This window comes from Streptomyces tsukubensis (assembly GCF_003932715.1).
GTDB classification, from domain to species: domain Bacteria; phylum Actinomycetota; class Actinomycetes; order Streptomycetales; family Streptomycetaceae; genus Streptomyces; species Streptomyces tsukubensis.
On sequence record NZ_CP020700.1, the window covers coordinates 1,627,871 to 1,684,913 of the forward strand.

Consider the following 57,043-nt stretch of genomic DNA (forward strand, 5'->3'; position numbering starts at 1 on the left):
TGTCATCACCCTGGCCCTGGTCGCCGGTGACATCCTCGCCCCCGGCTCCAACCCCCCGATGTGGGTCATCGTCTCCGCCGGTGTCGCCATCGCCCTCGGCACGTACCTCGGTGGCTGGCGCATCATCCGCACCATGGGCAAGGGCCTGACCGACCTCCAGCCGCAGCAGGGCTTCGCCGCCCAGACCAGCGCCGCGACGGTCATCCTGGCCTCCTCCAACCTCGGCTTCTCCCTCTCCACCACGCACTCCTGCTCCGGTGCCGTGATGGGCTCGGGTCTCGGCCGCAAGGGCGGTGTGGTCCGCTGGTCCACCGCCACCCGGATGTTCGTCGCCTGGGGTCTGACCCTCCCGGCCGCCGGTCTGGTCGCCGCCGCCTCCGAGTACGTGACCAAGCAGGGCGACTGGGGCGTGGCCGCCGTGGCGGTCTTCCTCGTGGCCTCCTCCGCAGCGATCTGGGTGATCTCCCGCCGCCAGGTCGTCGACCACACCAACGTCAACGACGTCGACGAGCCGGCCGACGCAGAGTCCCCTGGTGTCGTCACCACCGCCATGGCCGCCGTCACCCCGCCGCCGCCCGCCGGCGCCGAGAGCGGCGAACTGAAGGCCACCATCCACTCCTCCCCCTCCGCCGCGTCGTCGGCCCCCGAGACCGGCCCGGCCAGCCCGGCCGCGGTGTAAGGACAGATCAGCATGAAGATCGACTGGGAAGCCCTGGGCTCCGTATTCGGTGTCAGCCTCATCGGCACCGTCGCCCTGGTGGGCCTGTTCTCCCTCGGAGTCATCGCCCTGACCAAGCAGGACGCGGCCGCCGCCAAGGGTGGCTCGACGGTCCTCCCCCGTACCGGCGCCTACGCCTGCTTCACGGCCTGCGCACTCGCCGTGTCGTACGGCATCTATCTGATCGTCACCTGATCACTGCCTGATCACCGTCCGGCCACTGCCTGACCGGCTCCGATCGGCTCGTGTCGGCTCTCCGATCGGCCCTTGTCGGCTTCCGATCGGCCCGTTTCGGCTCTCCGATCGCTGCCGGCGGGCCCCTGATCCGGATGCCGCCCTCGCGGCGGTGACAGCCGGGCCCTGCACCCTCGTGGTGCCGGGCCCGGCTGTCGTATGTCCGGGGCACTTCGCGGACCTTGTATGTGGCTCTGCGCACACCGCTCCGTCGCAGGTCAACGGCGAGTTGACGGCTGTTCTCACCCCGTGGTGGACTGCCGGGGCCATTACGGAGGCAGTAGAGGAAGCCGGTGCGAATCCGGCGCGGTCCCGCCACTGTCACCGGGGAGAAGGTCCCCCGGGAGCCAGGAACTCTCGCCTCCGTTCACGTCGAACCAGGGCGCGGACACCCTGAGTGAGGACATTCGCCATGCGCGGCAACGGTTCAGTCGGCAGCGGTTCGGCCCCGCCGAGCCCCCTCGGTCCCACCGGCTCTCCCCAGGGCTCCGCCTCCGCGGAGGCCCCCGCGGGCGTCGTCTCCTCTTCCTCGTCTTCCTCGTCCTCCTTGTCCTCCTCGTCCCCCTTGTCGTCCTCCGACTCTTCCGGGCACTGATCCGTGAGGGCCGACCGGATCTTCGCGTACGGCGCCACGGCGGGGCTCCTCGGTGATCTGCTGCTCGGTGATCCCCGCCGGGGGCATCCCGTGGCCGTGTTCGGGCGGGCCGCGGGCGCGTCCGAGCGGCTGCTGTGGCGTGACCACCGGGGCTGGGGCGCGCTCCACACCGCTGTCTGCGCGGGCGGCGCCGTCGCCGTGGCGGCGGGTGCCGCGCGGACCCTGCGCCGCCGACCCCTGGCGTCCGCCGCGTTGACCGCTGCCGCCACCTGGGCCGTGGTCGGCGGTACGTCCCTGGCCCGTGAGGCACGGGCGGTGGGGGACGCGCTGGCGGCCGGGGACCTCGAAGCCGCCCGGGCGCGGCTGCCGCATCTGTGCGGGCGGGATCCGCAGGCACTGGACGGGCCGGAGATCGCCCGGGCCGTGGTGGAGTCCGTCGCCGAGAACACCTCCGACGCGGTGGTGGGGGCCCTGGTGTGGGGGGCCGTGGCCGGGGCGCCGGGGCTCGTCGGCTTCCGGGCCGTGAACACGCTGGACGCCATGGTGGGGCACCGCTCGCCGCGGTACCACCGGTTCGGCTGGGCGGCGGCGCGGCTCGACGATGCGGCGGGCTGGCCGGGAGCCAGGCTCACGGCGGCGCTCGCGGTCGCCGCGGGCGATGACCCGCGGGGTGCGGTACGGGCGTGGCGGGCGGACGCACACGGGCATCCCAGCCCCAACGCGGGCCCGGTCGAGGCGTCGTTCGCGGGCGCTCTGGGGGTACGGCTCGGCGGCACGCTGTCGTACGGCGGCCGGGTCGAGCACCGGGCGGTCCTCAACGGCGGCGCACGGCCGGTCGAGGTCGGGGACATCGAGCGTGCGGTACGGCTTTCGCAACGGGTGGGCGCGCTGACGCTGGGCGTGTGCCTGGCCGGACGGTGGGCGGCGGGCCGACTGGGGCGGTTGGGGCGGCCGGGATACCAGAGGGTGACGGATTTTCCCGGGAGCGGGCGGTAGTCCACAGGCTCCGACGGGATTCGGGCGATGGGTTCAGCATGGGATCCGGTTCGGCGTGGGATCCGGTTCCGCTGCCGGCGGGCGGGTCCGGCCGTAGTGCCTTGCGGGGCTACGGCCGGTGCGTGCGCGGGCGGTGGTGCGCGGGGATGCGGGCCGTCACGGGCAGGCGCGGGCTCACGGGCGGAGCCGTGCGGAGGACATTCGGAGACGACGGGACGGAAAGGAGGCGGTGGTTGATGGAGGGCCGTAGGCGGGGCGGCGGGCTGCTGGTCGCGGGGACGACCTCGGACGCGGGCAAGAGCGTGGTCACCGCGGGCATCTGCCGCTGGCTGGCCCGGCAGGGCGTGAAGGTCGCGCCGTTCAAGGGGCAGAACATGTCCTTGAACTCGTTCGTGACCCGGGACGGCGCCGAGATCGGGCGGGCGCAGGCGATGCAGGCGCAGGCGGCGGGGGTCGAGCCCTCGGCGCTGATGAACCCGGTGCTGCTGAAACCGGGCGGCGACCGCACCAGCCAGGTGATGCTGCTGGGCAGACCGGTCGGCGAGATGAGCGCCCGGGGGTACTTCGGCCGTGCCGGGCGGCGCGAGGAGCTGCTGACCACGGTGCTGGACTGCCTGGACCAGTTGCGGAGCACGTACTCCGCCGTGATCTGCGAGGGCGCGGGCAGCCCGGCGGAAATCAACCTGCGCCGCACGGACCTGGTGAACATGGGCGTCGCCCGTGCGGCCGGGCTTCCGGTGCTGGTGGTGGGGGACATCGACCGCGGCGGGGTCTTCGCCTCCTTCTTCGGGACGACGGCCCTGCTGGAAGCGGCCGACCAGCGCCTGATCGCGGGCTATCTGGTCAACAAGTTCCGCGGGGACGTGGAGCTGCTGCGGCCCGGCCTCTCCATGCTGACATCGGTGACCGGGCGTCCGTTCTTCGGTGTCCTGCCGTACGCGCACGGGCTCGGCATCGACGAGGAGGACGGGCTCCGGGTGTCGCTGCGCGGGGCGGTGCGGGAGTCGATGGTGGCTCCGCCGGTCGGCGCCGAGATCCTGCGGGTCGCGGTCTGCGCGGTGCCGCTGATGTCCAATTTCACCGATGTCGACGCGCTCGCGGCCGAACCGGGCGTGGTGGTGCGGTTCGTGGACCGGCCCGAGGAGCTGGTGGACGCCGATCTGGTGATCGTGCCCGGCACCCGGGGCACGGTGCGCGCGCTGGACTGGCTGCGCCGCCGCGGGCTGGCGGACGCGCTGGTGCGCCGGGCCGCCGAGGGGCGCCCGGTGCTGGGGATCTGCGGCGGCTTCCAGCTCCTCGGTGACCGCATCGACGACGAGGTGGAGTCCCGGGCCGGTGTCGTCGAGGGGCTGGGGCTGCTGCCGGTGCGGGTCAGGTTCGCGGCGGCCAAGACTCTGGCGAGGCCCAGCGGATCGGCGCTGGGCGAGCCCGTCGAGGGGTACGAGATCCACCACGGCGTCGCCGAGGTCCTCGGTGGTGAGCCGTTCCTGGACGGCTGCCGGGTCGGGGAGGTGTGGGGCACCCACTGGCACGGGTCGCTGGAGAGCGACGGTTTCCGGCGGGCGTTCCTGCGGCGGGTGGCCGAGGCGGCGGGGCGGCGGTTCGTGCCTGCTCCGGACACCTCGTTCGAGGCGCTGCGCGAGGAGCAGCTCGACCGGCTCGGCGATCTCATCGAGGAGCACGCGGACACGGAAGCGCTCCGGCGGCTGATCGAGGACGGTCCACCGGCGGGTCTGCCGTTCGTGCCGCCGGGCGCCCCCGCCCCGGTGGCGGCACCCTCGGCGGCTGCTCCGGACGGCGAGGTGCCACCGGCTCCGGCAGGCGGGGTGCCACCGGCTCCGGACAACGGGGTATCGGAGGCTCCGGCCCGGGGCGGCGACGGACGGGAAACAGGGACGCCGGAGCGGACCCGGCAGACGCCTCCGGGGCTCGAAGGTGCCCCGGAGGGACAGGAAGGAGACGCATGAGCAGTACGACCTATCCGTTCACGGCTCTGGTCGGCCAGGACGATCTGCGGCTCGCGCTGCTGCTGAACGCGGTGTCGCCGCGGGTCGGCGGGGTGCTGGTGCGCGGCGAGAAGGGAACCGCGAAGTCGACCGCGGTGCGGGCGCTGGCGGCGCTGCTGCCGGCGGTCGCGGTGGTGCCCGGCTGCCGGTTCTCCTGCGATCCGGGCGAGCCGGACACCGGCTGCCCGGACGGCCCGCACGAGACCGGTGCGGGCGGACAGCGGCCCGCCCGGATGGTGGAGCTGCCGGTCGGTGCCTCCGAGGACCGGCTGGTGGGCGCCCTCGACATGGAGCGGGCGCTGGCGGAGGGCGTGAAGTCCTTCGAACCCGGGCTGCTCGCCGACGCGCATCGCGGAATCCTCTACGTCGACGAGGTCAACCTCCTCCACGACCATCTGGTGGACGTGCTGCTGGACGCGGCCGCGATGGGCGCGTCGTACGTGGAGCGCGAGGGCGTTTCGGTGCGGCACGCGGCCCGGTTCCTCCTGGTGGGCACGATGAACCCGGAGGAGGGCGAGCTGCGGCCGCAGTTGCTGGACCGGTTCGGCCTGACCGTCGAGGTGTCGGCGTCCCGGGAGCCGGAACAGCGGGTGGAGGTCGTCCGGCGCAGGCTGGCCTTCGACGACGACCCGGTGGGCTTCGCGGCGCACTGGGCGGGCGAGGAGGACGTACTGCGGGACCGGGTCACGGCGGCCAGGGCGCTGCTGCCGCGGGTGCGGCTGGGCGACGGGGCGCTGCGGCAGATCGCGGCGACCTGTGCCGCGTTCGAGGTCGACGGGATGCGGGCGGACATCGTGATGGCCCGCACGGCGACGGCGCTGGCGGCGTGGGCGGGCCGGGAGGACGTGCTGGCGGAGGACGTCCGGCAGGCGGCCCTGCTGGCGCTGCCGCACCGGCGGCGGCGCAATCCGTTCGACGCGCCCGGCATCGACGAGGACAGGCTCGACGAGACCCTGGAGCGGTTCGCGGATCCGGGCGAGCCGGACGGCGGTCGGGAACCCGACCCCGACCCCGACTCGGACTCGGACTCGGACTCGGACCCCGACCGGGACCCGGATCCGGACGGGGGCGGCGACGGTCCGGGGCCCGGGGGTCCGGGCGGTGGCGGCGGGCTTCCGCCGCAGCACGGGCCGGACGTACCGGGCACGCCCGACGCGCCGTTGGAAGGTGCTGCGTCCGGGGCGCCGGAGGCCGGTGACGGCGGACGGCCCTCCGGCGGCGGGGAGCAGCGGGCGGTGACGGCAGGTGAGCCGTTCCGGACGAAGCCGCTGACCGTGCCCGGGACGGGTGACGGGGCCGCGGGGCGCCGGTCGCGGGCGCGGGCCGAGCACGGCCGGACGACGGGGGCGCGCCGCCCCCGGGGCGGGCTCGGTCCGCTCCATCTGGCCGCGACGATACGGGCGGCCGCGCCCCATCAGCGGACGCGTGGCCGCCGCGGGCCGGGGCTCGTGGTGCGGCGGGACGATCTGCGGCAGTCGGTCCGGGAGGGCCGGGAGTCCAATCTGGTGCTGTTCGTCGTGGACGCGTCCGGGTCGATGGCGGCCCGGCAGCGGATGGGTGCGGTCAAGGGTGCCGTGCTGTCGCTGCTGCTCGACGCCTATCAGCGCCGCGACAAGGTCGGGCTGATCACCTTCCGGGGCCGGGAGGCGGAGCTGGTGCTGCCGCCGACGTCGTCGGTGGACGCGGCCGCGGCCCGGCTCGGCCTGCTGCCGACCGGAGGGCGGACCCCGCTGGCGGCGGGGCTGTTGAAGGCCCATGACGTGCTGCGGGTGGAGCGGATGCGTGATCCGTCGCGCCGTCCGCTGCTGGTCGTGGTCACCGACGGCCGGGCGACCGGCGGCCCGGAGCCGGTGGCGCTGGCTTCCCGGGCGGCGGGGCTGCACGCCTCGGACGGCACGGCTTCGGTGGTGGTGGACTGCGAGTCCGGCCCGGTGAGGCTGGGGCTCGCGAACCGGCTCGCCGGGGAGCTGGGGGGCGTCGTGGTGACGCTCGACGGGCTCCGGGCCGAGGCGATAGCCGGTGTGGTGAAGGACGTTCGTACCGCAGGTGACAGCAGAAGGGCCGCGTGACCATATGCCGCAGGGACAGCCGTCCGTCGTTCCCGACGACGGGCTCACCACTCGCCAGCGCCGTAACCGGCCCCTGGTCTTCGTCCACACGGGACCGGGCAAGGGCAAGTCGACGGCCGCGTTCGGGCTCGCGCTGCGGGCCTGGAACCAGGGCTGGCCGATCGGGGTGTTCCAGTTCGTCAAGTCGGCCAAGTGGAAGGTCGGCGAGGAGCGTGCGCTGACGGTCCTCGGGGCGTCCGGGGAGGGCGGCACGGTCGACTGGCACAAGATGGGCACGGGCTGGTCGTGGGTCCAGCGGGACCGGCAGCTCAGCAACGAGGAAGCGGCCCGTGAGGGCTGGGAGCAGGTCAAGCGGGACCTGGCGCGGGAGACGTACCGGCTGTACGTCCTGGACGAGTTCGCCTATCCGATGCACTGGGGGTGGGTGGATCCCGCGGAGGTGGTCGAGGTGCTGCGGGACCGGCCCGGCAACCAGCATGTGGTGATCACCGGTCGCAACGCCCCCGCGGAACTGGTCGACTATGCCGATCTGGTCACCGAGATGGGCAAGGTCAAGCACCCGATGGACACGGGTCAGAAGGGGCAGCGGGGCATCGAGTGGTAGCACGTCTCGTCGTCGCGGCCCCCTCGTCGGGCAGCGGCAAGACCACGGTGGCGACCGGGCTGATGGCCGCGTTCGCCGGGGCCGGGCTCGCGGTCTCGCCGCACAAGGTCGGTCCCGACTACATCGACCCCGGGTACCACGCCCTGGCCACCGGCCGGCCGGGCCGCAACCTCGACGCCTATCTGTGCGGCCCCGAGCTGGTCGAGCCGCTGTTCCGGCATGGCGCGGAGGGCTGCGATCTGGCCGTCGTGGAAGGCGTGATGGGCCTGTACGACGGGGCGTCGGGGCTCGGTGAGCTGGCGTCCACGGCCCAGGTCGCCAAGTTGCTGCGGGCGCCGGTGGTGCTGGTGGTGGACGCGTCCTCGCAGTCCCGGTCGGTGGCGGCGCTGGCGCACGGGTTCATCTCCTTCGACCCGGAGGTGCGGATCGGCGGGATCATCCTGAACAAGGTCGGCTCCCCGCGCCACGAGGAACTCCTGCGGGATGCGCTGGAGGCGGTGGGGGTGCCGGTGCTCGGGGCGCTGCCGCGGGGTGCCTCGGTGGCGACGCCGTCGCGGCATCTGGGCCTGGTGCCGACGGCGGAGCGCACCACGGAGGCCGTGGAGGCGGTGGCGGCCATGGCGGCCCTGGTGCGGGAGCACTGCGATCTGCCCGGGCTGCTGGCGCTGGCGCGTTCGGCCCCGGCGCTGAGCGCTCCGGCGTGGAGTCCGGTGCCGCAGCAGCGGACCGGGGTGGTTTCCGGGGTGCTCTCCGGAGTGGCTTCGGGGGCGGAGCCGACCGCGCTCCCCCGGGCCCGCGGCCGGGTCTCGCCCGATCTCACGGGCGCGGTGCCGGGCGGTGCGGGGGCCGCAGGACCCGCCGCGGGCGGCCCGGCGAGGGCGAGCCGCGCGGGGCGGGCAGCGGGGACCGGACCGGTGGTCGCGGTCGCGGGAGGTGTGGCGTTCACCTTCGGGTACACGGAGCACACGGAGCTGCTGCGGGCGTACGGCGCCGAGGTCGTCACGTTCGACCCGGTACGGGACACCGCGCTGCCCGAGGGCACTGCGGGCATCGTCATCGGCGGCGGGTTCCCCGAGGTGTACGCGGAGGCGCTGTCCGCGAACGAGCCGATGCGCCGGGCGGTCGCGGAGTTCGCCCGCGGCGGGGGGCCGGTCGCCGCCGAATGCGCGGGGCTGCTGTATCTGACGCGGTCCCTCGACGGGCTGCCGATGTGCGGTGTGCTCGGCGCCGATGCGCGGATGACGCAGCGGCTGACGCTCGGCTACCGGGAAGCGGTCGCCGTCGGAGACAGTGTGCTGGCCGCCGCGGGGACCCGGATCCGGGGGCACGAGTTCCACCGGACCGTGGTCGAGCCGGGTACGGGTGCTTCGCCCGCCTGGGGGCTGCTCAGGCCCGAACGGCGGACCGAGGGGTTCGTGCACCTCGGGGTGCACGCGAGCTACCTCCACACGCACTGGGCAGCCGTGCCGGCCGTCGCCGCCCGGTTTGTGGAGAGGTGCGCCCGGTGAACGGGCGGCCCCGGGAGTGCAAGGGATGACCAACCCCTCTGCAGAAACGCTTCTTCAGGTGTCTGCGTCGGTTCGGTCCGGTGCCGGGTGCGGCCGCCGCCGGGGGTGCTCCGGTGACGTTTGCGCCCCCTGGCAGGGCCCGGGCCGGCGGGCTCCGGGGGTCCACCGCGTACGGGCGGGGGCTGGGTCACTCGGCGAGGCCGACCACCAGCCAGATGAAACCGGCGCCGCCGACCGTGCAGAGCAGGGTGGAGCGCGCGGGGTGGGTGTGGTGTGCCTCCGGCAGGATCTCCGCGGCGGCGAGATACAGCAGCGCGCCGCCGAAGAAGCCGAGGTAGGAGCCGAGCGCCTCCACCGGGATGGTGAACAGCAGGGTCGACGCGGCTCCGACGACGGGTGCGCAGGCGTCCGCGAACAGCATCGCGACTGCCTTGGTCCGGGTGTTCCCGTAGGCGCTGGTCAGCGTGTACGTGTTGAAGCCGTCGGCGAAGTCATGGGCGATGACCGCGAGCGCGACGGTCAGTCCCATCGCCTCCCCGACCTGGAAGGCGGCGCCGATCGCGATGCCGTCCATCAGGCTGTGCCCGACCATCGCGGCGGCTGCCGTGAGCCCCACCTGCGGTACCCGTGGCCGGCCGCCCGGTGCCGGGTCCGCTTCGGTTCCGGGGGCGGGGAGCGCGCCTGTGCCGGAGTCGGCCGCGCCGTGCGCGGCGCTCCGTGCCGCGAGGAGACGTTCCACCAGATGCGCGGTCAGAAAGCCGCCCACGAAGAGCAGCAGCGCCTGCGGTACGCCGAAGACGGGGGTCCCGGCCGCGGCCAGGGCCTCCGGCAGCAGGTCCAGGCCGACGACCCCGAGCATCAGCCCGCCCGCCAGCCCCAGCACGAGGTGGCGGCGGTCGGTGACGCGATGGGCCGCCCAGCCTCCGAACAGCGTCATCAGGAACGCGCCGAGCGCGACGAACACCGCCATGGGCCCTTGCTAGCGGATTGACCCCCGCCGTATCTCCTTCAGACCCGCCCCATTCACCCGTTTGTCCGAGCCCCGGGGCTGTCGACCATCGACGGGCCGGGCACCCGAGAGGACTTCCCCGTATGTCCGACACCGGCCACGGCGGCTCGGTGCCCGCCGGAACACCGGGCGAGGCGCTTCCCCTTCCTTCCCTCAGCCGGCCCCCGGCGGGGGAAGGCCGGGCGGAGGCGGCCGGGGCCGCGGGGCTGGTCGTCGGGGTCGGTGCCTCCCGCGGTACACCCGCCGGAGAGATCCTCGGACTGGTCCGGGACGCCCTGCGGGACGCCGGGCTCGCGCCGGAGGACGTCCGGGAGCTGGCCACCGTGGACACGAAGGCCGGGGAGCCTGGCCTGGTGGCCGCGGCCCGGGCCCTGGGCGTACCCCTGGTGACCCACCCCGCCGAGCGGCTGGCGAGGATCGCCGTACCGCATCCGTCGGACAAGGCCCTCGCGGCCGCCGGTACGCCGTCGGTCGCGGAGGCCGCGGCGCTCGTGGACGGCGGTGAACTCCTCGTACCGAAGCGCAAGTCGGCTCCCCGGGGGCGACCGGCCGGGGCAACGTGCGCCGTGGTGCGCCGTGGCCGCCCGGCCGAGGCCGATCCCGGCCCGGCGCCCCACCGGCCCCCTTCGACGGCGGACGCGCCGGAGGAATCCAGCCGACCGGCCGGACCGGGCAGCGTGGATCCGGCGTCCGTGGACATGATGACCGTCGTGACGGTCGGCAACACGGCCACCCGCGGGAACGCGGGCCGCGCGGAGACCCCGCACGGCATCCGGTGGCAGTCATGACGGCGGACACCCCACCGCCGCACAGACCCGGCGCCCGCACCACGGGCGCGTACGCCCGCGCTCGAAGCGCCCGGGCGGAGGACGCGTGCCCGCACGGCGTCCGGGTCTGCCGCGCCGGAGCAGCCCCCGGGGTGACCGGGCTTCCCGTACGTCCCCTGCCGTGCGGGACCGGCTCACACGGCCCGCACGGCCCGTACAGCCCGTACAGCCCGTACGGAAGCAGCGCACCCGCCCCGCTCGATGCGCCGGTGGATCCGGCGCGCGCGAGGCGCATCCGACCCCTCAGCGGAACGACCGTTGCGGGTGCCGCACGCCCGGCGCAGTCCCTCCTTCCGCGGTCCGCTGCCGGACGGACCGTGCTCCCCGCGCACTCCCGGCGTCCGCCGACGTGGGGCGCGGCAGGCCGCGTACCCCCGGGTGCGCGGCGGAGGACGGCTGACCGAAGCACTCAGCGCATGATCGCCCATGGGGCGGGTACTCCCCCGGAACCGCCCGTTCAAGGACGAAGTGCCAAGGTGGGTTCCGTTTTTGGGGCCCTCCGTGGGAACGTCGTCTTCCGGCCATACCGCGGCGACCTGCCCGCCGCGCTTCACCCTCCGCCGCACCCTCACTCCGGAGCTGCCCCATGAGCCGTGCCCTTCTTCCCAGCGAGCGGGAGCCGCGCTGCGGGCCCCGCACTCGGCCCGGCGGCACGGCCCGCCACCGGGGCTGCGCCGTCACCACGGCGCTCACGCCCCCGCCGTACCACCCCCGCACCCTCCGCACCCCCCACATCAAGGAGATCGCGTGACCACCCCGCCCGTACTGCTGATAGCCGGCCACGGCACCCGGGACGCCACCGGGGCCGATGGGCCCCCGGGCCCGGCCCGGAGGCCCGGCCGCCGCTGCCCCCGGCCGCTCGCCGCCGTGGGCTCCTTCGCCCTGTCGTCGCGGTCGGCCGAGGCCCCCGCACGCCCGGCGCGCGGGGCGGGGCCCGGCTCCGGTGGGGGGAGAGGCTCCAGATCGGGGGTGCATCCCGGGGGCTCCGGCGGGCCGGGGTCCCGCGGAGGACGCCACGGGGAGCCGGGGCTCCTCGCCGATGGCGGAGAACACAGGGAACGCAGGGAACGCAGAGAGCGCGAAGAACACGGGCGCCTCGGGGGACACGGCCCGCACGGAGAGCACAGTGACCACGGCAGCCATGCACACGCCCACTGACCCTTTCGACCTGCGCCACCACGGTGACGCGGAGATGCGGGACGCCGCCGCGGGCCTGACCGACCTCGCGGTGAACGTGCGCACCGGCACTCCGCCCCCGTGGCTGCGCGAACGCATCACGGATTCCCTGGTGTCCCTGGCCGCCTATCCGGACGGCCGGGCCGCTCGCACCGCCGTCGCCGAACGGCACGGCCTGCCGTCCCGGCGGGTTCTGCTGACGGCCGGGGCCGCGGAGGCGTTCGTCCTGATCGCCCGGGTCGCCGGGGAGTTGGGCGTACGGCGTCCTCTGGTCGTGCATCCTCAGTTCACCGAGCCGGAGGCGGCGCTGCGGGACGCCGGGTTCGCGGTGTCCCGGCTGCTGCTGCGCGAAGCGGAGGGCTTCGCACTCGACCCGTCGGCGGTGCCGGACGACGCCGACCTGGTGGTGATCGGCAATCCGACGAACCCGACGTCCGTGCTGCACCCGGCGTCCGCGATCGCCGCGCTGGCCCGTCCGGGGCGGCTGCTGGTGGTGGACGAGGCGTTCATGGACGCGGTTCCGGACGAGGCCGAGACTCTCGCGGACCGTACCGACGTCCCCGGGCTGATCGTGCTGCGCAGCCTCACCAAGACCTGGGGGCTGGCGGGGCTGCGGGTCGGCTACGTCCTCGCGGAACCGGAGACGGTGGACGCGCTGGAGCGGGCGCAGCCGTTGTGGCCGGTGTCGACCCCTGCGCTCGCGGCGGCCGAGGCGTGCATGGACCCCGCGGCGCTGAAGGAGGCCGAACAGGCGGCCCGGCAGATCGCGGTCGAGCGGGCCCATCTGCTGGCCGGGCTCGCGGAGTTCGAGGAGGTCAGGGTGGTGGCCGCGGCGGAGGCGTCGTTCGTGCTGCTGCATGTGCGCCACGGTGCGGCGGTACGGGAGCGGCTGCGGCGGCTGGGGTTCGCCACCCGGCGGGGAGATACGTTCCCCGGGCTCGGGCCGGAGTGGATCCGGATCGCCGTCCGGGACCGGGTGACCACGAACCGGTTCCTCCAGGCCCTGGACCAGGCACTGGCGATGGTCGGCGCCTGAGCCCGCCGGGCGGGTCCGGGCGGGCGGCCGGTGCCCGCTGCCGGGGTCGCGACCGCTCCGCCTCCGGGCCGCGTCGGCCGGGTGCCCGCTGGGTATAGGACGTTCGCCCGGCGGACTCCCTGCCGGACTGTGACCGGAAAGAGAGCCGGCGTGAACCGGAACCGACGACGAGTGGTGGCCTCCGCGGCCCTGGTGTTCCTGGCCGCGGAGGCGGCCGCCGTGCAGTTGTTCCTCCCCGCGCGGCAGAGTGTCCGGCTGGGAATCTGCGGCGGGCTGACCGGCGCGACCGCGTTATGGCTCTGGGCGATGCTGCGATGTCGTCCGGCGAGCGGTGAATCCTGTACGCCCCGGCCGCCGCGGGCCCCCGGGGTGCCCGAATGCGAGGGCGGACGCGTCAGCGCCGCCCGCTCCCACGGCCGCGGTTCGCGGCTGCCCTGACGCGCCGAGCGTACGCCCGCGCAGACCGCGCCCTCCGGTCCGGGCCGCACCGCCGTCGGAACCCGGGCCGGGCGGGCGGAATCGGCCGGAGCCCGGCGGTTTCCGGTCGTCGTGGGGCCAACGGCGCGTATTGCCGCGCCTGCTGGCCATGATCGGCTGGGGCGCGCCGGACCGTGCCCCGCCGGTGGCCGTCGGTGGCCGCCGGTGTTCCGCCCCGGTCGGTATCTGCCGGGCCGGGAACCGGGCTGCCGCCACCGCGACGCCCGGCCGACCCGCCGCCGGACCACCACGCCGGACCGGGGGACCACCGGAACCACCGGACCGCGAGACCGCCGGACCACCACGCCGGACCGCCACAACGCCCGCCCGCCCGACTGCCCGACCGCCCGGAGGAGTGCCCCGATGCCCACCGCTCGCGCACGTGTGAGTTCGGCCGTGATGACCCATCCCGTACGCCGTGCACAGGCCCAGGAGCTGAGCGACCGGCTCGGCCTCGGCGGACTGGCGCTGGACCCCGATCCCGGCGGTCCCCCCTCCGCCCTGCGTACGGCCCTGGTGGCCTGGGCGCGCACGGCCGAGGGCGCGACGCACCATCTGATGATTCAGGACGACGTCGCCGCGCCCGACGACTTCGTCGATCTGGTGGCGCACTGCGCGGACCGCTTCCCCGACGACGCCCTGGCGTACTACACCAACTGGCACGCCCGCAACGGCTCCGCGGCCCGGCTCGCCGCGCTGGCGGGGGCGGGCTGGGTGCGGGCGGCGCCGGAGGAGTTCACTCCGACGCTGGCGATCGTCCTGCCGATCGCGCTCGCCGACGGATTCCGGCGGTACGCGACGGGCAGCGCGGAGCGCCACGACGACGAGCTGATGGCCGCGTTCCTCCGGGGCCACGGGCGTTCCGCCCTGCTCGCGGTCCCCACGGTCACCGAGCACACGGGCACCAGCAGCATCAACGGCCATGCCTCGCAGGGGGTACGGCTCGCGGTCTGCCCCTCGGAGTCCGCCGACGCGCGTCCGCTGCTGCTGGACGGCTGGGTGCTGGAGGAGCTCGACTGGCTGCCGTACATGCGGTACGGGGAGGGCTTCATCCGGCTGCCCGGCCAGGACACCACGCCCGATGCGCGGCACCACTTCACCTGGCGGGAGGCGCTGCCGCGGACGGGTCTTTCGGAGGCGGCGGTGCTCGGCACGCTCGGCTCGCGGGCCCCGGCGGAGGAGAAGCAGGCGCGGCAGGTGGCGGAGGCGTTCGGTCCGTCCTTCGCCGACGAGCTGTGGATCCACTGTCTGCTGCTGGGCGTGCAGGCGCGGGCCGCCGCCCGGCGGTACGCGCCGGGCGGCGGGGATCCGGCCCGCACCGCGGCGGCCGAGAAGCTGCGAGCCGCCGCCGTGTCCACGGTCGGCCCCGCGGGACTGTCGCCGGAGCGGCGCCCGGAGGCCGGCCGGGAGCACACGGCCCTGCTGGCCGAGTACGCCTTCGCCGCCGTCAGCTCCGGGGAGCGGCTTCCGGAGCAGGCCCTCGCAGATCGAAGGTGACCCAGACGGCCGGTTCCCAGTAGACCGCCCGGTCCCGGGCGCGGTCCACGCGCAGGGTGGAGAGCCCCTCGGGGAAGACGTAGTCGCCGTCCCCGGGGAAGGCCATTCCGGTCCAGCTCTCCCACTCGGCGACCGTGCCACTGATCCTGGAGGAACGTTCCATCGCGGCGGTGACGGTGCCGCCGAGCCGTACCTGGGTCCGGATCCAGGGGTCGAAGGGTTCGCCGTCCTCCCGGGTCCAGGTGGCGTACCGCTCGATGGGCGCCAGCGGGTAGCGGTGCTTCCAGATCGGCCGCAGGGGCACGATGAGATGGTCGAACCCGTCGGCCCTGGCGAGATCGGAGAGATGGGTCAGGAGCGCCTTGGAGTGGCCCGAGCCCTGGTGCTTGGGGGCGACCTCGACCCCGAGGGCGACCAGCGCGGTCGGCTTGCGGCCGGTGTCCCGGGCGAGGTAGGCGGCGCTGATGGAGTCGTCGAGCCCCGAGCCGAGGTCCTTGGGGGTCCCGTCCCAGACGCGGGGCAGGGAGCGGCCCGCGCCGAGGATTTCGTCGCGTTCCTCGTCGTACAGCAGGAACTGGTAGTCGCGGAATTCCTCGAAGAGGCGGTTCCAGTGGGTTTGGTTGATGTCGCCGTGCAGGTTGTATTCGGGGACGACCCCGGCGAAGACCTCGGGAATTCGGTCCCACAGTTCGGGACGTTCCGAATGATTGACGAAGCGGGGACTCATCCGGCGGCTCCCACGGCAGGCTTGACGGCTTCCCAGACGATGACGATCGGAATGTCGTTCCAGGCCGCCCTGGCCGCCTCCGAGATGTGTTCCTCATATCCGCCGGGGGCGAGCCGCCCATTGAACAGCGGTTCGTAACAGGCGCGTACCGACAGTCCGGCGGCGGTGAAGGCGCGCAGATAGTCCCCGGCCAGATGGACATGGTTGCGGACGAAGGCCAGTTCTTCGTCGCCCGCGACGAACAGACACTGGCCCTGGAGGGTGACGACGAAGGGGTGCAGATCGGAGACGATCACCCGGCCGCCGGGCCGGACCACCCGCGCCAGTTCGGCCACGGCATCGGTGAGATCGGGCATATGGGTCAGGGCCAGGGTGCTGACGGCGAGGTCGACGGAGGCGTCGTCCACCGGGAGCTTCTCCAGCCGGCCCTCGTGGAACTCGCCGTCCGGCACCTTCCGCCGGGCGTGTTCCAGCATGTCGGGGGATTGGTCGACGCCGATGGTGCGGTAGCCGCGGGCAGCCAGGGCGGCGGTGGTGCGGCCGGTGCCGCAGGCGGCGTCGAGTGCGGTGCCGGCGGGCCCCTCCTCGAAGAGCCGGTGCACGATGGGCTCCTCGACCTCCAGATAGGAGCTGGGCAGGGAGTCGTAGATGCCCGACCAGGCGGCGTATCCGGCGCCCGCGTCCAGCTCGCCGACGGACGCTCCCCCGCCGGGCAGGTCCTCCGCGGGCCCGTTCGCGTACTTCCTGATCTCGGCCAGCCGCCGCTCCAGAAACGCCTCGTCCGTGCCGATGGCGTTACGCAGCAGCGCCAGCCCCTCGATACCGAGAACGAGTTCCCTCACCCGGAATTCCGATTTATCCGATGCCACGAACATCCTCTCAGCCGGGGTTTCCCTACCGAAACCCACTACTCTTCTCCGATACCGAACGGTAGTTTTCCGCCCGCTTACCCGCATGCTTACCGATGTGCTTCCCCACTGCTTCCGGGCATGCTTCTGCGCGCTACCCAAGCCCTTCCTCCCGCACTCTTGAAACGTTTCAGTTGGCCGGAATCAACTGGCGAAAGTCCGGTCTTCCCCAGGTGTGTTGTTGCAGCGGGCACCTTCTCTTAGCATCGGGCGCCGTCGGCCCGCGAGTGACGGGCCTGTTCCGGGGAGGGACCGTGATTGAGGGGTATGCGGGGCGGGAGAGCGTGACGGCCGGTGAGGCACTCGCCCTCCATGTGTCGACCGACGCGCCCGCGTTCCGGGTACGGCTGTACCGGCTGGGCCGGGAGCTGGAGTTCATGGCCGAGTCGGGTCCGTACCCCGGGATACGGACCGATCCGCCGCCCCATCCGGAGGGGATCCCCGGGGTGGCATCGCCCGCCGTGGACTGGGGCTTCCCGGAGTACCGGATCGACGTGCCCGGGGAGTGGCCGACGGGCATCTATCTGGCGCACCTGGTCGAAGAGGGGCAGCGGGAGACGGTGCCGCTGCTCGGCGACGGGGACATCGAGGGCTTCGCCCGGGAGTTCTTCGTGGTGCGGCCCCGGCGCCCGGGCGGCCGGGGCCGGATCCTGTACAAGAAGTCGACGTTCACCCGGCACGCCTACAACCGGGCGGACCGCGAGGGCGTCCCGCGGGCCGGGAGCCTGTACGACAACCCGGTGTACGGCACGGGCGGCGACGGCCGGCCGCGTGGTCACCGGCTGAGCATGCGGCGTCCGGGCGGGGTGATCGACCTGGCCTGGTGGGACGCTCCTTTCATCGGCTGGCTGGAGCGGTGCGGTTACGCCGTCGAGTACTGCACGGACCTCGACCTCCACCGGGATCCCGGGCTGCTGGCCCCGTACGACCTGCTGCTGAGCGTCGGTCACGACGAGTACTGGAGCACGGCGATGCGGGAGCACACGGACGCCCATCTGCGCGCGGGCGGGAACGTCGCCTTCCTCAGCGCCAACACCTGCTGGTGGCGGGTGCACCTCACGGACGACGACACCGGGCTCGTATCCGACACGGACCACCACGTCGACGGGGTGTTCCCGCATCTGCCGTCGACGGATCTGTGGTGGGCGGCCCCGCCGGACGGCGTCGGCACCCCGGAGAACGTCCTGACCGGGGTCAGTTTCCGCAACGGCGGGATGTGGCCGGGCGAGTGGCCGGGCGACCGTCCGCGGGTCGGCTACCGGGTCCAGCACGCCGGGCACTGGGTGTTCGAGGGCACCGGACTGCGGGACGGTTCCGACGGTGGTCCCGCGGACCGTCTGGGCGCCGGGACCCCGCTGATCGGCTACGAGTGCGACGGTGCGGCCTTCGCGTACGACGAACGGGGCGTCGCCCGGGCGACCGGCGCCGACGGTACGCCCGCCTCTTTTCTGATCCTCGGCCTGTACGAGCTGTCGCCCGTCAGCGAGGACGTGACCACCATGAAGTGGGGCCACTGGAACTGTGTGGTGCGCGAGCCGGAGCGGACCGGCCCGCGCGCCGCGACCATGGGCGTGCACACGGTCGAGGGCGGCGGGACCGTCTTCACCGCCGGGACCACCGACTGGCCGGTGATCTGCGGACGGGAGGAGGATCCGGGCGTGGTACGGGTGACCCGCAACGTCCTGGACCGGCTGTCCCGGCGGGCCGGAGCCCCGGCCGGGCCCTGAGCCCGGTCGCCGTACCGGACCGTGATCGGTCGCCGTACCGGACCGTGGGCGTGGCCTGCCGCCCCGGGGGCCTCGTGGGCACCCCGGGGCGGTGTCTCGCGGCCCGCCCTACGGTGTCGGATCCGTCAGCGTGCGCAGGGTGGTGATCCGGGCCGCGCCCCGGGGCAGGGGCGGAGCGGTGCCCTCCACCGCCCGGTCGGGGCGGTGGAGGTGCGCGGCCCGCATGCCGAGGGCCAGCGGCCCCAGCACATCGGGCTCCCACATGTCCCCCACGAAGAGCGTGCGGCCGGGGGTGGTGCCGCAGGCTTCGAGGACGGCCCGGTAGATCAGGGGGTGCGGTTTGCGCACCCCCGCCCGGGCCGAGCTGACACTGGAGTCGACCAGTCCGCCGAGGCCCGCGGCGGTCACGGCCCGGTCGAGGTCCCAGAACCAGTTGGAGCAGACGACGATCCGCAGACCCCGTCCGCGCAGGCGCGCCAGGGAGTCGAGGACGTCGGGGAACAGCTCCAGGGCCAGGGTCTTCCCGGCCCGGTCCAGTTCGACGGCCACCTCCCCGGCCACATCGGCGGGTACGCCCCGGTCCAGGGCGTGCCGCCGCAGCCGGTCCACCTCCCAGGCGCGGTAGGCCGCTTCGGACACCGAGTGTTCCCGGTGGTCCTCGCCGTCCGCGATCCCGGTCGACCACATGTCGCCCCAGCGGTCGGCGGCGGCGTGGAGGCCCCGGCGGCGCAGCACCGCGTCGTGGGTGGGCGGCAGGGGCGGCACCATCCGGACGAGCGTGCCGTAGAAGTCGAGGGCGACGGCGTCGACTCCGTCCAGGAGGGAGCCGTGGGCGACGGCGCCGGGCCCCTCCGCCCGTGCGGCACCCACCGTCTCAGTACTTTCCGTGGCGGCGCGGGAAGTAGTCCTGGCAGTCGCCTTCGCGCTCGATGTCGACGGTGGCGCAGTGCAGTCCGCCGCCGAAGGGGCCGACGGCCCGGAACGGCACCGGCACGATCTCGAAGCCGTACCCGGCGAGCTGCTCCGACAGCTTCACCTCCTTCTCCTCGATGCAGAGGGTGTTGGCGTCCAGGTTGAGCATGTTCCCGGCCAGCCAGGGGCTGCAGAAGGAGAGCTTCGGCGGATGGTCCCAGCTCGCAGGCTGCACCGCTTCGACGATCTCCCAGTCGTTGAGCTTGAAGAAGTCCATCAGCTCGGGGTCGGCGAGCCGCTCGCCGCAGTGGAGGACCAGCCCGGGCCGGAGCGGCACCCAGGTGGCGTCGATGTGCAGGGGGTGGGTGTTGGTGGAGGTGACCGCGTGCACCCGGTGGTCCGGGAAGTGCCGCTTCAGCCAGTCGTAGCCGCTGCGGTTGGTCACGAAGGAGAGCTGGACGAAGAGGTCCTTGCCGAAGCGTGCGATATCGGCCGCGTCGAACAGCGGCTCCTCCTCGGTCAGGACGAGGTCGTAGTCGCGGACCTTGGCCAGCTGCACCTCGGTGGGCAGCTCGTTGTAGGTGTCCCAGAACTCGGTGTGGTAGCTGGCGTCGGTCAGCCGCGGCTTGGGCGCGGCCTCCCAGCGCATCCGGGGGTCCGCCTTGAAGAGGTCCTGGAGGAGGGGCCGGTAGCAGAGGTACTCGTACCAGCGGCTGCGGTACGACATGGTCGCCTCCAGCACCTCGCTGCCGACGGTCAGCAGCAGATCGCGGGGCGGCATACAGCCGGACATGGTCTCCTGGGTCCAGTCCGGGGTCGAGACCTGCTGGTTGAAGTCGACGGGTGTCGGCCGGTCCACGCGGATACCGCGCCGCCGCAGCATGTCTGCGAAGTTGTCGAGCTGCTCATTGGCCTCGGCCGTCATGTCCTCGGGCATCGGCCCGTAGGTGCCGAGGGGGAATCCGTCGTCGGGGAAGTCACGACGTACGGCCGGTTCGGGTGCCTGGACCACCGCCTCGTCGGCCCTGCCGACGATGACATGACGCAACGGGTCCCAGCCGTTCCACGAGTTGACCCGGACGGGACGTTCGCTGGTTTCACCGCTCGTCGTGCCGTGCTCAATCACCGGTCCATACCCTTCGATCGGGGACGCAAGGGAGTTCACCAACAGCGCGGGCCGGAACACCGGTCCGCAGGAGGCCCGTAGAGATCACGGGAGATCACGAGAAAAAATGAGCCAGCGGGTACGCACCCGTCAAGGGCACCCGAGCCGGGCATCCCCCCTATTCACGCCAATTCGGTGGCCTTCGGTGATCCGGACGGCCCGATGAGCAGGTGTCCGGGCCGTTGGACGCAAAGGCCGAGGCCGTGCAGGAACATTTCATAATGCGCGGTCCGATCCTGGCCAAAAAGAGCTGCCCGGGTAGATCGGCGCACTTTGCTGGGTAGATAGGAGCCCGGTTCGGCCAAGTCTGGAGAGATCGAATCCTCGAAAGGGGGACAGTCATGCGACGATCCCGTTCTCGCACCGCCGTCCGTACCTCCGGCGCACTGGTGCTCGCCCTCGCCGCAACGGCCTGCGACTCGGGCGGCAAGGGCGGTTCCGCAGGCGGTGGTGGATCGGACGAACTGACCGTGTGGCTGACCATCGACGCCAGGGAGAGCTGGCCCGGTCTCATCACGGCGACCAACAAGCGCTTCGCGGAGCGATATCCGGGCGTTCGGGTCGATGTGCAGTACCAGCAGTGGACCAGCAAGAATCAGAAGATTGATGCCGCATTGGCCGGCCGGGACGTACCAGATGTGGTCGAGATGGGCAACAGCGAGACCACCAATTACATCGTCAATGGCGCATTCAGTCCGGTTGACGAGCAGAAATTCGATCATTCCAAGGACTGGCTTCCGGCTCTTGCGGACGCGTGTCGACTGAACGGGAAGACTTACTGTGTGCCCTACTACGCGGGCGCCCGCGTAGGCATCTACCGGACAGATCTCCTCCGGGAGATAGGTGTCGCAAAGCCACCGTCGACCTATCCGGAGCTGCTGTCGGTTCTGGACAAAATGAAGGCCAGATTCGGCCGGACCGACAAGAACTTCTCGGCCTTCCATATGCCGGGGCGCTACTGGAGCGCCGCGATGGCCTATGTCAAGGACGCAGGGGGCGAGATGGCCGTCCAGCAGGACGGGCGCTGGCGCGGTGCGCTGGCTTCCCCCGAGTCCCTCAAGGGCCTCACCGAGTGGAAGAAGCTGCTGGACACCTACTACACGGGTGACCGTTCCAAGGACAACAGCGACGAACCCGGTGTCGTGGGCCAGGGCAAGACCGGCATGTTCTACGGCAACACCTGGGAGGCCAACGCCGCGGCCGATCCGAAGGCGGGCGGCAATCCGGCGATGAAGGGCAAGTTCGCCACCTTCCCCTTCCCCGGCCCCTCGGGCAAGCTCATGCCGCCCTTCCTGGGCGGCTCCACCCTGGCCGTTCCCGTCAAGTCCCGCAGTCAGGACATGGCCCGGGAGTGGATCCGGCTCTTCACCGACCGGGAGTCGCAGCGCACCCTGATCAAGGCCGAGACGCTGCCCAACAACACGATCCAGCTGCGGGACGTCCCCGCCGACGGCATCAACGGGGCCGCCGCGATCTCCGCCGCCCGGGGCTGGGTCACCCCGCTGGCGCCCGGCTGGGGAGCCGTGGAGAAGTCCAACGTCCTGCCGGAGATGCTCCAGGCGATCGCGACCGACAAGAAGTCCGTCGAGCAGGCGGCCAAGGACGCCGACCGGGCGATCGACGCGGTGATCAACGACAACTGACGCTCCCGGCCGCCCTCCGATCCGCCGCCCCGCGGGACCGGTGGCCACAGGTGCGCCCGCGCTCCGCCGCCCGCCGGGCCGCACCGGCGGGCCGGGCCGGGGCCGGGCGCCCCCGGCCCGCGGGGGCACCTCACCGCCGCGACCCGACGAACCGAGGAGACCCCCCGCATGGCGACCGCAGATCCACCCCATCCAACGCGTCCGGCCGGGACGCCGGTACGCCCCTCCCCCGGTCGGGGCCGCCGGACGGCCCGTCCGCCCGCCGCACGCTCCTGGCGGACGCTGCGCCGCCGGGCGGTGCCGTACGCACTGATCGCGCCGACCGTCCTCGCGCTCGCCGCGGTCCTCGGCTACCCCCTGGTCGAACTGGTACTGCTGTCCTTCCAGGACATGACCCGGCGGGAGCTGTTCGCCGGCACCGAACCGCCGTGGGTCGGTCTCGACCAGTACCGTACGGTCCTCTCCGACCGCTTCTTCTGGGTGGTCGTCGGCCGTACCTCCCTCTTCACCCTGGTGTGCACGGTCGCGACGATGGGCACGGCGATGCTGGTGGCCCTGCTGCTCCGGCGGGTCGCGCCCTGGGTGCGGCTGCTGACGGGCGCCGTCCTGGTCGCGGTCTGGGCGATGCCGGTGATGGTCGCGGCGGCGGTGTTCCGCTGGCTGGTGGACCCCGAGTTCGGGGTCGCCAACTGGCTGCTCGGGCTGGTGCCCGGAGTCTCCTTCGAACGGCACAACTGGTTCGAGGACCCCTGGCAGGGGTTCGCGGTGATCGCCGCCGTGGTGATCTGGGGTTCTCTGCCCTTTGCCACGATCACCCTGCAGGCGGCGCTCACCCAGGTGCCGCCGGAGCTGGAGGAGGCCGCCAGGGTCGACGGCGCCGAGGGGACGAAGGTCTTCCGCCACATCGTCTTCCCGGTCATCCGGCCCGCGTTCGTCATGGTGACGTCGCTGACCGCGATCTGGACCTTCGGCGTCTTCAACCAGATCTGGCTGATGCGCTCGGGCACCCCGGAGAAGGAGTACTACCTCCTCGGGGTCCACTCCTTCATCGAGTCCTTCGCCGTCAACCGCTACAGCACCGGGGCGGCGATCGCCGTGATCACCGTACTGCTGCTGCTCGCCGGTGCCGTGGTCTACGTACGCCAGCTGGTCAGAATGGGAGAGGCCGAGTGAGCACCGACGGAACCGTCAACACGGCCACGGCACCGGGTGCCCGGCGCCCGGACCCCGAACCGGCGGCGGCAGAGCCACGCACCGTACGGCCCGAGCAGCGGGCCGGGCAGCGGCGGCGGCGCAGACGGTCCCGGCTCGCCAACACCCTGGCGCTGCTGTTCTGCGCCGCCATGGCCTTCCCGGTGTACTGGATGCTGCTGACCGCGCTCCGCCCCGCGCACGAGATCCGCCGCAACCCGCCGCGGCTCTGGCCGAGCGGGCTGACGCTGGAGAACTTCCGCCGGGCCATGGAGTCGGAGACCTTCTGGTCCAGTGTCCGGGCCAGCGCCCTGGTGGGCGTCGGGACGGTACTGGTCTCCCTGGTCATCGGGGTACTGGCGGCGTACGCGGTGGCCCGGTACGCGTTCCTGGGGCGCCGGGTCTTCGTCCTGGCGATCCTCTCCATCCAGATGATCCCGCTCGCCGGACTGATCATCCCGCTGTATCTGCTGCTCAGCGACGCCGGTCTGACGGACAGTCTGACCGGGGTCGTCCTCACCTATCTGGTCTTCATGCTGCCGTTCACCGTCTGGCTGCTGCGCGGCTTCGTGGTCGCCGTCCCGGCCGAACTGGAGGAGGCGGCCATGGTCGACGGGTGTACCAGGGCCGGGGCGTTCCGCCGGGTGCTGCTGCCGCTGCTGGCCCCCGGACTCGTGGCGACCTCGGTCTACTCCCTGGTGCAGGCGTGGAACGAGTACGTCCTCGCCTATGTGCTGCTCTCCAGCGACGAGAAGCAGACCGTCTCCATCTGGCTGGTGTCCTTCCAGACCACCTTCGGCACCGACTACGGCGGGCTGATGGCGGGCGCCACCCTGACGGCCCTGCCCGTCGTGGTCTTCTTCCTGATCGTGCAGCGGCGGGTGGCGAACGGACTGGCTGCGGGCGCCGTCAAGGGATGACCACCCGGGCCCCGCCTCCGTACCGCGTCCACCCGGTCCGGGCACCGCCGGCACGGGCCCCGCCGACACCGGCGGGGCCACCCGGCCGACGCCCGTGAGCCCCGGCCCGGCCGCCGCCGGTCCGCGCGCCGTCCGTCACCGGCCGTCCCCGACTCCCGGCCGGTCCCGACTGTTCCCGGCCGTTCCCGGCCGTTCCCGGCCCTTTCCGGCCCTTTCCGGCCCTTTCCGTCGATCGTTCCGTCCGTCGCCAACGTCACGCCGCCAATGCCGTCGGCGCACCCCCCCTTCCCATCCCCGGAAACCGTTGCCGGTCGCGGCTGCCCGCCGACGGGCCCGCGGCCTGCTCCCGACCAAGCAGGAGAACATCCGTGACGTCCGACCGTCTTGACCTGGTTTCCAAGCTGTACCAGCCGTCCGGCTGGCCCCGAGTCCTCGAAGTCGCCTCCGGACAGCGCTCCACCGCCCCCCTGGTGGTGGACCTCGACCCGACCACGTTCTGCGATCTGGCCTGCCCCGAGTGCATCAGCGGAAAGCTGCTGAACCAGGGCCGCTTCACCCCCGAGCGGCTCGCCGAACTCGCCGCTGAGCTGGTGGAGATGTCCGTCCGCGGGGTCGTCCTCATCGGCGGCGGCGAACCGCTGGCCCATCGCGGCACCCGCCAGGTGCTGCGCACCCTCGGCGAGGCGGGCATCGCCATCGGCGTGGTCACCAACGGCACCATGATCCCGCAGAACCTCGACGAACTGGCCCGGTACGCCTCCTGGGTGCGGGTGTCGATGGACTCCGGGAGCGCCGACACATACGGCGTGTTCCGCCCCGACCGCAAGGGGCGGAGCGTCTTCGACAAGGTGATCGCCAATATGCGGCTGCTGGCCGCGGAGAAGCGGGGTGCACTGGGATATTCGTTCCTGATCATGACGCGACGGCAGCCGGACGGCTCCTTCGTCAGCAACCACCACGAGGTGCTGCAGGCGGCGCGGCTCGCCAAGGACATCGGCTGCGACTACTTCGAGTCCAAGGCGATGTTCGACGACGGGCACCACGTCATCCAGATGCCCGAGGAGACGCTCGCCTCCGTCGTCGAGCAGCTGCACGAGGCGGAGAAGCTGGCGGACGACACCTTCGAGATCATCGACTCCTCGACCCTGACGACCCTGCGCAACCGGGTGGGCCCGGTGCAGCCGAAGGACTACCACCGCTGCCCGGTGGCGGAGCTGCGGACACTGATCACCCCTTCGGGCGTGTACGTCTGCTCCTACCACCGGGGCAATCCGCTGGCGAAGATCGGTGACGCGGTGACCGAGAAGCTGCCGGACATCTGGGCCTCGGCGGACCGCGGGATCGTCGACCCCAGCCGGGACTGCCGCTTCCACTGCGCCCGCCACCGCTCCAACCTCGAACTCCAGAAGATCGGGGCCGGAGCGGCGGCGGCGGAACCGGCCGAGGACTACGACCCGTTCATCTGATCCGGTACGGGCCGGAGGCGGCTGTTGCGCGCCTCCGGCACCGCACCGGCCGACGCCCGGGTGGGTATCACCCGGGCGTCGGGGTGTTCCCCGCGCAGGGCTTCACGGAGCGCGGCGGCGATACCGTCGGCGTCGGCCGTGCGGCAGACGCCCACCAGGGCGCCGCCGCCGCCCGCGCCGCTGAGCTTCAGCGTCAGTCCCGTGGACCGCTGCGCCAGCGCGCGCAAGGTCTCCAGCAGGGGCGTCGACATTTGCTGGTGGTCCCGCATGGTGATGTGCGCCCGGTCCATGGCCTCGGCCAGTGCGCCGAGTTCCCCGGAGCGGATCGCGGACCAGGCATCGGCGGAGGCGGCGTCGGCCTCCTTGAGATAGGCCGCCAGGGCGGGATCGCCGTCCCTGAGCTGGGCCCGTACGGTCCGGATATGGTCGGAGGTGTCCTTGCGGGACGCGGAGTCCAGGACCAGGACCGCCCAGTCGGCGGGGAAGACGGCCCGGTCCGCGACGGCGGGCAGTCCGGTGGGCCGGCCTTCGAGCAGCAGCGCCCCGCCCTCGATGACCGCGAGCTGGTCCATCCCGCCGCCGTTGAAGTGCGCGAACTCGAATTCGTAGGCCCATTGCGCGAGCGTGTCCACCGGGACGGTGTCCGGTGCGGGGACACAGGCTCCGGTGTAGGCCCGGAACAGGCCGACGATCAGGGCGGTCGACGAGGAGAGCCCGCTGGCGGAGGGCGCCTCGCTGCGCACCTCGACGGCGGGCGGGCGCGGGGGCAGTCCGGCGAGCCGGGCCCGCAGGAAGTCCCACACCTGATCGGCCCAGTCGCCGGTGGGCGCCGGGGGCGGTCCGGGGACCGTGGTGACGACGGTGGGCAGGTCGAGGGCGACACTGACGCCGCGTCCGCCCAGCCAGTCGAGGTCCTCGCCGGACAGGCAGGCCCGGCAGGGCACCGCCGCCCGGACCCCGAGCCGTAAGACGGCGTCCTGGTGGCGGTCGCCGCCGGACCGGGCCGGCTCCGGGACCGCACCGGGCGCGGACGCGGGCCGGCCGGCCCCGTTGTGCTCTCCCGGGCCTTCCGGCACCGGGGACGTGCGGGCTTCCGTGGATCCGGTCACCGGGCCTGGAACCTTCCCGTTGCGTTGAACTCGCGGTACATCTCCAGCACCGCGGCGGTGGGCTTGTGCAGCGGCGCGGGCGGGTCGTCCGGGCGGTGCCAGGCGATCCGCACCACTTCGCCGGGGTCGGGAGACGGCTCCCCGGCCCAGGTCCGGGCGGCGAAGAGCAGGGCGAAGCAGTGCATCACATCGCCGTTGGGGTAGGTGAAGGTGTGCAGCCCGGGGTCGGAGAGGGAGCCGAAGGGCACCAGGTCCTCCCGGCGCACCAGCAGACCGGTCTCCTCCTCCAGTTCGGTGACGGCCGTTCCGGCGAAGTCGCTGCCCTCCTCGCAGGCTCCGGCCGGGATCTCCCACTGCCCGTTGTCGGCGCGCTGCTGGAACAGCACCCGGCCGTCGGGGTCTTCGAGGAGGATCTGGGCCCCGGGCATCAGCAGCAGTCTGCTGCCGACGGACTGCCGCAGTTTCCAGACGTACGATCCGACGTAACCCATCCGTGCCGTTCCCTTTCGTTCACCGGCTGTGGCCGCCGGTGTCACGCCTGCTCCGTCAGCCAGGCGGGCACCGCGTCCGGCGTGGCGTTGAGCCAGCGCACATACCGGTCGACACCCTCGCGCACGGTGATGCCCGGGGTCCAGCGCAGCAGTTCGCGCAGCCGGTCCGTGGCGGCGTAGCCGCCGAGCGGGTCGTCGGCGGGGCGCGGGGTGGTGAGGAAACGGGACCCGGGGTAGTAGGGGGCGATCAGTTCGGCGACGTCGCGCACGGAGGTGGCGATGCCGGAGCCGACGTTGACGGTCTCGCCGACCACTCCGTCCTCGACCAGGGCGAGCGCGGTGGCGGCGGCGATGTCGTCGACGTGGACGAGGTCACGGACCTGGAGGCCGCCGCCGTTGAGCCGCATCGGCAGTCCGGCCCTGGCGTGCATGGCGAGCCACGCGACCATCCAGGAGTGGCTGCCCGGCTTGGGGGTCTGCGGATCGCCGTAGACGGAGAAGTAGCGCAGGATCGCGTAGTCGGTGCCGGTCCCGGCGAGCAGCAGCCGGGTCTGGTGCTCGCCCCAGAGCTTGGAGTTGGCGTAGACCGACAGCGGGTGGGGCGCCTGGTCCTCGGTGAAGCGCTGGGGGCCGTCGAGCGGGGAGGTGCCGTTGCCGTACACCGCCGCCGAGGAGACGAAGACCATCCGGCGCACCCGGGCCGTGGCGGCTTCCTCCAGGACGGTCTCGGTTCCGGCGACATTGGCCTCGAAGGCGATGTCGGGGCGGCGGGTGCAGGCGGCGACGTCCGCGAAGGCGGCGGCGTGCACCAGCAGATCGGCGCCGTCCATGACCCTGCGTACGGCCTCGCGGTCGCCGACGTCTCCGACGACGAGTTCGGCGCCGGAGCGCCGGGTGCCGAAGCGTTCGTGGGTGGCGTCCGGGTAGGCGTCCATCCGGTCCAGGACGACGACCTCCGCCTCGGCGGCGAGGAGCAGGGCGGTGAGCCTGCTGCCGACCAGACCGCCGCCGCCGGTGACGACGATCCGGGAGCCCCTGAGCTTCTCCAGCCGCGCCGCGACCGAATGGTCCGCCGCGCTTTCCGGGGCATGTGCCGGTGCGTGTGCCGTTTTCTGTTCCGCCGAGTCCGTCGTCACCGCGTTCTTCCCGTCGTTCCGTTCGCCGTTCCGTCCGTTGTGCTGCTGGTCGCTCTGGTCCGTCGCAGCGTTTGCGCCAGCGTTCGTGCCCGGCATGCAGACTCCTTACGGCCGATACGGCCGCTCCGTTGGTGAATCGTGTACAGCAGCCAGCATGACGATCTTCAACGGCCGGAACCAGGGCGCCTTTTTGGCACTCTTGCGGACCGGGAAAGGCTCGCCGTAGTGTCCGGATTCGTATGCGGCCCACCGGATTCCCCCACCGCTATTCGGCCAGCGCGGCGGAAAACCGTTGCGAAAAGGGCGGAGGAGTCGGGGAAACGGCGAACCGCCCGAAGGAGCGCGGGGAACCGGAGGGGCCCGGCGCGGGCCGGCCCGGGAACGGAGCACGGAGGATCTGTGACGTCTTATCGTCTGAGCGGCGCGGTGATGACCCATCCGAAGCGGCTCGCGGCCGCCGAGCAACTGGCCGGCGCCGCGCCTCCGGGGGCGCTGCAGGTCGTCATGGACCCCGACCCGGGCGGCCGCCCCTCGGTGCTGCGGACGGCGCTCGCCGCCTGGTCGGCCATCGGGGAGGACGCCACCCACCACCTGGTGGTCCAGGACGACATGCTGCTCTCCGACTCCTTCTTCGAGCGGGCCGGGGCGGCGGTGGAGGCGATGCCGCACGCGGCCCTCGCGCTCTTCGCCCTCTGGGATTCGCGCAACGGCGCGGCGGTGCGCCTGGGGGCACTGGCCGGGGCCCGCTGGGTGACCGCGGTCAACGAGTACTTCCCGTGTGTCGCGATCGTGCTGCCGCGCGATGCGGCGGCCGGGTTCGTGGATTACGGCAGGGCCCGGCTCGACGCCTGGCCGGACGACATCCTGATGTACCGCTTTATGCGCGACAACGGCATCCCGGGCCATGTGTCGGTGCCGAGTCTGGTGGAGCACGAGGACCACGGCAGTATTTCCGGCAACGCGTTCCGGGGCCCGCGCCGTTCGGTCTGTTTTCTTCCGGACGACCGCCCGGCGGACGAGAGCGTCCGATTGCCGGGGTTGCGGGTGGCGCCGTTCTTCAAGAACGGTGTCGCCCAGTGCGCGGTCCGGCTTGAGGAACCGGGTCCCGAGCGGTGGCTGCATCTTGAATGCGAGTCTTTTCTGGAGGGCTCGGGAATTCGTGGAGAAAGACTGGATTCGGCCATGCTGGGATTGACCGAAGTGACGGACCGGGAGGCGGTACGGGGTACCTGGCTCACGGCGTTCACGCTCGGCTTCGTCCATCGGCGCGACGGCCGGGGGGACGCCCCCGATCCGGCGCGGGATCCGGTGCTGGCGGAGGCGCTGGCGACGATCGGCCCCGGCGGTATCAGCCACCGCCGGTCCGAGGAGCAGATCGCGGAGGTACGGGACGAACTCGCGGCGGTCGCCGAGGCGGGGCTGGCCGCGGGCCTGGCGGCCGGGGAGCGCAGGCCCTCCCGGCGTCCGGCGGCGGGTCCGGCGCGCGCGGTCGCGGTGGGGCTGGCCGGCGGGGCGAGCCCGCTGGGCGAGCACATCGCCCGGGGCCTCAGGGACAAGGGCTTCACGGTCGCCGCGGCCGACCCGGGTGCGGAGGGCATGCTGCGGGGGCTGGACGCGCTGGTCGATCTGCGTCCGCTGCACCGGGCGGGCGGCCGGACCCCGGCGGGGGTCGCGCTGCGGATCCTCGACCGGGCGACGGGCGCGGTCCGCACCGACCACACCCTCTACACGGGCGATCTGTACGGGCCGGGCTGCCCGCGCGATTCGGTGATCGGCGCCCTGGTGTGGGACGCGGTGCGCTATCAGCCGCTGAAGGTGGCCGAGCCGCCGGAGGCCGGTCCGCGTCCGCTGCATCCGCTGCATACGGCGGATCTGGCGGATGCGCTGGCCCATGCGGTGGTCTCGCCCCCGGCGGAGCGGGCCGTCCTTCTGCCGGTGGGTGAGCCGCTGCCCGTGAGGGACGTGGCGGAGCTGGTACGGGAGGCGGTCAGGCCGGTTCCGGTGGAGGGCGCCCCGGCTTCCCGGCGCCGGGGCGCGGGCCCCGGGCCCGTACCGCAGGCGCCGCGGCTGCCGGGGTGGAAGCCGGTCCGGGAACTGCGCCTGGGGCTGCACGGGTTCGCGCAGTGGCTGGCGTACGAGGGCATCCGCTACGCACCGGTCTGACCGGGCGTCACCGGCGCGGCGGGGCCGTGCGGCTCGCCGCTGACCGGTGGCGGGCGGGGAGGTGGCGCGACCGCCCCCGCGCCGGGTGTGCGGCCCGGTGCGGGGCGGGGGCGGTCGCGGCCCGGGTACGGCCCGGGGACAGGGGCCGTACCGGTCCGGTGCGGGATCAGGCGCGGCCGCGGGTACGGGCGCGGTTGCGGGCCATCAGCAGCGCACCGCCGCCCAGGCCGAGCAGGATCGCCGAACCGCCCGCCAGATAGAGGGTGGTGGAGCTGCCGCCGGTCTCGGCGAGGTTCTCGGTGGGCTCACCGCCGGTCTGGGTCTTCACCTGAGGCTCCTCCTCGGCCTTCGGCTGCTCCTTCTTCGGCTCCTCGGGCTTCGGCTCCTCCGGCTTTGCCGGGGCCGCCTTCGGTGTCTCGCAGGTCGCCTCGACGAGGGTGACCGTGCCGTTGACCTCGGCGACGTTCAGCTTCAGCGGATTGACGCTCACCTTCAGTTCGAGGGCGGTGGCGGCTGCCGTACGGGAGGTGGTGACGGTCCTCGACAGGTCGAGCGTCACCTCTCCGACGGCCGGTACGGCGATCCGGGTGCGGCCGCCCGCGGTGAGGGTGACCTTCTGCCCGAGGATCCGTACCGTGCCCAGCAGATTCGATTCGGCCACGGGCTTCCGGCCGACGACGCAACTGGCCTTGGAGGTGACCTGCTCGACCTCGAAGAGGGAGAGCAGCGGCAGTCCGGGGACGTGCACCCGGGCCCGGGCCAGATTGACGTAGCCCTCGGACTTCTTGCGGTCCGCGGTGGCCCGGGCGGTGGCGACGTCGGCCCGGACCATCTGGAAGGGCTTCCCCCCGTCGACCCCGTCGAGCCGGACGGAGAGTGCGGTGCGCTCGGCGCTCGCTGGGGCCGTCACCTGGTTCAGGGTCGCGGTCAGCGGCAGCTGGATCGACTTGTTGAGCAGGGACACGTCGAGCCCGGCGCGGAGGACGACCGCGCCCGCCCGGCCCTCCGCGCCGCTTCCCGTGGCCTGCGCGGGACCGGCCAGCGCGACCGGGGCCGCGACGAGGGCGACGGCGGCCGTGACGGCGGCGCAGCGGCGAGCGGGCAGGCGAAAGGTATTGCTGTTCAAGATGGTGGAACCCCCACAGGAGTACGGCGTCGCCCTGCGGCCACGGGGACACGCGGCCGGCGGCGACCGGGACGCCCATCATCTTTACGCACTGAGAGTGAACTGACGGATACCCGGCGTCAGTTCACCCCAAAGAGGGGTTTCCGTGAACGTATTCGATTAACTGGACACATCCGTTCCCGGTGGCCCCTCCGGTTTCACTCCCGCGGCGGTCCCGGGAGGGTGGCCGCGGCCCGGAACGCCCCCGGCCGAAGGGTGCTTCAACGAGCGGGCCGGGCCGGATGTCACGCCCGGTCAACCGGGCGCCGCTGCCCCGGGGCGGTTCAGCCGACGATCCGGCCGTTCAGGACGACCCGGCGGGGGGCCGCCAGGGCCCGGACGTCGGCGCGCGGATCCTCGCCGTAGACGACGAGGTCGGCCGGTGCGCCCTCGTCCAGGGCCGGGCGGCCCAGCCAGGCGCGGGCGCCCCAGGTCGTCGCCGAGAGCGCGTCGAGCGGCGGGATCCCGGCCTTCACCAGCTCGGCGACCTCGGCCGCGACCAGGCCGTGGGCGAGCGAACCGCCCGCGTCGGTGCCGACGAAGACCGGGATGCCCGCGTCGTAGGCGGAGCGCACGGTGTCGTACCGCCGCTCGTGAAGCCGCCGCATATGGCCGGACCAGACGGGGAACTTGGCCTCGCCGCCGGCCGCGAGCGCCGGGAAGGTGGCGATGTTGACCAGGGTCGGCACGATGGCCACCCCGCGCTCGGCGAAGAGCGGAATGGTGTCGTCGGTGAGGCCGGTGGCGTGTTCGATGCAGTCGATGCCCGCTTCGACGAGATCGCGGAGCGAGTCCTCGGCGAAGCAGTGCGCGGTGACCCGGGCGCCGAGCCGGTGGGCCTCCGCGATGGCGGCCTCCACTTCGGCCCGCGGCCAGCAGGCGGTCAGATCGCCCGCTTCGCGGTCGATCCAGTCTCCGACGAGTTTGACCCAGCCGTCCCCGCGCCGCGCTTCGCGGGCGACGTAGGACACCAGATCGGCGGGTTCGATCTCATGGGCGTAGTTGCGGATGTAGCGGCGGGTGCGGGCGATGTGCCGGCCCGCCCGGATGATCTTCGGGAGGTCCTCCCGGTCGTCGATCCACCGGGTGTCGGCCGCCGAACCCGCGTCCCGGATCAGCAGGGTGCCCGCGTCGCGGTCGGTCAGGGCCTGCTTCTCGCTGGTGGCGGCGGACACGGCGCCGTGCGCGTCCAGACCCACGTGGCAGTGGGCGTCGACCAGTCCGGGCAGTGCCCATCCGGTCACGGTGACGACCGCGGCCGAGGACACGGACGGGCGGTCGTAGGTGATGCGTCCCCCGACGACCCACAGCTCGGCCCGGACGTCCTCCGGGCCGACGAGCACCCGCCCCTTCACATGCAGCACCGTGTGATCGCTCATGACTGCACTGTACGAGGGCGGGGACCGGGCCCACGAGAGTGCCGGAGAGGTCCGCCAGGCCCGGTCGGGGGCCGAATCGGGGACCGGTCCGGGACCGGGATCCGGCTCGGTACCCTCGTGCGGTGTGGCCGGAATACCCCGGCCCGAACCGAACTGTCCGAAGAAGGCGCCCACCGTGACACATCCGTTTCTGGACCTCCCTCCGCTGACCGCCGACCGGTTCGCGGCCATCGAGCGGCGGGTCGCCGCGCTGCTCGGCACCGAGCAGGACGTGGTGATCACCCAGGGCGAGGCGCTGTTGCCGCTGGAGGGCTGCATCCGGTCCGGCGCCCGGCCCGGTTCGACGGCGCTGAACGTGGTGACGGGCCCGTACGGCCAGACCTTCGGCAACTGGCTGCGGGACTGCGGGGCGAAGGTCGTCGATCTGGAGGTGCCGTTCCACACCGCGGTCACCGCCGCACAGGTCGAGCAGGCGCTGGCCGGGCACCCGGAGATCGACTTCGTCTCCCTGGTGCACGCCGAGGCGGCGACCGGCAACACCAACCCGGTCGCGGAGATCGGCGAGGTCGTCCGGGCCCACGGCGCCCTGTTCATGCTGGACGCGGTGGCCTCGGTGGCGGCCGAACCGCTGCTGCCGGACGCCTGGGGCGTGGATCTCTGCGTGATCGGGGCGCAGAAGGCGATGGGCGGTCCGGCCGGGGTGTCGGCGGTGTCGGTGAGCGCGCGCGCCTGGGAGCGGTTCGCCGCGAACCCGGCCGCGCCCCGGCGTTCGTACCTCTCCCTGCTCGACTGGAAGGAGCGGTGGATCGACGGCGGCCGCCGGACCCTGCTGCACGCGCCCGCGCAGCTGGAGATGCTCGCGCTGGAGGCCTGTGTCGACCGGATCGAGAAGGACGGCCTCGACACGGTCGTCGCCCGGCATGCGACGGCGGCCGCGGCGACGCGTGCGGGCGCCGCGGCGCTCGGCGGCGGTCTGACGCCCTATGTGCACGAGGCGCGGGACGCCGCTCCGGTGGCGACGACGCTGCGGACCCCGGCCGGGGTCGACGCGGCCGGGCTGGTGGCGGCCGCGCTGGCCGTCGACCCCTCGCTGCCGCTGGTCGCGGGCGGCGGGGCGCTGGCCGGGGAGATGATCCGGGTCAACCACTACGGCGCGGACGCGACCCAGGACGCGGTGCTGTCGTCGCTGTCGGCGCTGGGGGCGGCGCTGGCCGCATCGGGCACGGCGCCCGAGCCGGTCGACCAGACGGCGGCGCGCCGCGCGGCCCTGGCCGCCTGGTCGTAACCGTCCGCCGGCTGCCCGGTGCCGACGGCCGTCCGCCGTCGACCCCCGGAAGAATGCAATTCCGGGCCATAAATTCAAAGCGGAACCAGAAAACGGGAAGCTTTGTCACCGCCTTTACGGATGGCAGCTTCCCGTTTTCTTCTGCCCGGGTTCCGAGGGCCTAAACGCTAAAGTTCCAACAGGGCGAACCACCCCCTCCCCGCATGTGATCGAACCCACAACGGCGCCGTTTTGCGGCTTATTTACCGGACAGATGCCGACATAACGCTGCACTGTTCAGAGGGCTCGCGCCCGCGCGATAACACATCACCCAGCTCACCCCAAGCCGCAGTGACCATGCATTCATGGAATTGAATCGGTAAGTTGAATCGGCATGAACGCCGCGCAGGACAACCTGGTACGAGCCGAATCCCATCGTGAATTCACCGTTATCGAGAGCCCCCGCGTCGAGGACGGGGCCGCGCTCTGGCGCATCGCCCGCGACTCCGAGGTGCTGGACCTCAACTCCTCGTACAGCTACCTGCTGTGGTGCCGGGACTTCGCCACGACCTCCCTGGTGGCCCGGGGCCCGGACGGGGAGCCCGTCGCGTTCGTGACCGGCTACACCCGCCCGGACCGGCCCGATTCCCTGGTCGTCTGGCAGATCGCGGTCGACCGCGAGCACCGCGGGCGCGGTCTGGCGGGAGCCCTGCTGGACGCGCTGACCGCCCGGGTCACCGCCGAGCTGGGTATCCGGCGGCTGGAGACCACCGTCACCCCCGGCAACACCGCGTCGGACCGGCTCTTCACGGCCTTCGCCGCCCGCCGGGGAGCGCAGGTCGAGCGCACCGTCCTGTTCGGCGGGGAGCTGTTCCCGCCGGGTGCGGGGCACGAGCCGGAGCTGCTCTACCGCATCGGGCCGCTCGACCGCTGACCGTCCGCGCGCCCCTCGCCGTACGGCCGAAGGCCGCCCGCCGCCGTACCCGTGCCGTACGCGCCGCGCCGCCCCGATTCCGCACCGCCCCGATTCCGTACCGCCCGATGATCCGTCGCCCCGCACCACCGGCCTGCGGCCCTGCGACCGCCGCACGGCCCGGCCCACACCCCCGGGAGAGAGCAGTGACCATCACCCCGCCCGCCCTGAGCATCTTCGAAACCCTCGAATCGGAGGTGCGCAGCTACTGCCGCAGCTGGCCCGCGGTCTTCGACCGGGCCCGCGGCAGCCGTCTCGTGGACGAGGACGGCCACTCCTATCTCGACTTCTTCGCCGGAGCCGGCTCCCTCAACTACGGGCACAACAACCCCGTACTCAAACGCGCCCTGCTCGACTATCTCGAACGGGACGGCATCACCCACGGGCTCGACATGGCGACCACAGCCAAGCGGACCTTCCTGGAGACCTTCCAGAACGTGGTCCTCCGGCCGCGCGATCTGCCCTACAAGGTGATGTTCCCGGGCCCGACCGGCACCAATGCGGTGGAGGCTGCGCTGAAGCTGGCCCGGAAGGTGAAGGGCCGGGAGTCGGTCGTCTCCTTCACCAACGCCTTCCACGGGATGTCGCTGGGGTCCCTCGCGGTCACCGGCAACGCCTTCAAACGGGCGGGGGCAGGCATTCCGCTGGTCCACGGCACGCCGATGCCGTTCGACAACTACTTCGACGGCACCGTCCCCGACTTCCTCTGGTTCGAACGGCTGCTGGAGGACCAGGGCTCCGGGCTCAACAAGCCCGCCGCCGTGATCGTGGAGACCGTCCAGGGCGAGGGCGGGATCAATGTGGCCCGGCCCGAGTGGCTGCGCGCGCTCAAGGAGCTGTGCGAACGGCGGGACATGCTGCTGATCGTCGACGACATCCAGATGGGCTGCGGCCGGACCGGGGGCTTCTTCTCCTTCGAGGAGGCGGGCATCGTCCCGGACATCGTGACCCTCTCCAAGTCGATCAGCGGTTACGGGCTGCCGATGTCGCTCTGCCTGTTCCTGCCGGAACTGGACGTCTGGGAGCCCGGCGAGCACAACGGCACCTTCCGCGGCAACAACCCCGCCTTCGTCACCGCCGCCGCCGCGCTGCGGACCTACTGGGCCGACGGCGAGTTGGAGAAGCAGACCCTGGACCGCGGCGAACAGGTCGAACAGGCGCTGCTGGCCCTGGCCGCCGAGGACCCCGAGCCCGGTTTCGGCTTCCGCGGCCGCGGACTGGTCTGGGGCCTCGAATTCCCGGACAAACAGCGGGCTTCGGCGGTCTGCGCCCGCGCCTTCGAACTCGGGCTGCTGCTGGAGACCTCGGGCCCCGAGGGCGAGGTGGTGAAGCTTCTGCCGCCGCTCACCGTCTCGGCCGAGGAACTGGACGAGGGCCTGCGGACCCTGGCCCGCGCCGTCCGCGAAACCGCCTGACGGCGCCCGCCCGCACCACTCCCCCACCGAACAGACCGAACAGACCGAACGAACAGAGGTGACCACAGCGTGATCGTCCGCTCCCTCGACGACATCGAGAACACGGACCGGCACATCAGAGCGGCCTCCGGGACCTGGGAGAGCAAACGTCTGGTCCTGGCCCGCGAACGGGTCGGGTTCTCGCTCCACGAGACCGTGCTCTACGCGGGCACCGAGACGTCCATGTGGTACGCGAACCACATCGAGGCGGTGCTCTGCGTCGAGGGCACGGCCGAACTGACCGACGACGAGACCGGCGAGGTCCACACCATCGGCCCCGGCACGATGTACCTGCTCGACGGGCACGAACGGCACACCCTGCGTCCGGTCACCGACTTCCGCTGCGTCTGCGTCTTCAACCCGCCGGTCACCGGCCGGGAGGACCACGACGAACACGGCGTCTATCCCCTGATCACCGAGGAGGGCTGAACCATGGCGACCGCCACCGGCACCGCCGTACACCACGACCTCTATCCGACCCGCGGCCGGGCCGAGGTGCCGACCCCGCGCCGGGACCCGGTCGTCTGGTCGGCGCCGGGCGCGCCCGGCCCGCTGCTCCCCGCCCAGCTCGCGGCCTACGAACGCGACGGCTTCATCGGCGTCGAGGACCAGATCACCGACGAGGAGGTGGCGCTCTACCGGACGGAGATGGAGCGGCTGATCTCCGATCCCGATGTCCGCGCCGACGAGCGGGCGATCGTCGAGCCCGGGTCGGACAAGGTGCGCTCGGTCTTCGAGGTGCACCGGATCAGCGCTGTCTTCGCCGCGCTGGTGCGCGACGAGCGGGTGGTGGGCCGGGCCCGGCAGATCCTCGGTTCGGACGTCTACGTCCACCAGTCCCGGATCAACGTGAAGCCGGGCTTCGGCGCCTCCGGCTTCTACTGGCACTCGGACTTCGAGACCTGGCACGCGGAGGACGGGATGCCCGCGATGCGGGCGGTGTCGGTGTCGATCGCGCTGACCGAGAACCGGGACACCAACGGCGGGCTGATGATCATGCCGGGTTCGCACCGCACCTTCCTGGGCTGCGCGGGCGAGACCCCGAAGGACAACTACAAGCGCTCCCTGCGGATGCAGGAGGCGGGGACGCCGTCGGACGGAGCGCTGACCCGGTTCGCGGACGAGCACGGGATCAGGCTGTTCACCGGCCGGGCGGGCTCCGCGACCTGGTTCGACTGCAACTGCATGCACGGCTCGGGCGACAACATCAGTCCGTACGCCCGGAGCAATGTCTTCATCGTCTTCAACAGCGTGGAGAACGCGGCGGTGGAACCGTTCGCGGCGCCGGTGCGGCGGCCGGAGTTCATCGGGGCGCGGGACTTCACTCCGGTACGCCCCGGCTGAGGAACGTCCGGGAGGGACCGGGCCGCTGGTACGGAAAAGGGAGGGGGAGGGGCGCCGGTGTACGCCCCTCCCCCTTCGCCCGCTCCCCCTCGGGCGGGCGGTACGGGCCGGTCGGGCCCGGTGGCCCGGTCGGCCCGGTCCCGGCCGGTCGGCCCGGTCAGACTGCCGCCGTGACCGAGGCCGTGGCCAGGGCCGGGTAGTCCGTGTAGCCCCGCTCGTCACCGCCGAAGAAGGTGGCCGGGTCGGGGGTGTTGTACGGGCCCGAGGTGCGCAGCCGGGACGGCAGGTCCGGGTTGGCGAGGAAGAGCGCGCCGAAGGCGAGCAGATCGGCCGTGCCGTCCTCGACCAGGCCCAGCGCGTCATGGCCGGTCGGCCCCTCGCTTACGGGGTTGAGCACGAGGGTGCCGGTGAACTCCTTGCGCAGCCCCAGGGTGAACGGCCGGACCTCGGGGGTGGCCTCCAGGACATGGAGGTAGGCGATGCCGAGCGGCTCCAGGGCACGGACCAGCGTCCGGTAGACGGCGTCCGGAGCGGGCTCCTGGATGTCGTTGTACGGATTCGACGGCGAGATCCGCAGGCCGACCCGGGAGGCGCCGATCGCGTCCGCGACCGCGCGCACGGTCTCCACGGCGAACCGGGTGCGGTTCTCGTCCGTACCGCCCCACTCGTCGGTGCGCAGGTTGGTGTTGGGGGCGAGGAACTGGTGGATCAGATAGCCGTTGGCGCCGTGCAGCTCCACCCCGTCGAAACCGGCGTCGATCGCGTTGCGGGCGGCTGCGGCGAAGTCCTCGACGGTAGTGCGGACCTCGTCGGCGGAGAGCTCGTCCGGGGTCGTGAAGTCCTGCATCCCCTGCTTGGTGAAGATCTGGCCGTCGGCGCGGACGGCGGAGGGGCCGACGGGGCGGAGCTCGCCGGGCAGCAGATCGGGGTGGCCGATCCGCCCGGTGTGCATGAGCTGGGCGAAGATCGTGCCGCCGCGGGCGTGGACGGCGTCGGTGACCCGGCGCCAGCCCGCCGTCTGCTCGTCGCTGTGGAGACCGGGGGTGTCGGGGTAGCCCTGGCCGACAACCGAGGGCTGGATGCCCTCGGTGACGATCAGCCCCGCGGAGGCGCGCTGGGCGTAGTACTCGACCGTCGCATCGGTGGGCGAGTGCCCGGGGCCGTAGGCCCGGCTACGGGTCATGGGGGCCATGGCGATGCGGTTGGCGAGCGTCCGTCCGGCGAGGTCGACGGGGTCGAAAGCGGTGGTCATCGGGGCTCCCACAGAGGTGTGTGGTCGGCCAAATGATATTAGATGGCCGACCAATGAATCCGGTCGGGGGATACTGTAGCGCACTTCTTTGGCCGACCAAGGTAAAATTTTCGGGAGGCTTCCGGGAGACACTGTCACTGCGGGCGGGGAGACTGACGCACACACCATGCGACCAGCACCGACTAGCACCGACCGGCACCGACACCCCTGCGAGGAGGGTCCGATGACGACCGACGAGTACGTGGCCCCGGCAGGAGCGCCGGTGGAAGCGGAGTGCACCGGGACCGACGGCGGGCCGGAGCCTTCCGCGGCGGACTGCGCCGGAGCGGGCCTGGGGTTCGCCGCCGGACCCGCCTGCAACGAGAAGGCGCCGGTCTCCTTCACGGTCTCCCGGGTCGCCCGGCTGCACCGGATGGTCAGCGGAAAGCATCTGCGGAGCCTCGGCCTCTATCCCGGCCAGGAGTTCGTCATGGTCCATCTGTGGACCCGGGGCCCGTCCCGCCAGTCCGATCTGATCAGGGCCGCCGATCTCGACCCGTCCACCGTCACCAAGATGCTCCAGCGGCTGGAACAGGCCGGACACGTCCGCCGATGTCCCGATCCGGCGGACCGCCGGGCGGTCCTCGTCGAGGCGACCGAGTCCGGCGACGGGCTCCGGGCGGCGGTGGAGGCGACCCTCTCCGGTCTGGAGGAGCATCTGCTCACCGGCCTCGACGAGGGCGAGCGGCAGGAACTGCTGCGGCTGCTGACCAAGGCGGAGCGGAATCTCTGCCGGGAGGCCGGCGGGGAGTGCGAACCCCCCGAGTAGCGCATGGCGCTCTAGACCAGCGCCTCCAGGAGCCGGTCCACGTGCCCAGGTGTGTTGTACAAGTGGAAGGACACCCTCAGCCCGCCGGCGCGGGCGGCGGTGACGATGCCCTGTGCGGCGAGGGCGGGCACCCGGTCCGCCAGCCCGGGGACGGAGACGATCGCGGACTCCCCCGGCACCGGTGTGTGCCCCCGTTCGGCCAGCCCCTCGCGCAGCCGCCGGGCCAGGCCCGTCACGTGCCGGTGAACGGTCTCCGTACCCGCCTCCGCCAGCAGCTCCAGCGACGGGACCAGCGCGTGGAACGAGGGGTACGCCGGTGATTCGTCGAAGCGGCGCGCATTCGCCGCCAGTTCCCGCGCCGGGCCGTACAGCGCACCGTCCGCCGAGGCGAAGGTCCCGGCGAAGAGCGGCCGCAGGGTGCGCTGCGCCTCCTCGGTGACGGTCAGGAACGACACCCCGCGCAGACCGAGCAGGAATTTGTACGCGACGGTGACCGTGTAGTCGAAATCGCCCGCGCACAGCGGCAGCCAGCCCGCGGACTGGCTGGTGTCGGCCAGGGTCCGCGCGCCGTGCGCGGCGGCCGCCTCCCGTACCGCCGCGAGATCTGCGATCCGCCCGTCGGCGGACTGCACGGCCGAGAACGCCACCAGTGCCGTACCGGGGCGGACCGCGTCGGCGAGCCCTTCGAGCGGGGCGTAGCGCGGCTTCAGATCCCCACGGGCCGTGAACGGGGTGACGACGGAGGTGTACTCGCCCTCGGGGAAGAGCACCTCCGCGCCCGCCGGCAGCGACTGCGCGACCAGGCCGACAGCCGTGGCCAGGGAGCTGCCCACGGCCACCCGTCCGGCGTCGACGCCCACCAGTCCGGCGAAGGACTCCCGTACCGCGCCCACGGTGCCGTAGTCACCGGCGCCCCCGGGCCGCCCGGCGGCCAGTTCCCCCGCCAGGGCCGCCAGCGCGGCGACCGCCCGGCGGGGCAGCACACCGCAGGAGGCGGTGTTCAGATACGTCGATCCCAGCGCGAACTCGGCGGCGGCAGCATCCGGAGTCTCCATACGATCACCCTGAGCGCCGCGGGGCGCGCGGTCAACCACGCGCGCGGGCCCGCGACCGGATCACCGGGACCCTGCGGCCGGGCGCGTCCGTGCGATCACGCGGACTCCGCGGCCTCCCGGGACTTCCACGCCTGCTCCAGTGCCTGGGTGAACAGCTCGGCGGGCTGCCCGCCGGAGACCCCGTACCGCCGGTCGAAGACGAAGAATGGCACTCCGCTCGCCCCCATGCCGGACGCCTCCTGCTCATCGGCGCGGACGTCGGCCGCGTACGCCTCGCGGTCCGCGAGGACCCCGCGTACCTCCGCCTCGTCCAGCCCGGCCTCGACGGCAACCGCCAGCAGCACCTCGTCGTCGTAGACGGACCGCTCCTCGGCAAAGTTGGCGCGGTAGACCCGGTCCAGCAGCTCGCCCTGACGGCCCCGGGCCTTCGCCAGATGCAGGACGCGGTGGATGTCGAAGGTGTTGCCGTGGTCGCGGTCGTCCGTACGGTACGGGAGGCCCTCGGCCCGGGCGTTTCCGGCGACGTGCTCCTCCATCGCCACGGCCTCCTCGCGGCTGCGCCCGTATATCCGCATCAGCACCTCGACGACCGTGTCGATCGTGTCCTTGGGGCGGCCCGGGTCCAGCTCGTAGGACCGATGCACCACTTCCACCTCGTCCCGGTGCGCGAACCGGGCGAGCCCCTTCTCGAAGCGTTCCTTCCCGATGTAGCACCAGGGGCAGGCGATGTCGCTCCAGATCTCGACGCGCATCACGACTGTCTTCTCCACTCTCCGGCCGTCCAGTTCTCCCGGGCGACAACGTCCGCACCGAAGCGCGCATTCCCCGGCGGCGGTCCCGGCACCCGGGAATCAGGGGCGGGGAACCATCCCGGGGGCGCCGGTCGTCTTCCGGGTGGGATGAACAAGACGATCAGGCACACCGCCGTCTTCACTCTGCTGCTGGTGCTGGCCCTGCTGCTGCGGGCCACCTGGGTACAGGCGTACGAGGCGGAGGCACTCGCGGACAACGACAAGAACCGGCGCAAGGTCATCGACCAGTACGCCCAGCCGCTGGGCGACATCGTCGTGGCCGGGAGCGCCGTCACCGGCTCGCAGCGCAGCTCCGGCGGCGATCTGGCGTACCAGCGCACCTACACCGACGGCGAGCTGTACGCGGCGGTGACCGGCTACAGCTCCCAGGCGTACGGCTCCACCCAGTTGGAGGGCATCTACGGCCAGGTGCTCGACGGCACCGACCCCCGGCTGAAGAACCCGCTGGACACGCTCACCCGCGCCCAGCAGGAGCCGGGTGATGTGCTCACGACCATCGACCCGGCGGTCCAAAAGGCGGCGTTCGAGGCGCTCGGCGACGTCAAGGGCGCGGCGGTGGCGGTCGAGCCCGCCACGGGCCGCATCCTCGGGCTGGCCAGCACCCCTTCGTACGATCCGTCGGCGATCGCCGGGACCACGGACGGCGAGACCTGGCAGAAGCTGCTCACCGACCCGGACAAGCCGATGGTGAACCGGGCGCTGCGGCAGCCGCTGGCCCCGGGATCGACGTTCAAGCTGGTCGTCGCGGCCGCGGCGCTGGAGGACGGGCGGTACGGGACGGTCGACGAGCGGACCGACAGCCCCATGCCGTACACGCTCCCCCTCACCACGAAGCCGCTGCGGAACGACATCCCGAGCGCGCCCTGCGAGGATGCGTCGATCCGTGAGGCGCTGCGCTGGTCGTGCAACAACGTCTTCGCCAAGCTGGCGATCGACCTGGGCCAGGACAAGGTCCGGGCGATGGCGGAGAAGTTCGGGTTCAACAAGGAGTGGGACGTTCCGGTCCGGGCGTACGAGAGCGTGTACCCGAAGGGGCTCGACGCTCCGCAGACCGGTCTGACCGGTATCGGCCAGTTCGATGTGACGGCCACCCCGCTCCAGATGGCGATGGTCTCGGCGGCGATCGCCAACGGCGGTGTGCTGGCCTCCCCGCATATGGTGTCCCAGGTCGTCGACGCCGAGGGCACCGTCCTCGACTCGTACGACGGAAAACCGGGGAAGCGGGTCGTCTCGGAGCGGACCGCGGAGCAGTTGCGCAGTGCGATGGTGACGGTCGTCGAGAAGGGTACGGGCTCGAACGCGCAGGTCGCGGGGGCCGAGGTCGGCGGCAAGACGGGCACCGCCCAGCAGGGGGTCGACAACACGGGCAAGCCGTACGCCTGGTTCACCTCCTACGGCACGGACCGGGAGACCGGGAAGCAGATCGCGGTCGCGGTGGTCATCGAGGACGCGGGCGGTCCGCGCTCGGAGGTCAGCGGGAACGGTCTGGCGGCGCCGGTGGCACAGAAGATCATGGCGGCGGCGCTCCGGTAGGCGCGCGGACGCCCGGCGCGAGGGCGTGCGTACCGCCGAGCGGAGCCGTCGGTGTGGTCCCGGAGGGTGAAAGGCGGCGCCGGGAGGGAGCGGAGGGAAGGGTAAGGGAACGGCAAAGCGGTCCCGGTCGTTACTTCTGGCATGACCGCTATGACCCCCGGCTCGAACATCCCTCTGCCCTCCTCCCGTGTGGCGGTGGACGTCGCCGCCCCCGTGCGACTCGACGTGTCGGGCCTCCTCCTCACCGCAGACGGCAAGGTGCGCTCCGACGCCGATTTCATCTTCTACAACCAGCCCACGGGCCCGGGGGTGAGCTACCGCTCCGGCGGCGGCTCCGCGCCGGACGCGATCGTGGTCGACACCGCGGCCGTCCCGCCGGGCATCGAGAAGATCGTGATCACGGCCAGCCCGGACGCGGCGGGCCAGTCCTTCCAGGGCATCGAGCCGACCGCCACCGTCCGGGACGCGGACAGCGGCAGCCCGCTGGCCACCTTCACCCCGCCCCGGCTGGGCGCGGAGACGGCCCTGGTCGTCGTGGAGGTCTACCGGCGCAACGGCGTCTGGAAGGTCCGTGCCGTCGGCCAGGGATACGCCAACGGTCTCGCGGGCATCGCGACCGACTTCGGCGTCTCGGTGGACGAGGAGCCCGCCGCGGCCGCACCGCAGCCCGCCGCTCCCCCGGTGACGCCCCCGCCCACCCCCGCCCGGGCCTCCAGCGCCCCGGCCACCCCTCCGCCGCCCCCCGCCCCGGCCGCGCCCGCGGCACCCGCCGCCTCCGGCAAGATCAACCTCGACAAGGGCCGGGTCAACCTCCAGAAGAACCAGACGGTGTCCCTGGTCAAGGGCGGCCGCCCGCTGCTCTCCCAGGTGAAGATGGGCCTCGGCTGGGAGCCCGCGTACCGGAGCAAGGACATCGACCTCGATGCCTCGGTGATCGCCTACGGCCCCCAGCGCAACCACCTCGACAGCTGCTACTTCGGCAAGCTGACCATCCTGGGCGGCTCCATCCGCCACTCCGGCGACAACCTCACCGGTGAGGGCGCGGGCGACGACGAGGTGATCACGGTCGATCTCGGCCGTCTCCCCGCCGATGCCACCGGCCTGGTGTTCACGGTGAACTCCTTCTCCGGCCAGAAGTTCACCGAGGTCGCCAAGGCCTACTGCCGTCTGCTGGACGCGGCGACGGGCGAGGAGCTGGTCCGCTTCGACCTGACGGGCGCCGAGCCGCAGACGGGCGTGATGATGGCGAAGCTGATCCGCCAGTACTCGGGCGAGTGGGAGATGACGGCCATGGGCGACTTCGTGAAGTCGCGCACGGTCCGCGGCATGGTGAAGCCCGCGGCCCAGGCGCTGTAGAAAGCCTCAGGTCAGGCCGTGCCCGCCCTCCCCGGGAGGGTGGGCACGGACGCCACGAGCTGTCGGTAGCAGCCGTTGCTCCACTCGGCGTTCCGCTCCCCGGCCACGGCGGTCCAGTGCCGGCAGACGGCATCGACAAAGGCGCGGACCGCGTCCGGGGCGGCCTCCTGCCACGCGGGTACGGTCGCCAGCCAGGCGAGGGCGGCGTCCGGGGGCTGATCGCATTCCATGAGCCGTACGGCGGTGTACGCGGCGTCGACCCAGGCGGGGCCGGTGGCGGGCCTGGCCCAGTCGACGGCGTACGCCCGCCCGGTCGCATGCTCCACGAGGAGATTGTGCGGGTGGGTGTCGGTGTGCAGCAGGGTGTCCCCGGCGAGCAGCTCGGAGTCCCCGGGCCGGAGGTGACCGGCGAACCGCTCGGCGAGCGTGGGCACCCGGACCCCGTCCGGCACCCGCAGCCGCCCCATGCGCCCGAGCACCTCGCGTACCGCGTCCAGATCCTTCGACCCGGGCCCGAGGTCGGCGTGCCGCCCGTCGACCCGGTCGAAGACGAGGACCCGCCATCCGGCTGCCCTCACGTCGTACCGCAGAGCAGGCCCGACTCCCTCGACGGCCGCGCCGAGCAGGGCTTCGAGGTGGAGTGCGGCGGCCTCGTCCGTGTCCCCGTCCGGCACACCCTTGAGGAAGAGGCCGCCGTACCGCTGTGTCCGGACGGTTGCCGCGAGCCGGCAGTTGAGCCCGTGGGGAACGGTCTCGTCGCTCAGCAGGGCGCCGGTCCGCGCGGTGACCTCGTCCCGTAGGACGGCGGGAAGGGCGTCCCAGCCGACGCGGTCGATCATGAAGGTCCCTTTCTCGGGGCGGGCCGCTCACCGTGATGAGGCGGCCCGGTGGTGCCGGTCGGGTGCTACTGCTGCTGCGTGGCACCGCACAGTCGGCACCGCATCTGGCCGCTCCAGCCGACCCACTGGTGTGGGCAGTCGGCCGTGCCGGGGGTGCCCGGGGCACTCGTGCTCCGGGCGCTGTGGTGAAGGTCCGGGCACTTCGCGGCTCCGCAACGGCACGGCGGCCATGCCCGTTCGGGAGCCGCTGCCGGAAGACCGGCCTCAGCGGGAGCGCGATCAGTACGCTGCATGCGTCGACTCCATCCAGTCGGCCACCCCTCGGGCCCGGCGAGGCTACGAGCGTTTCTCTGCTGAACTTCGCAGCACGAGCAGGAAGACGACGGTAGGGAGTTGCGCATACCTGCCGCCACAAAGTTGCACGCGATTGCAGGGACGGACCTCCATCGAGGTCACACCCCGTCGACTCACTTGACAGCCGCACCAGAATGGCCGTACCAAGCCTGCGAACCGGTGCAACTTCGGAGCAACGGAGGCGACATGGACCTACGGTTCGTCGGGATCGCCCCCGAGACGGACGACGACGGATGCCCCACCCTCTGAGACAAGGACTCCGCATGGAGCCGGACCTGGTGAAGGCGCACGTCGAAGCGTTCGAGAACGTCTGGGCGCGCGCGATCCCGCATGCCGAGTACGAGATCGTCTGACCCGTGCCCGGCTCCCCGACGACCAGCGTGCAGGAAGCCCGAGCCGCCCTCGCGGAGCGGCTGCGGGCCCTCCGGCTGGACGCCGGGATCACCGGCAAACAGCTCGCAGCGGCCTGCGGCTGGTCCGCCGCGAAGTCCTCACGGATCGCGGCAGGCCGCACGAGCCCGTCGGACGATGACATCCGGGCCTGGTGCCGAGCGTGCGGCGCCGAGGACCTCACAGCCGACCTGATCGCCGCCCGGCGCCAGGCGGACTCCATGTACGTCGAGTGGCGCCGCCTCCAGCGCACCGGGATGCGGCGTCTCCAAGAGGCATCACGGCCGCTCTACGAACGCACCCGCTCCTTCCGTGTCTACGCCTCGGGCGTCATCCCCGGATACCTCCAGACCCCCGGCTACGCCCGCGCCCTCATGGGCACCATCGCCCGGTTCCGCGGAACCCCGGACGACGTCGACGACGCCGTGAAGGCACGGATACGGCGGTCTCAGGCCGTCCTCCACGGGAACCACCGGTTTGCCACCCTGATCGAAGAGAACGTCCTGCACCACCGGGTAGGCGACACCGAGGTCATGGCCGGCCAGCTCGGCCACCTCCTCGCCTCCATGGCACTCCCCTCCATGTCCATCGGGATCGTCCCCTCCGCAGCCGCCCGGGAGCAGGTGATGTGGCCGGTCGAGCAGTTCACCGCCTTCGATGACGACCGCGTTCATGTCGAACTGCTGGCGGCGAAAGTCACCGTCACCGCGCCGGGCGAGCTGGAGGTGTACCACCGGGCGTTCGCGAGGCTGGCAAGGCTCGCGGTCCACGGGGCGCATGCGCGGGCGCTGATCGTCAGGGCCATCGACGCCCTTGCGTAAGCCCCCGGCCGTGATCGCGGTGGAGACCTGGTGGCGGTCTGCAGCAGCGGTTGCAGGGGCGGCTGACCTCCACCTCCGTGGAGAGCCGGAGCACCACCCGATCCGAAGCCCTCTGAGATGCGGCAACGTCACCGGTGAGAGCACCTGCGCCTCCTGGAGATCACACCGATCCTTCGGTCGGCGTGGTCGTCAGCATCGTCGACAGCTCTGTGCGGCCCGTCGCCCCCGTCTTGCGGTAGACCCGGTGGAGATGGTTGTCGACCGTCCTGACCGAGACGCCGAGTGCGGCCGCGATCTCCCTGCTGGTGTGCCCGGCGGCGGCGAGACGGGCCACGTCGCGCTCCCGGTCCGTCAGTCCCGGGGTCCAGCAGGCGAGGACCGCCGGTGTCATCGTCCCTTCGCAGGCCGCGGTGAGACGGTGGCAGCGGTCCGCGGCCCGCTGGGCTCGGGTGTCCTCTCCCCGGCGGGACCACAGCCCGGCCGCCTGCGCCGCGGCCTCGGCCGCGTGCAGCCGCATTCCGGCGGCGTCGAATCCGGCGACGGCCCGCTCCAGGGCGGCCGCGTCCCGCGCTCCCAGCGCGGCGGCGTGCTCGGCGTACAGGGCCAGATGCGGGGCGTCGCCCTCGGCGGCGAGGGCGGCGAGGCGGGTGGCGACCCCCGCGGGCTGCCCCAGCCGGACCGGCAGATGCAGCAGTTCCGCCTCCCAGAGGGGAATCGCCTGTTCCCGCGCGCCCTCCGCGGCGAGCAGTGCCTGCCGGACGGCCTCGGGCCGGCGGCCCCGGGCCGCCAGGATCCACGGCTGGGCCATGCGCAGTGCCGGGATCTGGAAGCAGCGGTACGACTCCATCCGGGCCAGATGCGCCCGGTCGAGCAGCGACTCGGCCGCGGCGGTATCACCGAGTTGTGCCTCGACCACGGCCCATTCGCCGAGCAGCAGCCCCTCCTGTCCCCAGGTGCTGTCGTCCCGCAGTACGGCGCAGGCGGCCCGCATGTGCTTGCGGGCGGTGCGCAGGGCGCCGCGCCGGGCGGCGACCCTGCCGAGGTAGAACTGCCAGACGCCCTGACCGGCCACCCAGCCGGACTCCCGGGCCCGCCGGTACTCGGCAGCCGCCGTGGCGTCCGCTTCGTCCAGTCGTCCCGCATAGGCCTGTACGGTGGCCAGCCAGCTCATCAGTCCCGCGGCCAGCATCGGGATATCGTCCTCGCCCGGCAGCATCGGGAGCGCCGATTCGAGCAGTGCAAGCGCGGACTCCGTCCGGCCGTGGCAGAACGCGTGCACCCATTCCGCGTACTGGAGCCGGATCCGGATGCCCGGCCCTGGCCGGTGGCGGCGGCGGGCCCGTTCGACGGCAGCGGTGTACCCGGGCCAGTCGGCCTGTACGGCGAGCAGCAGGGCCTGCAGCGCGGCCAGCTCGGCCCGGGCCTCCTCGTCCCGGAGTTCTTCCTCGCCCCGGCGCAGCAGGTCCACGGCGTCGGCGGGCCGGTCGAGGGTCAGATACATATTGGCTGCCCGTAACTGGAGCGAACGCAGTTGCTCCCGCTCGGGAAGCACGCTCTGCGGCAGCCCGCTGTGCACCTCCTCCGCCTGCACGCCCTGGCCACCGTGGCCGAGGGCGATGGCGAGCACCCGGCGGGCCGGGGTGCCCCCGCCCGCCGCGCACGCGGCCCGGGCCAGCTCGACGGCGAGAGTGAAGTCCATGGTCAGCACGGCGTGGTCGGCCGCGGAGAGCAGCAGTGCCGGGTCGGAGTGGTCGCCTGCCGCCAGTCGCCAGCCGCCGACCCGGGCCGGATCCGCCCGGCGCCGCATTCCGGTGCGCCGGACCGCGTCGGCGAGCTCGCGGCAGTGCCGGCGCCGCCGGTGGGCGGGCATCCGCTGCCGCAGTACTTCGCCGTAGAGCGGATGGGCCAGCCGGACCCGGGCGCGGCGGCCGTCGCTCTCTCCGGTGGCGAGACCGTGGTGGTCGAGTTCGTCCAGGACGGCGGGGCCGACGAGGTGTTCCAGCTCGGCGGAGCCCAGGGGTTCACCGAGCGCCAGCAGCTCGGCGGCCCGCCGGACGGCGGGGCTGAGGCGGCCGATCCGCCGCTCCACGAGACCGGACAGCTCGGTGCCGGGGTCGAGCGGGCCCTTGCGCTGCCAGACCCCGGCGGTGTCCGTCAGCGTGCCCGCGGCGGTGCCCGCCTCCACGAGCTGCTGAAGCCAGAGCACATTGCCGCCGCTGTACCGCCGCAGCAGATCAGCGGTGGAGCCCTCCACCGGCCCGCCGAGCGCCCGTTCCAGCAGCAGACCGACGGAGTCGGCGGTGAGCGGCGGCAGTTCCAGCCGCCGGGCGTAGCCGCCGCGGACCATCGCGTCGACGGCGTCCGGCAGGGGGACGCCCGAGCGGGCGGTGAGCACGATACGGAGGTTCCGGCGCACGGCGAGATGGAGCAGGAGCGCGGCGGATCCGTCGTCGAGCAGGTGGGTGTCGTCGATCTGGAGCACCGGGGCCGGTTTCGGAGCCGTGCCGTTCGGGTCCGTGTCGCCCTCGGCCGCGAGGAGTCCGTCCGCGAGGGCACGGAGCAGGTTGGACCGTCCGCCGGCTGCCGGGAGGGGCTCGGGCAGCAGATGTGCCAGGGCGCCGAAGGGGATCCGCCGGGTGCTCTCGGTGGCCGGGGCCGTCAGCACGCGTGCCACGGGGCGGGCGGGCCCGGCGAGCAGTTCCCGGACGAGTCGTGTCTTGCCGACTCCGGCGGGCCCGGTCAGCAGCAGGACGTACGGATCCGGGCCGGTCAGCAGCGGTACCAGCTCGCCGAGGGCGTCCTCCCGGCCGGTGAAGGGCCAGGAGTGAGCGGAGGTGAGGCTTCCGGTGAGGGGCCGCCGGCTGCCGCCCGGTGGGACGGAGTCTGCTGTTCGGTGCCGCACGGCGGCCCCCTCCCTGAACGGTGGCGCCCGGTGGTACCCCGTCGTGGGTCTGAGTACCAGATTACTCACGACATGACATTGCGTCAGGGATACCTTCTCCTCGGTGCCGGGAACCACCACCGGCCCGTCGGCGGAGACCGAGGAGGCGCTGTGCGCAGCAGAGTTGGAAGGGGCCGGGCCACCGGCCCCGTCAGGCTCCGATCCGTATCGGCCCGGCTGATCACGGCCGTCACCGTAGTGGCCGGGGCACTGGCCGTGGGACCGCCCGCGGCGGCGGCCGACCTGCCCTACGGGCCGTACACCTGTGCCAACGGTTTTGTGTGGCGGGAGGCGTTCGCGGGCGACCAGGTCTGTGTGCCCCCGGCGATCCGCAGCCAGAGCTGGTCGGAGAACGCGCTGGGGCCGTCGCGCCGGGAGCCGAACGGCGGTCCTTACGGGCCGGACACCTGCAAACAGGGCTTCGTCTGGCGGGAGGCCCGCCCGTCGGACCGGGTCTGTGTCCCGCCGCCCAGCCGTGACCAGGCGCGCTCCGACAATGCCAACGCCCCCTATCGGCTGGCCGATGCCGGAGCGACGCCCCAGGGCGGGATCACCGCGATCACCGCGGGGCACTCGGCGGGCGGTCACCTGTACGCCGCGGGCAGCGGGGTCAGCCCTTATGGGGCGGTGAAGTTCTTCGCGGCCCGTATCTCTGCCGGGCTGTTCCCGCTCGGAACGCTGACGGCCACTCCGTCCGGGACGCTGCCGGCGTGGCAGTACGTGGCGAACATAGGTTGCTGGGCGGGAGAGACCAGGCTGGCGACGATCGTGGTCCTCGACCAGGCCTCGGGTCTGGTCACCACCGCCGGGACCACGGACGCGTTCCGCCGCTGCGGCTGACCGAATCGTTCTTCCCCTCCCGGCAGCCGGTGCTGCCGGGCGGGGACTCGGGGGGTATGACGTCGGTCCTCAAGGCCCCGACCGGGCCTTGGGGACCGACGCTGCGGTTCCACCGGATGCCGATGCGGCCCGTCACTCGCCTTCCGCATGGGACAGGGCATCGCTGATCAGGGAAGTCGCGAAGGAAGGATCGTCGGCCATGCGGTTGATGTGCTCCGCGAGCAGGAACGCCGTGGCTTCCAGCGGAGTCATCTCCTCCTCGGTCCAGTACCCGAACTGCAGACGCCAGAGATTGGGGCTCAAGCCGGTGCCCGCGGCAATGACCAGGGCCGCCATGGTGGGGATCGCCTCGGCGGGGACACTCCTCGGCATCATGCGCATCGTGGCGACCAAATTGGGGACCACGTACTCGACGACGTCCTTGCCGTGGTCCTCGTGGGCCGTCCGCAGCCACTGCATGAACATGTAGATGAGCGTGCACACGCCGTCCAGCAGGTCTTCGATACCGTCGGCGCCCAGGGAAGCGGTGAACTGCTCCAGCAGTTCGCGCTGCACGGGGTCGGGTTCGGTACTGCCGTCATGGACCTGTTTGAGCCGAGAGTCGATCATCATGAGCGCGGCGCTCACATCACCGGCGGGAGCGAGTGCGGGGTCACAGGACGACGTCATGGATTCCTCCTCGATACGCCGCGGCGGCCGGCGGACGTGCCCGTACGGTAGGCCTTCGCCGCGTACGGGATCCGAAAAATCCGATGAACCTCCCCCGACCGTGTGAAGCCCCACCCGTTCGAGCCTGCCGGGAAAGGAACGGACGGCGGTATCAGGGCGCCCCGCACAACGCCCGTCCGGCTCACCGGCCCCGACGGCCGTACGGTCGTCCTCACCGTCCCCGAAGATGCGGCCCCGGCCCGTGAGGGGGACACGGACCGGGGCCGGTGAAGCCCCACGGTCGCCGGAGGTGTCAGCGGCGGCGCGGGGTGGTCTTCGTCCGCCATCGCGGAGCCGGGCATTCGGGGTGGGCGTAGAGGGAGGGGCGCGCGCCGGAGTCGGAGAAGCCGACCATCACCAGGTTCTCCTCCGTACGGTCCACGGGCCGTTCGCAGTAGATGCAGTACTCCGGCATCGGGCCGGGCCTATCGGTCATCGTCGTTCTCCTCGCCCGGGGCAGGCGGCCGGTCGGGGCAGACCGGGCCGCCGCAGACGCACGGCGGCCACTCCGGCTCGGGCGGGTCGAGTGTGGTGTACGGCGACGGGCTCCCCGTCGAGTAACCCGCATCGCTACGGCGCATTCGCTCCTCCTTGTCCGGTCGTCCGGCTCAGCCGCGCGGGGCCGGTCCATGGTCGGGGGCGGGGCCGGGGTCGGGGTCCGCGTACTGACGCTCCGGCGCGGAAAGGCCTGACACCCGGTCCGGCCACTCGTCCCGGTCCTCGCTGAGGTCGTCATGGGCGATGACCGTCACGATTCCGAGCCCGGCGAGCACAGCGGTCCACCAGACCACCGCCGCCCCGACGTCAACGGCGTTCATCGTCGCGGCCCCTGCCTCTTGAGACCGCCGCACCCCGGCGGATCGTCGACCGGCGCACTCCTTCTGCTCACCACAACCACGCTCACCCGGTCGTCCACGGGCATTCCTTCCTGCCGTCCGGCTCGTTGGGGCCATTGAAGGACGCGGAGGAATCAGCGGTAAGCACACCCGGAGGGGCCCATCATGGGGGTACCCGCCGTGGGGGTACCGCAGCTCGGCAAGGGGGCCACAATGGAACCACCGCTGTCACCGGCAGTACTGTCTGCCGCGCTGCGGGACGATGCACGGATCCGGGATGCACTGGAACACCGGGACGTCGGCGCCGTGTTCGCTCTCGCTCACGACGAGGGCGGGCTGAGCTACAACCGGCTCGGCGAGGCCTGCGACATCCGCCCCGAGCGTGTCAGCCGTATGGCCAAAGGGGATGGGACTGTCACATCGCTGCCGGTGCTGGAACGCGTCTGCGACGGGCTCGGGATCCCCGGCATCTGCTGAGGCTTGGCACCACGCCCCTGGGAGACCGGGGCGCCGTCCGCAACTCCCCCCGAGGAGGAAGACGATCCGATGAAGCGCCGCTCCATCCTGCGCGGCGCGCTCGTGGCCGGACTGGCAGGTCCCGGGCTCGCCGCCGCACTCACGACCACCCGTACCGAAATCGACGCGGCGCTCACCGCCCATGACCGCGCCGTCGGCCTCGACCACTGGGAATCGACCGCCGAACGCTACGGCCACGGCTACCACGGGCAGGCCCCGGCCGACGTCCTCACCGACCTCCTCGCGGAGTTCGGGGAACTGCGGCCCCTGCTGATCCGGCCGGGAACCGACCGGGACCGGACGATCCTCGCCCATGTCACCGGCCGGATGGCCGGGATGGTCGCCGTCGTCCTCCACGACCTCGGGCAGCACCGGGAGTCCCACCACTGGAGCGCCACCGCCGCCCGCGCGGCGGAACGCTCCGGCGACCGCGATCTGCACGCCTGGGTGCTCGCCCGCGAAGCCATGGTGCCGCTGAACTTCGGCGCTCCGGCGGCCGCGGCCGGACTCGCCGACCGCGCGCGGCAGCTGGCGGGCGACGCGCCCAGCGCCGCCGGGGCCCTGGCCGCCGCGGTCGCGGCCCGCGCCCATGCGATGACCGGCGACCGGGAACACGCCCTCAAAGCCGTCGCGGAGGCCGAGCGGACCGCCGCCCGGCTGTCTCCCCAGCAGCAGACGGACACCTGGTTCGGCTACCCCGCGCAGAAGCACCATGTCCATCTGTCGCAGGCCCTGACACATCTGGGGGAAACCCGGCGGGCGTACGAAGCGCAGCGCGCGGCGCTGCGGCTGACACGGTCCCCGTCCGTGATGACCCGGGCACTCGTCACGATCGACGAGGCCATGTGCCGGGCGCACGACGGAGACCGGGAAGAGGCCGCCCGGATCGCCACGCGTGCGTACGGCAGCCTGCCCGCGCCCTACCGGACGGGGCTCACCCGGACCCGCGCGACGGCGCTGTACCGTTCGCTCCCGCACGACTGCCCCGGCCGGGACGGACTGGCGGACCTGCTGACGACAGGCGCCTGAGACCGCGGGAGCAAGCTCTCCTTGCCCCCGCGGAGCCAGGTGTCAGCTCTGGCGCGACCGCGCCCGGAACGCCGCCTTGCGGGCCTCCTTCGCCGCCCGCTTCTCCGGGTGCAGGCGGCCCATGGCCTCCAGGACGTCCGCCGTCGCCGGGTGGTCGCTCCGCCAGGCCGCGTCGATGAAGCCGGCGTGGCGGCCCGTCAGCTCGGCCAGCAGCGCCTGGATGTCCTCCAGTTCGCCGCCCGCGTCGAGCTGGGCGGCGATGGTGTCGACGGAGAGCCACACCACGAGGGCCTCGGTGGGCGGGGGCACATCGAGGGCCCCGTGCTCCGCCAGCCAGACCCGGGCCAGTCCGCCCAGCTCCGGGTCCGCGAGCACCGCGCGGACCTCGGGCTCACCGGCCGGGCCGACCAGGGTCAGGGCCTGCTGGCAGCGGAGGCGGCGCAGCGGGGCACCCTCGTCGGCGCCGCGGGCGGCGGCGAGCAGCTCCCGGGTGGCTTCCGCGGGCTCGTGCCGGGCGAGCCACTGCTCGGTCTCGGCCCGGGCGGCGGCCTCCGGGTAGTGGGCGAGCCCGTCGAGGAGGGCGTCCGCGCCCTTGCCCGCCAGTTCACCGACGACCGGGGCGTCGACCCCGGCCTCCAGCAGCCGGGCCCGGATGCCGTACAGGCCGAGGGGCGTGAGCCGGACCAGCCCGTAGCGCGAAACGTCCTCGTCGTCGAGCGCCGCGTCGGCGTCGGCCTCGGCCATCAGGGCCTCGTCGACGGGCTGGTACTCGACCAGGCCGACGCCCTCCAGCAGCCGGAACTGGTCGTCGAGGCGGATCATCGCCGTGGAGACCTGCTCCAGTACGTCGTCGGTGGGCTCCCCCATGTCGTCGGGGACGATCATCGACGCGGCGAGCGCGGGCAGCGGTACCGGCTCGTCGCCGGAGCCGCCGTCGGAGAGCGTGAGGAGATAGAGGTTGCCGAGGACGCCGTCGAGGAACTCGGCCTCGCCCTCGGGGTCCCAGTCGAGCGCCCCGTAGTCGATGTCGCCGTCCTCGCCGACGAGGTCGGAGATATCGTCGAGGAGCGGGGCGATGGCGTCGGCGTGGGCCGCCTCCAGGGTCTCCAGCCAGACGGCGAGGACGTCCTGCGGGGCGCCCGAGGTGATCAGCGGCAGGTTCTCGCCCTCGGTGGCCGTGCCGTACTCGGCGCTGTGCCCGACCGGGTCCTCGACCGCCACCAGACCGGCGTCGACGGCGGCGCGCCAGGCCTCGCTGGCGTAGGCCTGCCCGTCCTCGTCGGCGGGCAGCCCGATCTCCGCGGCGGCGGCGGGCAGCAGGTCCTCGGCCAGTTCGCCCCCGGCGCCGACGCGGGTGCCGGGGCCCGCCCAGCGGGCGAGGCGGACGGCCCGGGAGAGCAGCGGAGAGGCGAGCGCGTCCCGTGCCAGCTCCGCGTCGGAACGCAACCGTACGGGCGGCAGGGTGGGACGGTCCTGGGACATCGGCTGCTTCTCCTCGAAGGCATACGGGGTCCGGGCGCGGCCCCCGGCGGCGAACCCCCAGCGTAGACGCATTTCCGCCGGTCGCGGCGCGGCGGTGCCACCGCCCTGCCGTGGGCCCGGCCGGAAACGGCCGCACCGGAACTGCCCACTCCTGTTCCGGTTTGCGCCCGCCGCACCACTCCTTCGTCCGTCCGCCGCCCTCCGTACACCCGGACGCCCTTGACAAGTGACCGGCGCAGCACGGAGATTGACGCGCGTAGAGCCGCCGTGTTCCGCTCTGCGCCCGAAACGTTTCACCGCCTGCACGACCGCTCCGTCCGGCGCGCCGTACCGTACCCGCGCCGCCGGTCCGTCCTCGCCGTCCCGACCCGGGGAGTTTCCCGATGCGTTCCTCCACCCTCGTCCCGAGACCGGCCGCCGTCGCCGCGGTCGTCGCCTCCGCTCTCGCCGCGGGCCTGCTGGCCGCCTCTCCCGCCGCGACCGCCGCCACCACGGCGACCTCAGCGGGCTCGACCGCCGCGGCGGTCCGGATCCACGACATCCAGGGCACCACCCGGATCTCCCCGCTGGTCGGACAGCAGGTCGCCGGGGTGCCCGGAATCGTCACCGGGGTCCGGTCCTACGGCTCGTCGCGCGGTTTCTGGTTCCAGGACCCGGAGGGCGACGGCCGGGCCGCCACCAGCGAGGGCATCTTCGTCTTCACCGGTTCCGGTTCGACGCCCGCGGTGAAGCCGGGCGATTCCGTCCTGGTCTCCGGGACCGTCAGCGAGTTCGTGCCCGGCGGCACCTCGTCCGGCAATCAGTCGCTGACCCAGCTCTCCCGGCCGGCCGTCACCGTGGTCTCCTCCGGGAACCCGCTGCCGGAAGCCGTGACGATCACCGCGTGGTCCGTCCCGGCGGCGTACGCCCCGGCGGGCGACCCGGCGGCGGGCGGCAGCATCAACGCACTGCCCCTCGACCCGCACCGCTGGGCCCTCGACTACTACGAGTCCCTGGAGGGCGCCAACGTCCGCATCGGTGACTCCCGGGTGGTCGGCGCCACCGACCCGTACGCCGCACTCTGGGTGACGGTGAAACCGCAGGAGAACCCCACCCCGCGCGGCGGCACCCGCTACGGCTCGTACACCTCGCAGAACACCGGCCGCCTCCAGATCCAGTCGCTGGCCCCGCTCGCCGAGCAGCCGTTCCCGAAGGCGAACGTCGGGGACGTCGTCACCGGGACGACGGAGGGGCCGCTGGACTTCAACCAGTTCGGCGGCTACACCCTGGTCTCCCGCTCGGCGGTCACCGTCACGGACCGGGGCCTCACCCGCGAGAGCACCCGGCCGCAGCGCCGGAACGAGCTCTCCGTGGCCACGTACAACGTGGAGAACCTGGACCCGTCCGACCCGCAGGAGAAGTTCGACGCCCTCGGCCGGGCCGTCGTCGGCAATCTGGCGTCGCCGGACATCCTGGCCCTGGAGGAGATCCAGGACAACACCGGCGCGACGAACGACGGTGTCGTCGCCGCCGACCAGACGGTCGCGAAGTTCACGGCGGCGATCCGCGCGGCGGGCGGCCCGGCGTACGACTGGCGCAGCAT

The 57,043-nt window shown here is 72.7% G+C and carries 49 protein-coding genes, 1 pseudogene and 1 riboswitch (2 of these 51 cut by a window edge); of the genes and pseudogenes, 31 read left to right on the plus strand and 19 right to left on the minus strand.

Annotated elements, in window-relative coordinates; genetic code table 11:
* The 7 genes from B7R87_RS05820 to B7R87_RS05850 form a co-directional block, all read left to right on the plus strand.
* On the plus strand, nt 1-679 hold the 3' portion of the coding sequence (locus B7R87_RS05820) for an inorganic phosphate transporter (RefSeq protein WP_006350013.1). Its footprint begins 593 nt before the window's first position; 679 of the gene's 1,272 nt are visible here — the last part of the coding sequence; its start codon lies beyond the left edge, outside the window; it ends in the stop codon at nt 677-679.
* A gap of 12 nt (nt 680-691) precedes the next feature.
* A complete protein-coding gene (locus B7R87_RS05825) occupies nt 692-913 on the plus strand; it encodes a hypothetical protein (RefSeq protein WP_006350012.1) in 222 nt (73 codons plus the stop codon).
* 272 nt (nt 914-1,185) lie between these two features.
* Nucleotides 1,186-1,381, plus strand: a riboswitch (cobalamin riboswitch).
* Between the two features lie 169 nt (nt 1,382-1,550).
* Nucleotides 1,551-2,543, plus strand: a complete 993-nt coding sequence (locus tag B7R87_RS05830) for a cobalamin biosynthesis protein (RefSeq protein WP_130584522.1) — start codon at nt 1,551-1,553, stop codon at nt 2,541-2,543.
* Between the two features lie 236 nt (nt 2,544-2,779).
* A complete protein-coding gene (locus B7R87_RS05835; protein WP_006350008.1) occupies nt 2,780-4,510 on the plus strand; it encodes a cobyric acid synthase in 1,731 nt (576 codons plus the stop codon).
* Nucleotides 4,507-6,618, plus strand: a complete 2,112-nt coding sequence (locus tag B7R87_RS05840; RefSeq protein WP_130584523.1) for a putative cobaltochelatase — start codon at nt 4,507-4,509, stop codon at nt 6,616-6,618. The genes B7R87_RS05835 and B7R87_RS05840 overlap by 4 nt, the downstream gene beginning before the upstream one ends.
* Nucleotides 6,619-6,622: 4 nt before the next feature.
* On the plus strand, nt 6,623-7,222 hold the full coding sequence (gene cobO, locus B7R87_RS05845; RefSeq protein ID WP_006350006.1) for a cob(I)yrinic acid a,c-diamide adenosyltransferase: 600 nt from the start codon (nt 6,623-6,625) through the stop codon (nt 7,220-7,222).
* Nucleotides 7,216-8,730, plus strand: a complete 1,515-nt coding sequence (locus tag B7R87_RS05850) for a cobyrinate a,c-diamide synthase (protein ID WP_130584524.1) — start codon at nt 7,216-7,218, stop codon at nt 8,728-8,730. The genes cobO and B7R87_RS05850 overlap by 7 nt, the downstream gene beginning before the upstream one ends.
* 187 nt (nt 8,731-8,917) lie before the next feature.
* On the opposite strand, the gene B7R87_RS05855 is transcribed toward B7R87_RS05850, so the two are convergent.
* A complete protein-coding gene (locus B7R87_RS05855) occupies nt 8,918-9,700 on the minus strand; it encodes a ZIP family metal transporter (protein WP_006350003.1) in 783 nt (260 codons plus the stop codon).
* Between the two features lie 245 nt (nt 9,701-9,945).
* On the opposite strand from B7R87_RS05855, the pseudogene B7R87_RS05860 reads away from it, so the two are divergent.
* From B7R87_RS05860 to B7R87_RS05880, 5 genes and pseudogenes are all read left to right on the plus strand, one after another.
* Nucleotides 9,946-10,347 (plus strand): annotated as a pseudogene (locus B7R87_RS05860) (cobalamin biosynthesis protein); the annotation flags it as partial.
* An 805-nt stretch (nt 10,348-11,152) separates the two neighbouring features.
* Nucleotides 11,153-11,317: a hypothetical protein gene (locus B7R87_RS05865; protein WP_157997769.1), complete on the plus strand. Its 165-nt coding sequence runs from the start codon at nt 11,153-11,155 to the stop codon at nt 11,315-11,317.
* 390 nt (nt 11,318-11,707) lie between these two features.
* A complete protein-coding gene (cobC, locus tag B7R87_RS05870; RefSeq protein ID WP_040916671.1) occupies nt 11,708-12,778 on the plus strand; it encodes an Rv2231c family pyridoxal phosphate-dependent protein CobC in 1,071 nt (356 codons plus the stop codon).
* Nucleotides 12,779-12,928: 150 nt separating this feature from the next.
* Nucleotides 12,929-13,216 carry a hypothetical protein gene (locus tag B7R87_RS05875; protein ID WP_130584525.1) on the plus strand — a complete coding sequence of 96 codons (288 nt, stop codon included), beginning with the start codon at nt 12,929-12,931 and terminating at the stop codon, nt 13,214-13,216.
* Between the two features lie 402 nt (nt 13,217-13,618).
* Nucleotides 13,619-14,752, plus strand: a complete 1,134-nt coding sequence (locus B7R87_RS05880) for a hypothetical protein (protein WP_130584526.1) — start codon at nt 13,619-13,621, stop codon at nt 14,750-14,752.
* On the opposite strand, the gene B7R87_RS05885 is transcribed toward B7R87_RS05880, so the two are convergent.
* Both B7R87_RS05885 and B7R87_RS05890 read right to left on the minus strand, forming a co-directional pair.
* Entirely contained in the window at nt 14,703-15,479 is a 777-nt protein-coding gene (locus B7R87_RS05885; protein WP_006349999.1) for a GNAT family N-acetyltransferase, read from the minus strand. The genes B7R87_RS05880 and B7R87_RS05885 overlap by 50 nt on opposite strands.
* On the minus strand, nt 15,476-16,321 hold the full coding sequence (locus B7R87_RS05890; protein ID WP_040916668.1) for a class I SAM-dependent methyltransferase: 846 nt from the start codon (nt 16,319-16,321) through the stop codon (nt 15,476-15,478). Before B7R87_RS05890 ends, B7R87_RS05885 begins: the two co-directional genes overlap by 4 nt.
* Nucleotides 16,322-16,641: 320 nt before the next feature.
* Between B7R87_RS05890 and B7R87_RS05895 the strand changes: the two genes are divergently transcribed.
* Nucleotides 16,642-18,114, plus strand: coding sequence for a N,N-dimethylformamidase beta subunit family domain-containing protein (locus tag B7R87_RS05895; protein WP_040916667.1), 1,473 nt, complete (start codon nt 16,642-16,644; stop codon nt 18,112-18,114).
* 108 nt (nt 18,115-18,222) lie between these two features.
* Here B7R87_RS05895 and B7R87_RS05900 read toward each other — a convergent pair whose 3' ends face one another.
* Together B7R87_RS05900 and B7R87_RS05905 are read right to left on the minus strand one after the other, a co-directional pair.
* A complete protein-coding gene (locus B7R87_RS05900) occupies nt 18,223-18,984 on the minus strand; it encodes an HAD family hydrolase (RefSeq protein ID WP_006349996.1) in 762 nt (253 codons plus the stop codon).
* A gap of 4 nt (nt 18,985-18,988) precedes the next feature.
* Nucleotides 18,989-20,152 carry a hypothetical protein gene (locus B7R87_RS05905; protein ID WP_006349995.1) on the minus strand — a complete coding sequence of 388 codons (1,164 nt, stop codon included), beginning with the start codon at nt 20,150-20,152 and terminating at the stop codon, nt 18,989-18,991.
* Nucleotides 20,153-20,532: 380 nt separating this feature from the next.
* On the opposite strand from B7R87_RS05905, the gene B7R87_RS05910 reads away from it, so the two are divergent.
* The 4 genes from B7R87_RS05910 to B7R87_RS05925 all read left to right on the plus strand — a co-directional run bounded on the left by B7R87_RS05910 (nt 20,533) and on the right by B7R87_RS05925 (nt 25,411).
* The gene (locus B7R87_RS05910) at nt 20,533-21,834 is read left to right on the plus strand and encodes an extracellular solute-binding protein (RefSeq protein WP_045853138.1); all 1,302 of its coding nucleotides are present in this window, start codon (nt 20,533-20,535) and stop codon (nt 21,832-21,834) included.
* A 168-nt stretch (nt 21,835-22,002) separates the two neighbouring features.
* Entirely contained in the window at nt 22,003-23,007 is a 1,005-nt protein-coding gene (locus B7R87_RS05915) for a carbohydrate ABC transporter permease (RefSeq protein ID WP_063838409.1), read from the plus strand.
* Nucleotides 23,004-23,945: a carbohydrate ABC transporter permease gene (locus B7R87_RS05920; protein ID WP_006349992.1), complete on the plus strand. Its 942-nt coding sequence runs from the start codon at nt 23,004-23,006 to the stop codon at nt 23,943-23,945. Before B7R87_RS05915 ends, B7R87_RS05920 begins: the two co-directional genes overlap by 4 nt.
* Before the next feature lie 368 nt (nt 23,946-24,313).
* Complete coding sequence (locus tag B7R87_RS05925; RefSeq protein WP_006349991.1) at nt 24,314-25,411, plus strand: radical SAM protein; 1,098 nt, start codon at nt 24,314-24,316, stop codon at nt 25,409-25,411.
* Here B7R87_RS05925 and B7R87_RS05930 read toward each other — a convergent pair.
* The 3 genes from B7R87_RS05930 to B7R87_RS05940 are packed head-to-tail and all read right to left on the minus strand — an operon-like array spanning nt 25,393 to nt 28,243.
* Nucleotides 25,393-26,520, minus strand: a complete 1,128-nt coding sequence (locus B7R87_RS05930) for a GHMP family kinase ATP-binding protein (protein ID WP_006349990.1) — start codon at nt 26,518-26,520, stop codon at nt 25,393-25,395. The genes B7R87_RS05925 and B7R87_RS05930 overlap by 19 nt on opposite strands.
* Nucleotides 26,517-27,011: an NUDIX domain-containing protein gene (locus B7R87_RS05935; RefSeq protein WP_006349989.1), complete on the minus strand. Its 495-nt coding sequence runs from the start codon at nt 27,009-27,011 to the stop codon at nt 26,517-26,519. Before B7R87_RS05935 ends, B7R87_RS05930 begins: the two co-directional genes overlap by 4 nt.
* A gap of 41 nt (nt 27,012-27,052) precedes the next feature.
* A complete protein-coding gene (locus tag B7R87_RS05940) occupies nt 27,053-28,243 on the minus strand; it encodes an NAD-dependent epimerase/dehydratase family protein (protein ID WP_006349988.1) in 1,191 nt (396 codons plus the stop codon).
* 303 nt (nt 28,244-28,546) lie between these two features.
* On the opposite strand from B7R87_RS05940, the gene B7R87_RS05945 reads away from it, so the two are divergent.
* A complete protein-coding gene (locus B7R87_RS05945) occupies nt 28,547-30,310 on the plus strand; it encodes a hypothetical protein (RefSeq protein ID WP_130584527.1) in 1,764 nt (587 codons plus the stop codon).
* 166 nt (nt 30,311-30,476) lie between these two features.
* Here B7R87_RS05945 and B7R87_RS05950 read toward each other — a convergent pair whose 3' ends face one another.
* Entirely contained in the window at nt 30,477-31,436 is a 960-nt protein-coding gene (locus B7R87_RS05950; RefSeq protein WP_130584528.1) for an SCO1860 family LAETG-anchored protein, read from the minus strand.
* Nucleotides 31,437-31,759: 323 nt separating this feature from the next.
* Nucleotides 31,760-32,854, minus strand: coding sequence for an amidohydrolase family protein (locus B7R87_RS05955; protein ID WP_006349985.1), 1,095 nt, complete (start codon nt 32,852-32,854; stop codon nt 31,760-31,762).
* Between the two features lie 175 nt (nt 32,855-33,029).
* Between B7R87_RS05955 and B7R87_RS05960 the strand changes: the two genes are divergently transcribed.
* From B7R87_RS05960 to thpD, 5 genes are all read left to right on the plus strand, one after another.
* Nucleotides 33,030-34,139, plus strand: a complete 1,110-nt coding sequence (locus B7R87_RS05960) for a pyridoxal-phosphate-dependent aminotransferase family protein (RefSeq protein WP_130584529.1) — start codon at nt 33,030-33,032, stop codon at nt 34,137-34,139.
* 373 nt (nt 34,140-34,512) lie between these two features.
* Entirely contained in the window at nt 34,513-35,052 is a 540-nt protein-coding gene (ectA, locus tag B7R87_RS05965; RefSeq protein ID WP_006349983.1) for a diaminobutyrate acetyltransferase, read from the plus strand.
* 185 nt (nt 35,053-35,237) lie between these two features.
* On the plus strand, nt 35,238-36,506 hold the full coding sequence (ectB, locus tag B7R87_RS05970) for a diaminobutyrate--2-oxoglutarate transaminase (protein WP_006349982.1): 1,269 nt from the start codon (nt 35,238-35,240) through the stop codon (nt 36,504-36,506).
* A gap of 69 nt (nt 36,507-36,575) precedes the next feature.
* Nucleotides 36,576-36,974, plus strand: a complete 399-nt coding sequence (locus B7R87_RS05975; RefSeq protein ID WP_006349981.1) for an ectoine synthase — start codon at nt 36,576-36,578, stop codon at nt 36,972-36,974.
* 3 nt (nt 36,975-36,977) lie between these two features.
* Nucleotides 36,978-37,889, plus strand: coding sequence for an ectoine hydroxylase (gene thpD / locus B7R87_RS05980; protein WP_006349980.1), 912 nt, complete (start codon nt 36,978-36,980; stop codon nt 37,887-37,889).
* A 157-nt stretch (nt 37,890-38,046) separates the two neighbouring features.
* Here thpD and B7R87_RS05985 read toward each other — a convergent pair whose 3' ends face one another.
* A complete protein-coding gene (locus tag B7R87_RS05985) occupies nt 38,047-39,141 on the minus strand; it encodes an alkene reductase (RefSeq protein ID WP_006349979.1) in 1,095 nt (364 codons plus the stop codon).
* Between the two features lie 223 nt (nt 39,142-39,364).
* On the opposite strand from B7R87_RS05985, the gene B7R87_RS05990 reads away from it, so the two are divergent.
* Entirely contained in the window at nt 39,365-39,949 is a 585-nt protein-coding gene (locus B7R87_RS05990) for a MarR family winged helix-turn-helix transcriptional regulator (protein ID WP_006349978.1), read from the plus strand.
* Between the two features lie 11 nt (nt 39,950-39,960).
* On the opposite strand, the gene B7R87_RS05995 is transcribed toward B7R87_RS05990, so the two are convergent.
* Both B7R87_RS05995 and B7R87_RS06000 read right to left on the minus strand, forming a co-directional pair.
* Nucleotides 39,961-41,004: an aminotransferase class V-fold PLP-dependent enzyme gene (locus B7R87_RS05995; RefSeq protein ID WP_006349977.1), complete on the minus strand. Its 1,044-nt coding sequence runs from the start codon at nt 41,002-41,004 to the stop codon at nt 39,961-39,963.
* 95 nt (nt 41,005-41,099) lie between these two features.
* The gene (locus B7R87_RS06000; RefSeq protein ID WP_006349976.1) at nt 41,100-41,756 is read right to left on the minus strand and encodes a DsbA family oxidoreductase; all 657 of its coding nucleotides are present in this window, start codon (nt 41,754-41,756) and stop codon (nt 41,100-41,102) included.
* A 147-nt stretch (nt 41,757-41,903) separates the two neighbouring features.
* On the opposite strand from B7R87_RS06000, the gene B7R87_RS06005 reads away from it, so the two are divergent.
* Both B7R87_RS06005 and B7R87_RS06010 read left to right on the plus strand, forming a co-directional pair.
* Entirely contained in the window at nt 41,904-43,349 is a 1,446-nt protein-coding gene (locus B7R87_RS06005; RefSeq protein WP_006349975.1) for a peptidoglycan D,D-transpeptidase FtsI family protein, read from the plus strand.
* Between the two features lie 141 nt (nt 43,350-43,490).
* Nucleotides 43,491-44,705 carry a TerD family protein gene (locus B7R87_RS06010; protein ID WP_187144579.1) on the plus strand — a complete coding sequence of 405 codons (1,215 nt, stop codon included), beginning with the start codon at nt 43,491-43,493 and terminating at the stop codon, nt 44,703-44,705.
* Between the two features lie 11 nt (nt 44,706-44,716).
* Here B7R87_RS06010 and B7R87_RS06015 read toward each other — a convergent pair whose 3' ends face one another.
* Entirely contained in the window at nt 44,717-45,544 is an 828-nt protein-coding gene (locus B7R87_RS06015; RefSeq protein ID WP_006349972.1) for a phosphotransferase family protein, read from the minus strand.
* 710 nt (nt 45,545-46,254) lie between these two features.
* On the opposite strand from B7R87_RS06015, the gene B7R87_RS06020 reads away from it, so the two are divergent.
* Nucleotides 46,255-47,109, plus strand: coding sequence for a helix-turn-helix domain-containing protein (locus B7R87_RS06020; RefSeq protein WP_006349971.1), 855 nt, complete (start codon nt 46,255-46,257; stop codon nt 47,107-47,109).
* A 160-nt stretch (nt 47,110-47,269) separates the two neighbouring features.
* Here the strand turns inward: B7R87_RS06020 and B7R87_RS06025 are convergent, their stop codons facing one another.
* A complete protein-coding gene (locus B7R87_RS06025; RefSeq protein ID WP_157997770.1) occupies nt 47,270-50,011 on the minus strand; it encodes a LuxR C-terminal-related transcriptional regulator in 2,742 nt (913 codons plus the stop codon).
* Nucleotides 50,012-50,161: 150 nt separating this feature from the next.
* Here B7R87_RS06025 and B7R87_RS06030 point away from each other — a divergent pair, with 150 nt between their 5' ends.
* On the plus strand, nt 50,162-50,890 hold the full coding sequence (locus B7R87_RS06030) for a hypothetical protein (protein WP_052704651.1): 729 nt from the start codon (nt 50,162-50,164) through the stop codon (nt 50,888-50,890).
* A gap of 132 nt (nt 50,891-51,022) precedes the next feature.
* Here the strand turns inward: B7R87_RS06030 and B7R87_RS06035 are convergent, their stop codons facing one another.
* The 3 genes from B7R87_RS06035 to B7R87_RS06045 form a co-directional block, all read right to left on the minus strand.
* The gene (locus B7R87_RS06035) at nt 51,023-51,559 is read right to left on the minus strand and encodes a hypothetical protein (RefSeq protein WP_006349967.1); all 537 of its coding nucleotides are present in this window, start codon (nt 51,557-51,559) and stop codon (nt 51,023-51,025) included.
* Between the two features lie 292 nt (nt 51,560-51,851).
* On the minus strand, nt 51,852-52,034 hold the full coding sequence (locus tag B7R87_RS06040; RefSeq protein WP_078902407.1) for a hypothetical protein: 183 nt from the start codon (nt 52,032-52,034) through the stop codon (nt 51,852-51,854).
* Between the two features lie 172 nt (nt 52,035-52,206).
* Nucleotides 52,207-52,416 (minus strand): hypothetical protein, encoded by a 210-nt coding sequence (locus B7R87_RS06045; RefSeq protein WP_006349966.1) that lies wholly within the window; start codon nt 52,414-52,416, stop codon nt 52,207-52,209.
* Between the two features lie 231 nt (nt 52,417-52,647).
* On the opposite strand from B7R87_RS06045, the gene B7R87_RS06050 reads away from it, so the two are divergent.
* Both B7R87_RS06050 and B7R87_RS06055 read left to right on the plus strand, forming a co-directional pair.
* A complete protein-coding gene (locus B7R87_RS06050; protein ID WP_040916647.1) occupies nt 52,648-52,911 on the plus strand; it encodes a helix-turn-helix domain-containing protein in 264 nt (87 codons plus the stop codon).
* Nucleotides 52,912-52,980: 69 nt separating this feature from the next.
* Nucleotides 52,981-53,979 carry a hypothetical protein gene (locus B7R87_RS06055; RefSeq protein ID WP_130584532.1) on the plus strand — a complete coding sequence of 333 codons (999 nt, stop codon included), beginning with the start codon at nt 52,981-52,983 and terminating at the stop codon, nt 53,977-53,979.
* 42 nt (nt 53,980-54,021) lie between these two features.
* Here B7R87_RS06055 and B7R87_RS06060 read toward each other — a convergent pair whose 3' ends face one another.
* Complete coding sequence (locus B7R87_RS06060; RefSeq protein WP_130584533.1) at nt 54,022-55,461, minus strand: hypothetical protein; 1,440 nt, start codon at nt 55,459-55,461, stop codon at nt 54,022-54,024.
* A 383-nt stretch (nt 55,462-55,844) separates the two neighbouring features.
* Between B7R87_RS06060 and B7R87_RS06065 the strand changes: the two genes are divergently transcribed.
* On the plus strand, nt 55,845-57,043 hold the 5' portion of the coding sequence (locus tag B7R87_RS06065; RefSeq protein WP_006349962.1) for an endonuclease/exonuclease/phosphatase family protein. Its footprint extends 676 nt past the window's final position; only the first 1,199 of its 1,875 coding nucleotides appear in the window; its start codon is at nt 55,845-55,847; its stop codon lies beyond the right edge, outside the window.

Excerpts from the sequence above, each read along its gene's own strand:
- B7R87_RS05825 (WP_006350012.1), top strand. The coding sequence starts at position 692 with ATGAAGATCGACTGGGAAGCCCTGGGCTCCGTATTCGGTGTCAGCCTC.
- B7R87_RS05835 (WP_006350008.1), top strand. The coding sequence starts at position 2,780 with ATGGAGGGCCGTAGGCGGGGCGGCGGGCTGCTGGTCGCGGGGACGACC.
- B7R87_RS05840 (WP_130584523.1), top strand. The coding sequence starts at position 4,507 with ATGAGCAGTACGACCTATCCGTTCACGGCTCTGGTCGGCCAGGACGAT.
- cobO (WP_006350006.1), top strand. The coding sequence starts at position 6,623 with ATGCCGCAGGGACAGCCGTCCGTCGTTCCCGACGACGGGCTCACCACT.
- B7R87_RS05855 (WP_006350003.1), bottom strand. The coding sequence starts at position 9,700 with ATGGCGGTGTTCGTCGCGCTCGGCGCGTTCCTGATGACGCTGTTCGGA.
- B7R87_RS05865 (WP_157997769.1), top strand. The coding sequence starts at position 11,153 with ATGAGCCGTGCCCTTCTTCCCAGCGAGCGGGAGCCGCGCTGCGGGCCC.
- cobC (WP_040916671.1), top strand. The coding sequence starts at position 11,708 with ATGCACACGCCCACTGACCCTTTCGACCTGCGCCACCACGGTGACGCG.
- B7R87_RS05880 (WP_130584526.1), top strand. The coding sequence starts at position 13,619 with ATGCCCACCGCTCGCGCACGTGTGAGTTCGGCCGTGATGACCCATCCC.
- B7R87_RS05885 (WP_006349999.1), bottom strand. The coding sequence starts at position 15,479 with ATGAGTCCCCGCTTCGTCAATCATTCGGAACGTCCCGAACTGTGGGAC.
- B7R87_RS05910 (WP_045853138.1), top strand. The coding sequence starts at position 20,533 with ATGCGACGATCCCGTTCTCGCACCGCCGTCCGTACCTCCGGCGCACTG.
- B7R87_RS05915 (WP_063838409.1), top strand. The coding sequence starts at position 22,003 with ATGGCGACCGCAGATCCACCCCATCCAACGCGTCCGGCCGGGACGCCG.
- B7R87_RS05935 (WP_006349989.1), bottom strand. The coding sequence starts at position 27,011 with ATGGGTTACGTCGGATCGTACGTCTGGAAACTGCGGCAGTCCGTCGGC.
- B7R87_RS05940 (WP_006349988.1), bottom strand. The coding sequence starts at position 28,243 with ATGCCGGGCACGAACGCTGGCGCAAACGCTGCGACGGACCAGAGCGAC.
- B7R87_RS05955 (WP_006349985.1), bottom strand. The coding sequence starts at position 32,854 with ATGAGCGATCACACGGTGCTGCATGTGAAGGGGCGGGTGCTCGTCGGC.
- ectA (WP_006349983.1), top strand. The coding sequence starts at position 34,513 with ATGAACGCCGCGCAGGACAACCTGGTACGAGCCGAATCCCATCGTGAA.
- thpD (WP_006349980.1), top strand. The coding sequence starts at position 36,978 with ATGGCGACCGCCACCGGCACCGCCGTACACCACGACCTCTATCCGACC.
- B7R87_RS05985 (WP_006349979.1), bottom strand. The coding sequence starts at position 39,141 with ATGACCACCGCTTTCGACCCCGTCGACCTCGCCGGACGGACGCTCGCC.
- B7R87_RS05990 (WP_006349978.1), top strand. The coding sequence starts at position 39,365 with ATGACGACCGACGAGTACGTGGCCCCGGCAGGAGCGCCGGTGGAAGCG.
- B7R87_RS05995 (WP_006349977.1), bottom strand. The coding sequence starts at position 41,004 with ATGGAGACTCCGGATGCTGCCGCCGCCGAGTTCGCGCTGGGATCGACG.
- B7R87_RS06000 (WP_006349976.1), bottom strand. The coding sequence starts at position 41,756 with ATGCGCGTCGAGATCTGGAGCGACATCGCCTGCCCCTGGTGCTACATC.
- B7R87_RS06005 (WP_006349975.1), top strand. The coding sequence starts at position 41,904 with ATGAACAAGACGATCAGGCACACCGCCGTCTTCACTCTGCTGCTGGTG.
- B7R87_RS06010 (WP_187144579.1), top strand. The coding sequence starts at position 43,491 with ATGACCGCTATGACCCCCGGCTCGAACATCCCTCTGCCCTCCTCCCGT.
- B7R87_RS06015 (WP_006349972.1), bottom strand. The coding sequence starts at position 45,544 with ATGATCGACCGCGTCGGCTGGGACGCCCTTCCCGCCGTCCTACGGGAC.
- B7R87_RS06035 (WP_006349967.1), bottom strand. The coding sequence starts at position 51,559 with ATGACGTCGTCCTGTGACCCCGCACTCGCTCCCGCCGGTGATGTGAGC.
- B7R87_RS06040 (WP_078902407.1), bottom strand. The coding sequence starts at position 52,034 with ATGACCGATAGGCCCGGCCCGATGCCGGAGTACTGCATCTACTGCGAA.
- B7R87_RS06045 (WP_006349966.1), bottom strand. The coding sequence starts at position 52,416 with ATGAACGCCGTTGACGTCGGGGCGGCGGTGGTCTGGTGGACCGCTGTG.
- B7R87_RS06050 (WP_040916647.1), top strand. The coding sequence starts at position 52,648 with ATGGAACCACCGCTGTCACCGGCAGTACTGTCTGCCGCGCTGCGGGAC.
- B7R87_RS06055 (WP_130584532.1), top strand. The coding sequence starts at position 52,981 with ATGAAGCGCCGCTCCATCCTGCGCGGCGCGCTCGTGGCCGGACTGGCA.
- B7R87_RS06060 (WP_130584533.1), bottom strand. The coding sequence starts at position 55,461 with ATGTCCCAGGACCGTCCCACCCTGCCGCCCGTACGGTTGCGTTCCGAC.